The following is a 40,846-nucleotide window of genomic DNA, read 5'->3' as shown; positions in this document are numbered from 1 at the left end:
AATCAGCGACTTACTTGGAGAATGTGGGATGATAGCTGTTCGACTCATTGGTGAACCGCTTGCCCGTGGACAGGACCGCGATCATGCCGGGTTTGTAGCGGTCGAGCAGGTGCGGGAAGATGCCCTCCTTGCCGCCCCGTCCCGGAACACGCGAAACCGGCATCCATGCCGCGGGCTCGGGATAGCGGGCGTCAAACGCGCCCCCGACCTCCTCACCAAGACGGATACCATCGCCGGTGTTCTCCAATGGAACAGGAGAGTGATGCGTCTTGCCGGCACGGAGATGCGAATAGGATTGCGCCCGGCGTGCGAGGTCGTTGGCATAGCCGCCACAGGCCAGAACAACGCCCTTCCGCGCTGTGATCCGCGCCTTGACCTCACCGCCGACCTCGGCGCCTACGACACGGTCTCCTTCCCGGACCAGAGACAGAGCGGGGGCATCGGTCAGGATCGGAATGCCCAGCGAGAGGGCAGACTTGGCCAGCCGCGCAGCGAGCGCATTGCCACTCGTCACCTGAACGCCGCGGCCATGGCGGATAACCTCAACCCCGTGGGCCGCAAGCCGCTTTGCGACATAGGCGAACGACTTCAACGATTTGGTTGCGTTGAAGAAATGCTTGATGTCCGCGTTGGACGAATTGAACATCATTCCCATGAAGGTGATGGTGGACAGTGGCGGACGCAGGCGCTTCAGATCATCGCCCAGCACGCTCGCGTCATAGGGGGCAGCGAGCACCGAACGTCCGACATCCACCCCCCCTTCGACATCGGGATGATAGTCGGGATAAAGGGTGGGAACGAACTTTACATCCGTCTCCCGTTCGAACCAATCCACCATTTCGGGTCCGGCCTTCAGGAAGGCTTCGACCGCTTCCGGCTGATACCAGTTGCCGGTTTCGGCACGCATGTAGCGGCGTGCGGTGTCGATGCTATCGGTGGCGTTCTGTGCCTTGCCGTGGTTGGTGCCTGGAATCCAGAGGACGCCGCCCGAGAATGCCGTCGTGCCACCAAAGACCGAGGCCTTTTCGATTACGATCACCTCAAGCCCGAGCTTTCGCGCAACGATCGCTGTCGCCAGACCGCCGGCACCGGAACCGATCACGAGCACGTCGCAGTTTCTGTCTGTCGCGGAGACTTTCGCCATGGCTCCCCTCCATGATTACATGTTGCGTTCGCAACAGTGGATAGCTTAGGGCCGCGTGGCGATCAATGGACCTTTCACGTTCCCTATGGCACAATTCCGCAACGAAACGCATGACGGGCGACACTGTCCCATGATGGATCGCCCAGCAGCCATCCCTCGCTACTACCTTTATGGCGATCCGGCCCGGGACGTGGAGCTGGACTTTCTGCACGTGGAGCCGATCCTTGACCGTTCCGGGCCGAACGACTGGACGATCCGCCCGCATTTCCATCCCGATCATTCACAGGTGATGTTCGTGGCACAGGGCGGCGGCGAGGTGCGGCTGGAGGAAGCGGTGTACAAACTCTACGCCCCGACGTTCATCGTCATTCCGGCCGGCGTCGTTCATGAGATCCGGTTTCAGGAGAATACCGAGGGCCACGTCCTGACGGCGGCACTCGTGGGGTTGCGGGCGGCCGCGCGGGACGATGCGGCTCTGCTCCGGGCGGCCACGACTGCGGGCGTTCTACCGCTCCGGAATAGCGGTCTGGACCCAACCGGAGTTTCCCTGTTGCTGAACGACATGACGCGGGAATTCGTCTGGCAAGCACCGGGGCGGCGTGCGGCGCTGCTTGCGCAATACACGCGGCTTCTGGTCTTCGTTTTACGTGCGGGCGACGCGGCGGAAGCTCCGCCACCCGACCGCGACCTGGATCTGCTGAATCGTTACCGGGCGCTGATCGAAACCCACTTCCGGCACGAGCGAGCGCCCTCTTTCTATGCTCGGGCGCTTGCCGTCACTCCGGCGCGGCTGAACGCCGCGTGTCGGGCGCGGGCGGAGACCACCGCCTCCGACCTGCTCTACCAGCGCATACTGATCGAGGCAAAGCGCCATCTTGCCTATACCGACCATACGGTCGGTGAGGTGGCGCATATCGCCGGCTTCGACGATCCCGCCTATTTCAGCCGGTTCTTTTCCCGCCACGTTGGCCTTTCGCCGGGGGCCTATCGCCAATCGGTGCGCGCAGGCGCGGCGGGCTGACGTCCAAGCTTTTCACTCGATCGTCCATTTCTCTTTTTCGCAGCTACTGACAGGGTCAGCGGCGGAGGACTTCCATGCTTTACGAACTTCGCACCTATCGGCTTCAGCCGGGCACGGCGCCACGCTATCTTGATCTTCTGCGGCGCGAGGGATTGCCCCTGGTGACCCGTCACCTGCCGCTGCTTGGCTACTGGATGACAGAGACCGGACGGCTCAACGTCATCCACCATTTATGGGCCTATGAGGATTGGAACGACCGGGCTGCCTGCCGCGCGAGCCTCGGAACGGAGAAAGCCTGGGGTGAGGGGTTCATTCCGCGCGCCTTCGTGGATGTCGTTGCGCAAGAGAACCTGTTTCTGGTCACGGAACGGACGACGCCCGTCTTTGATGCCGCTGTGGCCAGCCGCCGCACGGAACATCCTGCCGAATCCCCCGAAACACCGCTCTTTTCTGCAGATTGCGGGGCACTGGCCCTCTCGGATGCGCCGCTCGCAGAAGACGCCGACGCCATAGCCGTGTTTCGCGTGCAGTCGGGACAGCGGCCGGGAAGCGTGCTGACGCTCTGGCCGGCGCGCGCGGGACTTCAAATCGCTCCGGGCGCGGCCGCCTGGCACGAAATCATCCGGCCGCTCGGTTTTTCGCCGCTCTGATGGCCAAGGGAGGACACATGAAAACTCAAATCTGCATTATCGGCGGCGGTCCTTCCGGCCTGTTGCTGTCGCAAATCCTGCATCGCGCGGGCATCGACACCATCGTGTTGGAACGCAAGAGCCGGGACTACGTGCTCTCCCGCATCCGCGCCGGCGTTTTGGAGCAGGGCACCTGCGAGTTGCTGCGCGAGGCAGGTGTCGGCGCCCGCATGGACGCCGAAGGTTATGTTCACGACGGCACGATCTTTACCGCGGGCGGGCGTCAAATCCACATCGACTTCAAGAAGTTGGTGGACAAGACCGTCATGATCTATGGTCAGACGGAAGTGACCCGCGATCTGTATGAGGCGCGCGACGCAATGGATGGGGTCGTCGTGCACGAGGCGGACGGCGTGACGGTCCACGACGCAGACAGCACCGCCCCCTATGTCACCTACGTCAAGGATGGCACGGAGCATCGCGTGGATTGCGATTATGTCTGCGCCTGCGATGGTTTCCACGGCGTCGGTCGCAAGACCATCCCCGACGGTATCCGAAAGGAATATGAACATGTCTACCCCTTTGGCTGGCTAGGCATTCTATCCGAAACACCGCCGCTGCTCGATGAGTTGGTCTATGCGCGTCATGAACGCGGGTTCGCGCTCTGTTCCATGCGCAACGCTCATCTGAGCCGTTACTACCTTCAAGTGCCGCTGACTGACCCGATCGAAGGCTGGACCGATGAACGGTTCTGGGATGAACTGAAGCGCCGCCTTCCTGAAGAACTGGCGGACAAACTGGTCACTGGCCCCTCGATCGAGAAATCCATCGCCCCCCTTCGCAGCTTCATCAGCGAGCCCATGCGCTGGGGCAGGCTGTTTCTGGCGGGCGACGCGGGCCATATTGTGCCCCCGACCGGCGCGAAGGGTCTGAACCTGGCCGCATCCGACGTCTATTACCTGTCACGCGCTCTCAAGTCCCGCTATGCGGGAGAGGGAGAGGCGCTGCTCGACCGTTATTCGGAAACCGCTCTGGCACGAGTATGGAAGGCTTCCCGCTTCTCCTGGAGCATGACGCGTATGCTCCATAGCTTTCCCGCGGAAGGTGAGTTCCTCAAAAGAATGCAGGAAACCGAGTTGGATTATCTTGCCGGTTCACGCGCGTTCCAGACCTCCATCGCGGAGAATTACGTGGGTCTTCCCTACTGATATTCCGGGTTAGGAACGCATCGCCATCCCGGCCCCGGCTGGACAGAGAAGCTTTCTGAGGATATCACGGCGGAAACCGAAGGTTTCACGCCGTGGATCAGATTTCTCATCAGCATCTCCCGGACGGGCCGGATCGAGGGGAGGCGTTCGACCTCGCCCGCTGCATTGGTGCCATCACAACAAGTCTCTCCAACAAACTGTCGAGCGGTGCGTCGCATGAATACAGACGGCTCTTCGACTTCGGTATCGTGGAATGGCGAGTGCTCTGTCAGCTTGCTGCCGAGCCATGGTCGATCGGAGCGCACCTTTCCAACAGCATTGGATTGGACAAGGCTTCAATCAGCCGGAGCCTTAGCCTTCTCGCCGGCCGCGGGTTGATCGAAATGCGGGAAGGCGATGGTCGGCGACGCGAAGCCGCCCTCACCGAAGCGGGCTGGGCCATGCACCGGCGGGTGTTGACGGTCGCGCGCGCGCGGGAGGCTGCGTTGCTCACCGGCTTTTCAGCCGAGGAGACAAATACGCTTCTCAGTTTGCTGAACCGCCTGCTCGCCAACCTGCCGGAGGTGGAGGCGGATGGGGCGCGGCGGATGAAAGGCGAGAAATAGGGGCAGGCCAGCGGCCCGCCCCCTGCCTCACCGTGCGCGGATAAACCATGCTGCGGCCGCGGCGATCAATAGCGGCAGGGCAAAGATCGCCATCAGCGTCGAGAGCGTGACGCCCTGCCCGATCAGCCAGCCGCCCAGAAGTGGCCCGATCACCGCGCCGAAGCGCCCGACGCCCATCGCCCAGCCGATCCCCGTGCTCCGCACAGCTGCAGGATAAAGCTCCGCAGCAAGACCGTAAAAGGCATTGAATCCCCCATTTGTCGCCATCCCGGCAAGGAACGCCATCGCCAGCGTCATTGCGAGCGGCATGGAGAGCGCGCCAAACAAGGCGATCAGGCAGGCCGCGATCACCATTGTGATCGTGGTCACACGCGGCAGGCCGTGCCGACTCCCGAGCCAACCCACGATGAGCGTACCGACGAAGCCGCCAAGGTTGAACAGGGCACCCGCATAGATCGCTCGATCCAGCGGCAGCCCGGCGCGAACGGAAAGCTGCGTGATCCACGAGACGACGAAGTAGAAGGTCATGAACCCCATGAAGATGCCGAGCCAGAGGCAGAGCGTCCCGATCTTACGACCGCCTCCGAACACCTCGCCCGCATCATAGGTTCGCGTTGCGGCAGGCTTGGGGGGCAGACGATCCAGCACCTCTTCGCCCAACCGGGATCTTAGCCGGTTCAGCCGCGCAAGCGCGTTGCGCGGTTGTTTTCGCAGAAGATAGTCTTGGGATTCCGGCAGGATCAGAAAGATCACCGGAATGACGATGAGCGAGATGGTTCCCGCCCCAAGGAGCATGAAGCGCCAACCGTGCACGGGTAACAGATGTGCGCTGAGCAGGCCCGTCGTCACCGCGCCCAACGGGTAACCGGCGATCGCCATGCTGACCACGAGCCCGCGACGTGCCGGCGGAGCGAAATCCGCAGCAATTGCCGTCACGCCTGCCAGAATGGCGCCGATGCCAATTCCAATGACGAACCGGGCCGCCACAAGCTCTGTCAACGTTTGTGCGAAACTGCTGACCAACATGCAAAAGGTGATGATGCTCAGCATGCTGATAATCAGCGGCCGTCGTCCCCATTTATCCGCCAGCGGCGCGACGAAGAGGCAGCCGATCGTCATGCCGGCGAGGCTCGCGCTGAAGATGATGCCAAGATTTTCCGGTGTCAGGCCCCAATCCGCCGCCAATACGGGCGCGATATAGGACATGATGACGATATCCATGCCGTCCAGCGCGTTCAGCAGAAAGCTCAACGCGACAACGGCGATGCGAACGGGCGTCCAGCCGATATCGACCGCAGCCCTCCCTGGGCGCGCGGTGGGCGCCGAAAAGTCAGCGCTGCTCATACGCTGATCTCATGCGATATCGCGCTGGCCGCAAGGCCTGCGTGGTAACTCCTCCACAACACGGATTTCCTCCCTCAAGGACCGCAGCATATATGTTGCGATCCCTACTATATCAGTGTTGCGAAATCAACATCAACGCTGCGTCAGTCCATCCGCCCTGTTTCCCGCAAGCGGACATGCCAAGACATCGCTTCTTCCAGCACATGCGGCGTATGACCACTGCGGGTCAGCGCGCGGGCATAGTAATCCTCGATCCGCGGGCGCCACGCAGGATGAACGCAATTGGCGATGATTACCCGCGCCCGCTCCCGTGGCGCAAGACCCCGCAGATCCGCCAAGCCCTGTTCGGTCACCAGAATATCCACGTCGTGCTCGGTATGATCGACATGGCTCACCATCGGCACAACGCAGGATATGCTGCCACCTTTTGCGATGGATTTTGTCACGAAAACAGATAGATAGGCGTTCCTGGCAAAGTCACCCGAGCCACCTATACCGTTCATCATCTGCGTCCCCGTCACGTGGGTCGAGTTGACATTGCCATAGATGTCGAACTCCAGCGCCGTATTGATGGCGATGATCCCCAGACGCCGAACGACCTCCGGGTGGTTGGAGATTTCCTGCGGGCGAAGCAGAAGCTTCGGTTTGAACTCTGCAAAGCGCGGCAGCATCTGCGCGTATTTCCGAGCGGAAAGGGTCACCGAGGAGCCGGAGGCAAAGGTCATCTTTCCGGCATCCATCAGATCGAAGGTCGAGTCCTGCAGAACCTCGGAATACATCTTCAGATCATGGAACGGCGTGTCCAGAAACCCGTGCAGCACAGCATTTGCGATGGTGCCGATCCCTGCCTGAAGCGGAGCGAGCCGCTCGTCAAGCCGTCCCTGTCGCACCTCATGCATCAGAAACTCGGTGAGGTGACCCGCAATGGCGCGCGTGTCCTCGTCGGGGTCGAGAATGGTGGATGAACTGTCCTGCTTCTCCGTCAGAACGATAGCCGCGATCTTTTCCGGCGGGATCGGGATATATGGCAAGCCTACGCGGCTCTCGGGCGTGACGACCGGAATGGGCATACGGTTGGGGCGATGGCTTGGTATGTAGATGTCGTGAAGCCCCTCCAGCCCGACCGGCTGGCTCAGGTTGATCTCCACAATCACTTTCGGCGCAAGGATGGCGAAGGAGGCGGAGTTTCCAACCGATGTCGTGGGCACCACCCCGCCATTCTCGGTGATGGCAACCGCTTCGATCACAGCGATGTCGACACCAGCGATCTGGCGATTTCTGAGCTGCTCGACGGTTTCGGAGAGGTGCTGATCGATGAACATCACCTCTCCCGCGTTGATCTTCTTCCGCAGGAAGGGATCGGACTGGAAAGGTATGCGCCGGGAGATTGCATGAGCTTCGGCCAAGGTCTTGTCCAGATCGTTGCCAAGGCTCGCGCCTGTCATCAGTGTAATCTGCAAAGGCTCCTTGCGCGCGCGCTCGGCAAGCGCAAGCGGCACGGCCTTTGCCTCTCCGGCCCGCGTAAAACCCGACATGCCGAGCACCATGCCATCCCCGATAAGACGCGCTGCTTCCTCGGCCGACATGATCCGGTCACGAAGGCCGGCATGGCGTATGCGATCATCGAGGTTATGGGTCATGCGCTCCTCCTGATTTGGCTTATTGAAGAGTGCTAAGTGGCGTAGGTGAGAAACTCAATCCTGAGGCAGCCATGCGACGTTTGCATGGCTACGCCGCAAAGCAAACGGCCCCGGCAGGAACCGGGGCCGAAACAATATCATGTCATCCTCTGGTGCGTCAGCGGTACACGCGAACCACGCTGAGCGAGAGGGCGAGCGCTCCGATAAGACCAACGGCTGCGAAGATGAAGAACCCCCACGGATGGCCAAGTCCGAGACTCACCAGCATTCCGCCGACGAGCGGCCCCATGATGGCGCCGATACGACCGACACCCGCCGAGAGGCCTATGGCCGTCGCCCGGACCTCCGGGGGATGGTTCGCGGCGGTGAAGGCATATACCAGCACCTGCGCAGAAAACACGAAGCAGCCCGTGAGGAACACCACCGGATAGAGCAGCGAGAGCGGCATACGGATCGCCAGCAGCGCAAGCAGGACAGCGCCGGCAAAGAACCAAAGGCAGGCCGCGCGCTTCAGCCCTATCGCGTCACCGACGCGTCCGGCGACGATCAGCCCCACGATCGCCCCGACGTTCAGCAGGAGCAGGAACCACAGCCCGCGTTGCAACCCATAGTCCGCCGCCACCATCAGAGCGGGAAGCCATGTGTTCAGACCGTAAACCAGCAGCAACCCCATGAAGGAGGTCACCCAGATCGCGACGCTGTTACGCAGAAAGCCGGGTCCGATCAGCTTGCTGGGGGAGACGCGCTCCGCTTTCGGCGGGGGTTCGGACAGAGTCAGGCCATAGGCGCTGGCGATACGTTCGGCCTCTGCCCGCCGCCCTTGCGACAGCAGGAACGCCGGAGACTCGGGGAGCAATTTGATCATGAGCGGTATGAGCACGAAACCCGGAATCGCTCCTGCTAGGAACATGGCCCGCCAGCCGAATGGCGCAAGCAGAATAAGACCAAGGATCGCCGTTGCCACGGCACCCACGTGATACCCGGTCATCACCGTGGTGCTCGCCTTTCCCGCCTTGCCGCGGGAGAACTCCGTCACCAGTGCAATGGCCGTCGGCAGGCACCCACCCAGGCCGAAGCCAGCAAGGAAGCGGAATACTCCGAGTTGGAAGGGCGTCCCGGCAATCGCGCACCCCAGTGTCATCACCGAAAAAAATCCCACTGCCCAGAGCATCGCCTTGCGCCGACCGATCCGGTCTGTCGCCCAGCCGATGGAAAGCGCCCCCAACGTCATGCCGATCAGGCTTGCCGTGGAGATCGCGGTAGCTTGGGCCGTAGTCATCCAAGGTGCGGCGGGATCGGTCATCGTCGGAATAAGAGCACCCAGAACAACCAGGTCGAACCCGTCCAGCACGACCGCTGCCCAGCAGAGTAGCGCCACCATGCTCAGACCGCCCGAGGCGGTCGAATCTCTTCTCATAGTCATGTTCTCCCCTCGATCCCCCTGCCGGCTCCTCAGAAACGCACGGCGGTCGGACCTGCGCCAATGCTTGGCATTTATCCGAAAGATGGAAGGTTCGGTAATGGAACAAATGCTTCCCGGCAATTCAGGAACACAAATCACCCACATTTCCGGCGAGAATTAAGAAACTACGGACATCTCTCATAACGCTACAGTAATATCTGTTTATCACCCAGATTATTGATACCGCAACATGCAGAAGAGAAGGAGGAGCAGTTGCGTTGTCGTCGAATCATCCGTTGCCGAGAATTGCGACAACGTACGACTGGGTTTCCTGATATGGCGGCACGCCACCATGCTGCTCCACCGCCCCCGGACCGGCGTTGTACGCCGCCAGCGCCAGACGCCAGTCCCCAAAACGCTCGAACATCCTGCGGAGGTAGCGAGCGCCCCCTTCAAGGTTCTGATGCGGATCGTTGACGTCCACGCCCAGCAGAACCGCCGTATCCGGCATAAGCTGCGCCAACCCGGTCGCGCCCTTGTGGGAAACCGCTTGGGGGTTCCAACCTGATTCACGCTGCACAAGGCGAAGAAACAGCTCTTCAGGCACATTGTGCTTGCGCGCGGCGCCTCGGGCGACCGCCAGATATTGGCCTTTGTAATTCCCGGCATACTTGGGAAGAGCAAGGGGCTTGCGGTCCACGGTCTTTGGCTGAAGCCGCGTTGAACTCTGGTATTGATCGGAGAGACGCGTATCCAGAAGCCGTGTCTGGCTCTGAAAAAGCTGCATTCTCGATTTGGTTGACCGTGTTGCCGTCAGCCCTTCCGCCGCAACCGTACTTGCACTGCCCAGCATCACCGCAACGGCGGTGAGCGTCATGACTGTGTGACGCATGTTCAGATGTCCCCGCTCGGGTTCTTCTTATCGGCGGCAATCTTAGTAATAATCTACGCCCTGACCAGCGGAAATCTGCGGGAACGCAATAGTCGGTTGGCCTCGCCCCCTCGTCGCGGTTATGTGGGGCAAGCAAGGAATCGGAGGCGACATGGCGGGTTCGGTCAACAAGGTTATTCTGGTCGGCAATCTGGGCCGCGACCCGGAAGTCAGGAGCTTTCAGAACGGCGGCAAGGTCTGCAACCTGCGGATTGCAACCTCGGAGAATTGGCGCGACCGGCAATCCGGTGAGCGCAAGGAGCGGACGGAGTGGCACACTGTCGCAATCTTCTCTGAACCGCTGGTCAAGATTGCCGAGCAATATCTCCGCAAAGGGTCCAAGGTTTACATCGAGGGCCAGCTTGAAACGCGCAAGTGGCAGGACCAGTCAGGTCAGGACCGCTACTCCACGGAAATCGTCCTGCGCCCGTTCCGCGGTGAGCTGACGCTTCTCGACGGCCGCGGCGAGGGCGGAAGTGGTGGAGGTGGCGGAAGCCAGGGTGGCGGCTACGATAGTGGCTACGACGATGGTCCTTCCTATGGCGGTCAGGGCGGCGGCCAAGGCGGAGGGCGTTCGGGCGGTGGCTACGGCGGCGGACGGTCCAACGATCTTGACGACGAAATTCCTTTTTAAACAATAATATATAAGACAATTTTCATGCGGTATGTGAGAATTGTTGGAACTTTGAGAAGCGAATGCAGCACATTTGAGAGCTGGCGGATACCGCTGGCTCTCAAGGCGGTGTTGGCGGTATTTCAGTGTTCCGCCGCAAGCTCACCGCTCACGTAAAGTCCGCCATCCGCATCCCATAAGCACTACGAAGAAATCCGGCCCGAACGCCTTAAGCTGCCTATTCTGCACAACACTTGTTAGGCGGCGCGCTCCCCGTCACCCATGCTTGAAGTTTCGGAGACGCGAAACCGCTTCCGCCATTTTGGGAATAGACTCGGGTGCCGCGATCACCAGCCGTGCTAGCGTGCTAGGCATCGGAGAGCCGGGGGAGGAGCAATAGCATGGATCGCAAGCGCGCGCCGAATTCTGTTCCCTTGCACACCCAAGGCTCCACCACCGATGGCGGAGAAGGTCAGGCGAAACAAGGCCGGCTTGATGCCGCGCCCGACCGCAGTGTCGCGGGTGTCGCCTGACAGATGTTCCGATCACGGCCTGAATGACAGGGCACAGGAGGAAGCGCCATGATCGACAAACTCGAGATGTTCATCGCTCTGGCAAACGAGCGACACTTCGGTCGCGCGGCGGAGGCCGTGGGCGTAACACAACCGACGCTCTCCTCCGCCATCCGGCAGTTGGAGGATATCCTTGGCGTGCAGCTGGTGCGTCGTGGCGCCCGATTCGAGGCGCTGACGCCGGAGGGGGAGCGCGTCTATGCACGCGCACTCGTTATCGTCGGGGACGTCCGGGCCATGCGCGAGGAGATGCGCGCGGCCCGGATCGGTTTGTCAGGCGAGTTGCGGATCGGGGTCATCCCCACCGCGCTGCCCATGGTTCACCGGCTGATCGCACCCTATAGCGAGCGTCACCCGGAAGTGACGTTCCGCATTCTCTCGCGCGCCGCGACAGAGATCATGGAGGAGATCGACCGGCTCGAACTGGATGCCGGCATCAACTACACCGGCGACAGCAAACGGCACCTCGAAATCCCGCTTTATGAAGAGGATTACTGTCTGCTCGTGGCCGCCGATGCCGAGGAAGCGGGCCGGGACAGCGTAAGCTGGGCGGAGGTGGGCCGCCTGCCCCTCTGCCTGCTGACCACCGACATGCAGAACCGCCGGATCATTGACCGTCTGCTGGAAGCAGCAGGCACACCGGCCCGCCCGATCGTCGAGTCGAATTCCACCATCGTTCTGGCAAGCCACGTCGCCACGGGTCGTTGGGCCTCCGTCATGCCGGTGCTGATCGCGGAGAGCCTTGGGACCGGGCGCGGGCTTGTTGTCGCTATTCCCATCCGCCGGTCCCGGGCGGGCAATCCGGGACGGATGGTGGGTCTGATTGTGGCGCGACGGGATCCACATAGCCCGACGGTGAACGCGCTTCTTACGGAAGCGAGAACGCTGGTTGATAGAAAACTCCTATAGCTCCACGGAAAGTCGGAATTGATCGGTCCGCCACGATGCCTAAAATGGTCATCGAGGGAGGAGCCGATGCAAGCATTCAAGCCAGCCGTGCCCATTGCCGATCTGGAAGCCCAGATGGCCGCGATCATCGCAAATCACATTGGGCGGGAAGGCCCGTTGTTGCCGCTTCTGCACGAGGTTCAGGAAACCTTCGGCTTTGTTCCCGAGGGTGCTGTGCCGCTAATGGCGGCAGCGCTCAATCTCAGTCGTGCTGAGGTTCATGGCGTTGTCAGTTTCTATCACGACTTCCGCAAGGCGCCTGCCGGGCGGCACGTCCTGCGGCTGTGCCGTGCGGAAGCTTGTCAGGCGGTGGGGGCGGATGCTTTGGGGGACCATGTTCGCCGTGCGCTCGGAATCGACTGGCACGGCACCACGCCGGACGGCGCCGTAACATTGGAGCCGGTGTTCTGCCTCGGCCTGTGCGCCTGCGGCCCGTCCGCGCAAATCGACGGGCGGCTTGTCGGGCGGGCCGATGAGTCGCTGCTGGATGGCATCATCGCGGAGGCACGGGCATGAGGATTTATGTCCCGAGAGATGCCGCGGCGAAGGCACTTGGTGCGGACAAGGTGGCCGCTGCTGTCCTCGCAGAAGCGGCGCGGCGCGGGTTGCAGGTTGATCTGATCCGCAACGGATCGCGCGGAATGGTTTGGCTTGAGCCGCTGGTGGAGGTTGTCACCGACCTTGGCCGCATGGCCTTCGGCCCCATGGAGCCCGACGATGTCGCCCGGCTGTTTGATGCGCCGGAAACCCATCCGAAGGCACTTGGCCTGACGGAGGAGCTGCCGTGGATGGTGCGCCAGACGCGGCTGACATTCGCGCGTGTCGGCGTCATCGACCCGCTGGCTCTCAAGGAGTACGAACTTCATCATGGTCTGAAGGGGTTGAAACGTGCCCTCTCCATGACGCCGGCGGAGGTAGTGAAGGAAGTGACGGACTCCGGCCTTCGGGGTCGCGGCGGTGCAGGCTTTCCCACCGGCATTAAGTGGAAGACCGTTCATGATGCACCCGGCCCCCGGAAGTACATCGTCTGCAACGCCGATGAGGGAGATAGCGCCACATTCGCGGACCGGATGCTCATGGAGGGCGATCCCTTCTGCCTGATCGAAGGCATGGCCATTGCGGGCATCGCCGTGGGTGCAACGCGCGGATATCTGTACACCCGCTCCGAATATCCCGATGCAATAGAGATGATGGAAGCCGCCATCCGCATCGCGCGGGCCGAGGGCCTGCTTGGTCCGAATGTGCTGGGATCGGGTTATGCCTTCGACATGGAGGTTCGCACGGGTGCAGGCGCCTATGTCTGCGGCGAGGAAACCTCGCTCCTGAACAGTCTGGAGGGGAAGCGTGGGACCGTGCGTGCAAAGCCGCCGCTCCCGGCACTTGAGGGTTTTCTTGGCCGACCGACAGTAGTCAACAACGTTATATCGCTTGCCTCCGTGCCTATCATCATGGATCGCGGGGCGGCGTTTTACCGGAACTTCGGCATCGGACGTTCGCACGGTACCATGCCCCTCCAGATCGCCGGAAATGTGCGGCATGGAGGGCTGTTCGAGACGGCCTTCGGCCTTACGCTGGGCGAAATCGTTGAGGATATCGGCGGAGGGACCCGCACCGGCAGGCCGGTGAAGGCCGTTCAGATCGGCGGACCTCTCGGCGCCTATTTTCCGCGCGATCTTTTCGATACCCCATTCGGCTACGAAGAATTCACGGCGGCGGGTGGCCTAATTGGCCACGCGGGGCTGACTGTATTCGATGACAGTGCTGACATGCTGAAGCTCGCCCGCTTCGCTATGGAGTTCTGCGCCATCGAATCCTGTGGCAAATGCACACCCTGCCGCATCGGAGCGGTTCGGGGCATGGAGACGCTGGACCGCATCGCCGCAGGTGATGCGGCGGCCATGCCGGTGTTGGCATCACTCTGCGATACCATGAAGGCGGGTTCGCTCTGCGCGCTCGGTGGCTTCACGCCGTATCCCGTCATGTCCGCAGTCACCCATTTTCCCGATGACTTCGCACTTCAGAAGGAGGCTGCGGAATGATTGCCCTCATCGCGCGATGGCTCGGCCTCGTGGCGCCTGTTCCTGTGCGCCTCCCCATTCGCAACTGCCGCATCGGAGACAGGTCATGAAGGATTTCATCATCCCCGACGATCGCGATTTTGGCACGCCCCGGTCAAAGTCAAAGACGATGGTCAGCCTGACCATCGACGGGTTTGAAGTGACTGTACCGGAGGGCACCTCGATCATGCGGGCGGCCGCCGAAATCGGCATCACCGTGCCCAAACTGTGCGCCTCCGACAATCTGGAGGCCTTTGGCTCCTGCCGTCTGTGTCTGGTGGAGATCGAAGGGCGCAACGGAACGCCTGCCTCCTGCACCACGCCGGTGGCACCGGGCATCAAGGTCAAGACCCAGACCGGACGCCTGAAGGACCTGCGGCGCGGGGTGATGGAGCTTTACATCTCCGACCATCCGCTGGATTGCCTGACCTGCGCTGCGAACGGAGATTGCGAGCTGCAGGACATGGCCGGTGCAGTCGGCCTGCGCGAGGTGCGCTATACCGCGCCCGCGGGCGGCATGGCCACGCATTTTGCCCGCAACACATCCGGCGAGGCCAATCCGCAATGGCTCCCCAAGGACGAATCGAACCCGTATTTCACCTATGATCCCGCGAAGTGCATCGTCTGCAACCGTTGCGTGCGCGCCTGCGAGGAAGTGCAGGGCACCTTCGCGCTGACCATCACGGGACGGGGATTTGACAGTCGTGTGGCGGCGGGCGCCGCGGGCGACAGTTTCCTGACCTCCGATTGCGTGTCTTGCGGCGCCTGTGTGCAGGCCTGCCCCACGGCGACGCTGCAGGAGAAATCCGTCATCGAAATCGGCACGCCTGACCGCTCCATCGTGACCACCTGCGCCTATTGCGGTGTCGGCTGTCAGTTCAAGGCGGAGATGCGGGGCGACGAGCTTGTCCGCATGGTACCCTGGAAGGAGGGCAAGGCGAACCACGGCCATTCCTGCGTGAAGGGCCGGTTCGCCTGGGGCTACGCCATGCACCCTGACCGAGTCCTGTCGCCCATGATCCGCGAAACCATCAACGATCCTTGGCGCGAAGTGTCGTGGGAAGAAGCTCTGACCTTTGCGGCGGATCGGCTGAAGGGCATACAGCAGCGCTACGGCCGGAATTCCGTCGGCGTCATCACCTCTTCCCGCTGCACGAACGAGGAAACCTACCTCGTGCAGAAGCTGACCCGCGCCGTTTTCGGCAACAACAACACCGATACCTGCGCCCGCGTCTGCCATTCGCCTACTGGCTACGGCCTCGGCCAGACCTTTGGCACCTCTGCGGGAACGCAGGATTTCGACTCGGTCGAGGCTGCGGACGTCATCATGGTGATCGGCGCCAATCCGGTTTCCGGCCATCCCGTGTTCGCCAGCCGGATGCGGAAGCGGCTGCGGCAGGGCGCGAAACTCATCGTGATCGACCCGCGCCGGACAGAGATGGTGGAAGGCCCGCATGTAAAGGCGGACCACCACCTTCCTCTCCGGCCCGGGACCAACGTGGCCGTCGTCACAGCCATCGCTCATGTCATCGTGACCGAAGGGCTGGTTAACGAGACCTTCGTCCGTGAGCGCTGCGACTGGGACGAGTACGAGGATTACGCCGAATTCGTCTCCGACCCGCGCCACAGTCCCGAGGCGACCGAGGCGCTGACCGGCGTTCCGGCGGCGGAACTGCGCGCGGCGGCCCGACTCTATGCCACTGGCGGGAATGCGGCGATCTATTACGGACTGGGCGTGACGGAGCACAGCCAGGGCTCCACCACCGTCATCGGCATAGCGAACCTCGCCATGCTGACTGGAAACATCGGCCGTAAGGGCGTAGGCGTGAACCCGCTCCGCGGACAGAACAACGTGCAGGGCTCCTGCGACATGGGTTCCTTCCCGCATGAGCTGCCGGGCTACCGCCATGTGAAGAACGCCGACGCGCGAGCGATCTATGAGACGGAATGGGGTGTGACCATCGACCCGGAGCCGGGTCTGCGCATCCCGAACATGCTCGACGCCGCCGTTGAGGGCGGTTTCAAGGGGCTTTATTGTCAGGGTGAGGACATCCTGCAGTCGGACCCGGACACGAAACACGTCTCTGCCGGGCTGGCGGCGATGGAATGCGTCATCGTCCACGATCTGTTCCTGAACGAGACGGCGCACTACGCGCATGTCTTTCTGCCGGGTTCCTCCTTCCTTGAAAAGGACGGCACCTTCACCAACGCGGAACGCCGGATCAACCGCGTGCGTAAGGTGATGGCCCCGAAGGCGACCTATGCGGATTGGGAAGTCACCCAGATGCTGGCAAATGCCATGGGGGCGGACTGGCGCTACACCCATCCTTCTCAGATCATGGCGGAAATCGCCCGCACCACACCCACCTTCACCGGCGTCAGCTACGACCGCCTGGACTGGATGGGGTCGGTGCAGTGGCCCTGCAACGACGAGGCTCCGGAAGGCACGCCGATCATGCATGTGGACCATTTCGTACGCGGTAAAGGCAAGCTGATCCGTACGGAATATGTGGCCACGGATGAACGGACCGGGCCACGTTTCCCACTGCTCCTGACCACTGGGCGGATCCTGAGCCAGTATAACGTCGGTGCACAGACCCGGAGGACAGCCAACACCGCCTGGCACGCGGAGGATGTGCTGGAGATCCATCCGCATGATGCGGAGGTGCGTGGCATACGACAGGGCGACTGGGTCCGGCTCGCATCCCGCGCCGGAGAGACAGCACTCCGGGCCGAACTGACGGATCGGGTAAGCCCCGGCGTGGTCTATACCACCTTCCACCATCCCGAAACTCAGGCTAACGTGATCACGACCGACTATTCCGACTGGGCGACCAACTGCCCGGAATACAAGGTGACCGCTGTGCAGGTGGCGCCCTCCAATGGGCCGAGCACTTGGCAGGAGGAATATGCCGCTCTGGCGGAACGCTCACGGCGCGTTCTGCCAGCAGCGGAGTGAGTGAGGGGTGATGAGCAATACGGACGAACGGCTGGTCCGCATGGCGAACCAGATCGCGCTTTTCATGGAAACCAAGCCGCCGGGAGAAGCCGCCTCCGGATTGGCTTCACATATCAACGACTATTGGGATCCGCGTATGCGATCGCGACTCTTATTCCTTGCCACGGAATCCGAGGGTGACGCGTTGCGCGCCCTCGTCCGGGAAGCGCTGCCGGCGATCCGCAGGCCTGCGGCCGAGCGGCTCTGAATGGTCGACAAGCAGCTGCCTGCGGTGATCCTCGCTGGGGGCCTGTCGCGACGCATGGGCGGAGGCGACAAGGCGCTTAGACGTCTCGGCAGCGGAACGCTCCTTTCATATGTGATCACACGCATGAGCGCGCAGGCGTTTCCATTGGCGTTGAATGCCAACGGAGACGTCAAGCGTTTCGATGTTGACCTGCCGGTTCTCGCCGACACCATTTCCGATCATCCGGGACCGCTTGCGGGCATAATGGCCGGGATGGAATGGGCGGCAGCCGCAGAGGCCGACTGGATCGTCACAGCGGCCTGCGATACGCCCTTCCTGCCAGCCGATCTGGTTGCGCGCCTTCGTGCGCGGCAAGAGGAAACCCGCGCTGCCGTGGTCCTTGCGGCCAGTGGAAATGAGGGGAGGCCCGTTGCCCATCCCACCTTCGGCCTGTGGTCCACCGCGCTCGCCCCTGCCCTACGCCGAGATATCACGGAGGGTACCCGCCGTATTCGTGATGCGGCACAACGCGCAGGGATGGTGCTTGCCATGTTCGACGGCGATCCATTTTTCAACGTCAATACGCCCGAAGAACTGGATGAAGCCCGCCACCGGCTCGCAGAGTCCTGGGTATGAGGGTGTTCGGCATCACCGGCTGGAAGAACAGCGGCAAGACCGGGTTGATGGAACGGCTTGTCACTGAACTCACCCGCGTTGGCTACCGCGTCTCGACGCTGAAGCACGCCCATCACGACGCCGATGTCGATGAGCCGGGCCGGGACAGCTACCGCCACCGGGCAGCGGGCGCGGAGGAGGTGTTGCTCTCCACCTCGCAACGCTGGGCCTTGATGCATGAGCTGCGTGGAGCGCCGGAACCCTCCCTTGCAGATCATCTTGCCCGCCTCCAACCTGTTGACATCGTGCTGGTGGAGGGTTGGAAGCGTGACAAGCATCCTAAGATCGAATGCCATCGGGCAGAGACCGGAAGCCCTTTGATACAGCCCGGCGATTCGACGATCCGCGGCGTGGCGAGCGATAGCCTGACGGCAGGTAGCCTCACGGTTCCCGTGCTTGATCTGGACGACACGGCCGCTATTGCAGCGTTCATCCTCAGGGAGACGGAGCCAAGAACGCCACCCGCCCTATCGCCACCCTTTCCCAGTCAGCGCAGCATCCGCCGCCTGAGGTTCGGAGCTGAGCAGGTCAGTGACGGAGAGCGTGTTCTACCCGCGGAAACGGCGGTGGCCCTCTCCTATAACGGGTCCACGCAGGCGGTGATGATGGCAACGCCGGAGGATCTGCACGATTTCGCCCTGGGCTATTCCCTGACCGAAGGCATCGCTCGTCCTGCTGAACTCGAGCGGATCGAGGCTGTCGCGACCCCCCGGGGGATCGACCTTCAGATCTGGCTGGCCCCGGGGGCCGAAGCCAGGCAAGTTGCCCGGCGGCGGCAAAGCTTCGGGCCGATGGGATGCGGTCTTTGCGGGATCGAGAGCCTTGAGGAAGTTCTGCGGGACGTGCCCCGCGTCGCAACCCCGCCGTGGACCGTGAGGGCGGAAGACATCGCCCCGGCGGTGGCGGGGATCGGGGCGCAGCAGCGGCTCCGGGCGCAGAGCGGTGCTCTCCATGCGGCTGCCTTCTGGCAACCTGCGCGGGGGATCGTCATGGTGCGGGAGGATGTCGGACGCCACAATGCGCTCGACAAACTCTGCGGAGCGTTGAATACCGCCAATATGGATCCGACCTCTGGTGGCGTGGTGATGACTAGCCGTCTCTCCATCGACCTTGTGCAGAAATGCGCAATGCTGGGTACGCCCCTGCTCATCGCCGTCTCCGCCCCTACCGCAGAAGCGGTGGCCCTTGCGGAGCGGTCCGGCATCACGCTGATCACTCTCGCCGGAGCGGCGGGATGCGATGTCTGGAGCCATCCGGCGCGCGTGAGCGAACCCGCATTGCAGGTTCCGCTCCGATGACGATGCCGGCGTGCATCGGCCCGGTTTCTCTCTCCGTGGCAGAGGCGGCTTTAGGGGCGCTGGCCCAACCGGTGATCGGGGTGGAGCGGATTCCGCTGGCTGCGGCCAAGGGCCGAATTCTGGCGGAACCACTTCTCTCCCCGCTGGACCTGCCGCGTTTCGACCTAGCTGCGATGGATGGTTTTGCGCTCGCCGGTGACGCGCCGGGAGGGATGATCGTTGAGAATGCGATGCCCATTCGAACCGGCGCCCCGCTTCCGTCAGGAGCGGACCGGGTGGTGATGCTGGAAGAGGTGGAGCGTCAAGCCGACCGCATCCGCTGTCGCCGCCTCCCCAAAAGGTGGGAGAATGTGCGCCGTGCGGGATCGGAGCTTCGCCAGGGCGACACCGTGTTGAGCGCGGGGGCCCGCGTCACACCCGCCACCGCCCTCGCGGCGGCCATGGTCGGCGTGGACACGCTTTCCCTTCGGCGCCGGGTCCGCGTGGGATTCTTCTGCACCGGAAACGAAATCGCACCTCCGGGCACGCCTCTCGCGCCCGGGCAGGTCTGGAACGCAAATCGCCCGTTCCTGGCGTCCATACTCGCCCGGACTGAAGTTGATCTGCAGGATGCCGGCGACCTTCCGGACGACCCGGGTTCCATCACAGCCGCGCTCGCCGATCTGGCCGGATGCGACCTGATCGTCACCACGGGCGGGTCTTCTGTCGGAGAGGCCGACCATATGGCGGCGGCATTCCGTCGGGCGGGTGGGCAGTTCGCGGTGCGTGGCGTAGCCCTCAAGCCCGGAAAGCCGGTCATGATCGGACGGATCGGCGCAGCTCTCTGGCTCGGGCTGCCGGGGACGCCGGTGGCTGCCTTCACCTGCTGGCATCTGTTCGGCGAGCCTTTGCTGCGCGGGCTGGCAAGCCTGCCAATGGTCGAGCGTCGCACGGAAACCGCCGCTTTCACCGCCTTCCCCCGCTGCGGTCGGTCGGAGGTCGTGCTCGTGCGGCTGGAGCGGGGCGTGGCACAGGCGCTGCCGCTCCTGCCTACCGCTACCGCCATCGCGGACGGGCTCGCGATTCTGCCCGACACAGGTTCAGAGCTGCATCCGGGTGACGCGATCACCGTCCTGCCCGTCTAGCCGAGCCGCCGCGCCTTCAACTGCCGCGCGCCCTCTGTCTCGGCGCGTGGTGGAAGTTCTGCGATCAGCAGTGCCTCCCCCGCCCCGGCAGAGGCCAGGACCATCCCATCAGGCGCCACAATCACCGAGCCGCCACCATACGTCAGCCCTGCTTCCGTCCCAGCATAATTGGCATATGCAATGGCTATACCCGACTCCGCCGCCCGCGCGCGGACAAGCACTTCCGGCACATGTGGGAAGGCTGCGGGATTGGCGGTGGGAACGAGCAGCATCTCCACACCCTGAACCGCCAGGGCACGTGCGTGTTCGGGGAACTCGATGTCATAGCAGATCAGCAGCCCCGCAGACCGGTCCTCCAGCGAAAACGTCTCGTAATCGTCTCCCGGAACGAATGTCCGCGTTTCATCCGGCCCATAGGGCTGGATTTTTCGGTAATGCGCGCGCTCCGTGCCATCCGCATCAAAGAACGTCGCAGCGTTCCACAACCGGCCTTCCGCCCGCTCGGCCCAGCCGACCACAAGCCCCGCCCCCGCCGCGCCTGCCAGAGTGGAGAGCCGCGCCCGCCAAACAGCACCCTCCGCCTCACTCACCTGCGAATGGAGGTCGAAACGGTTGTAGCCCGGCAGGTAAAGCTCCGGCGTGACCAGAACATCTGCACCGGCAAGCGCGGCGGCACGGAGTTGGGCTTCCAGACGGCGAAAAGCGGCCTCTACATCTCCGTCGGTCGGCGGCGCCTGATAGACGGCGAGTTTCATGGGCTTTCCTCCCAAGCGAAATTTTGAGCATAGTTCTGCCACGAGACAGGCGCTCTGGCCAGCAGCGGCGCGCAGGACAGCACAAGGCACGACCGATGACCCTCCTCGACACCGACACCCAGCCCGGCGTAAGCGCATTTGGCCCCGACTTCCCCTTCGCCTATGATGAATGGCTGGTTCACCCCGCCGGCCTCGGGGCGATACCGGAGGAGCGGTACGGAACGCAGGTCGCGGTGATCGGTGCGGGGGCCGCGGGAATCGTCGCGGCCTACGAACTGATGAAGCTTGGCCTGCGGCCCGTCCTGTACGAGGCAGCGCGCTTCGGGGGCAGGCTCAGGTCCGAGCCTTTCGAGGGGGCGGACGGCATCGTCGCGGAACTGGGCGGCATGCGTTTTCCCGTCTCGTCCCGCGGTTTTTATCACTATATCGACCTGCTGGGGCTGGAAAGCCGCCCCTTTCCCAACCCTTTGACCCCGGCTGCAGGGTCCACGGTCATCGATCTGGAAGGGGAGACGCACTATGCCCGGACACTTGCCGATCTTCCCCCGCTCTACCATGAGGTCGCCGCCGCCTATCGCGATGCGCTGGAGGAACATGCCCGGTTTTCCGATCTGCAGGCCGCCATGCGCGACCGCGACGCGACGCGGCTGAAAGAGCTTTGGGATCCTCTGGTGCGGGACTGGGACGAACGGACCTTCTACGATTTCGTCGCTTCCTCCTCCGCCTTCTCACGCCTCGGTTTCCGCCACCGGGAGGTCTTCGGGCAGGTGGGCTTTGGCACAGGAGGCTGGGATAGCGATTTTCCGAATTCGATGCTCGAAATCCTGCGCGTCAATCTGGCAGAACTGGATGACAATCAGCGGTTCATCGTGGGCGGCGTGGAGCAGATGCCGCAGCAGCTCTGGCGTCACCCGCCGGAGCGGCTGGCACATTGGCCCCGTGGCACGACGCTCGCCTCCCTGAACGGGGGCGCGGCGCGAGGTCGTGTCGTGGGGATCTCCCGTTCGCACGCAGGCGATCTCCGCATCCGGGACCGCTGGGGGCGCGAGGATGACTACCCGGCCGTGATCGTGACCTGTCAGAGCCACCTTCTCACCACTTCGATCAACGTTGACGAAACGATCTTCGACCAGAAGCTGTGGATGGCGCTGGACCGCACCCGCTACATGCAGGCTGCAAAGACCTTCGTCATGGTAGATCGGCCGTTCTGGCGCGACATCGACCCCGACACCGGGCGAGAGCCATTGTCGATGACCCTGACCGACCGCATCACCCGCGGAACCTATCTTTTCGACAACGGCCCCGATCAGCCGGCGGTGATCTGTCTCAGCTATTCATGGATGACGGACGCGCTGAAGGTCCTGCCACTGTCCTGCGAACGGCGGGTGGAGCTTGCGCTCGCCGCGCTGAAACAGATCTATCCGACGACCGATATCGCCAGCCATATCGTCAGCCAGCCGATCTGCGTGAGCTGGGAGGCGGACGAAAACTTCCTCGGCGCGTTCAAGGGCGCGCTGCCGGGTCACTACCGCTACAACCACCGGATGTTTGGGCATTTCATGCAAGCAGGCCTGCCTGCCGCCCAACGCGGCATCTTCCTTGCCGGTGACGGGATAAGCTGGACGCCCGCCTGGGTCGAAGGTGCGGTGCAGACCGCCCTGAATGCTGTCTGGGGGGTCATGACGCATCTCGGGGGGCAATCGCCCGCGGATAACCCCGGCCCGGGAGATATGTATCCGCGTCTGGGGCCGCTCCGCCTCGGGGACTGATCTGAATGGGTCTTTCCGCGCGCATTAGTCTCCCTGTGAAGAGCGGTTGGGGATGAGAGGAAGGGCAGCGAGCAGTGCTGACCCTGATGCGAAACCGACGACCCATTGGCGCGACGTTCGGCGTATGGGAGAATCCGCGCGTGAGCCCTGCCATCTGCCTGCCGCTCTTCATCGGGGCTGCGATTGGGCGAGGAAGCCTGCGACGGCTAGAGCGTCAGGCATCCGGCAAGCGCGCCGCGCAGGGCCGATGTCGAACCACGCAGCGGCAAAGCCCCTTGCGATAGGCCGTTGACGGACACTCCAACAGTTCCATCCCGACCGGACAGTCTCCGCGCCAAGGCCCCTCCCGCAAGGCTGATGACATAAGCATCGGACGTCCCCTGCTGGCGGCTGGCCGGGCCGCCCAACGCGCCTTCCGAAAATGCGAAGTCGATCCGAACGGTGGCCTCGCGCGGGCGCTCCCTAAAGACCACGGCAAGCCATGGCTGATCCCCGAGGCAGAAGGCGGAAATAGAGAAGATATTTCCCGGCCCCGGCGATATAGCCACAGGCGGCAACCCCTGGGTTCGGCGCAACTGCCATCCCTGAGTTACGGTGGGTTGCGCCGCGGCGGGCCGATCGACCCCAGCAAAAGACCGGCGAATCTCGCAGCTTCTGCGTTGTGGAGGGGTGCAAAGCTGCCCATTGACGCGGCGGATGACCGTCGCCCCTTCCAGCCGCCAGGCTTCGGCGTGGCCCGCATCGGCGGCAAAGTACCCGCCGGGCCCCGACAGCCAGACTGTAACCGGGCACCCCGCAGTGCCACAGAAGAAACCGGCCACCCCTTCACAGGACAGATGGGCAAGATCGGTGACATAATCGGGACGCCCGTCCCCGTTCAGATCCGCCGCGACAAGATACCCCGCTTCAGCGACCGCCCGGCCGCCTGCCTTCTGACAGGCAGCCATATCCTCTGCTTGCACGCGGGCCACCTCCCGCGGCACCGTGCTGGCCACGGCGGAAAAGGGCGCAAGCAAGGCCGCGAGAAGCAGGAGCACAATCTTCATTTCATTTTCCCTCGGGTCGGGCCTGCACGCAATCGGCGGGTTCGTCCTGGAAACTAGCCGCCCCGGCCCCATCGTCCAGCAAGGCGTCGCCGGAACCCAGCAGCCGCGCGCCTGCAAGGGCGGCCACGCCAGCCCGCGCAATGTCGGGAGGAACGCCCGTCAGGTCCCCGTAGAGCGCCACAAGCCGTGAAATTCCGTCCCGCCATGCGACGGCGAGCAGGGTGTCTGGCGCGTTCCGCACATCTGCTGCAAAGGACAGGATCGGGCACGTGCGCTCCGCCGGGCGGGGACGGAGATAAAAGGCGCGGAGCCTTTCCGTCACGTGACCCTCTCCCTCCGACGCTCCCCCTCTCCAGGCCTGCTCAGCCTCCGCAAAGGCTGCGGCGCAGGCCGCTGCGGCCAGCGCGTCCTTGCTGACAAAATGCCGGTAGAAACCGCCCTGTGTCATTCCCGCACGTTGCATGACCTCGGCAATACTCACATCCGTCACACCACGTGCGCGAAACAGCGCCATCGCCGCAGCGAGGATCTGCTCTCGGTTCGCGGCCATCTTGCTTCGGCTGGATCGGGTCATGTGCCACCGTCCCGGTTGACAGCTTTGCGCATTTGGCGTTCGATCATACTCTAAACGCTGGAGGGGCATGATGGAACCACTTTATCTGGAGGATATCACACCGGGATTGCGGTTCCGCAGCAGCGAGCATCGGATGGAGACTGCGGATATCCGAAGGTTTGCCGCCGATTACGATCCGCAACCCTTCCATCTTGACGAAGAGGCGGGTCGTGCCTCCTTTTTCGGCGGGCTGGCGGCGAGCGGATGGCATACTGCGGCTGTCACGATGCGGCTCCTCGTCGGTGGCGGGGCACCGCTTGCGGGGGGGATCATCGGGGCGGGCGGCGAGATACGCTGGCCGCAGGCGACCCGTCCTGGCGATGTGCTACATGTGGAATCCGAGGTGCTCGACGTTGTTCCCTCTCGGTCGCGCCCGGATCGTGGAATGGTTACTTTGAAAAGCCGGACACTCAACCAGAAAGGCGAGGAGGTACAGGTTCTCACCGCCAAGCTGGTCGTGTTCCGCAAGCCTGTCGACTGAACTTTTCAGTCGTGCAGTCCGGCCCTGATGCGACGGAGTGTCAGGGCCACGCCTAGCATGATGACCGGCACCAACCCTGCCGTCAGCAGTGATTTCGGAAGATGCCACATCTCGGCGAAGGGAAGCAGCAGATACGAGGCGAGACTCACCGCATAATAGCTAATGGCGGCGATGGACAGGCCCTCAACAGTGTGCTGCAGGCGCAGTTGCTGGTCCGAGCGACGGTCCATACTGGCAAGCAGCGCCTGGCTCTGCGCGGAGCGGCCGACATCAACGCGCGTACGGAGCAGGTCCCCGGCCCGCTCCGCGCGATCCGCCATTGAGGTCAGCCGCTTTTCTGCCGAACGCGCTGTGCGCATGGCCGGCTCATAACGACGCTGCATGAACTCCGCGAAGGTCTGGTAGCCGGGTATCCGCTCCTCTCGGAGCGCCGTCACGCGATGATGCACGATCGCCTCATAGGCGCCTGTCGCGCCAAAGCGGAAGCTCTCGCCTGCGATCAGCCCTTCCAGTTCGGACGATACGGAAAGAAGCTGCCCCAACGTTTCCTCCGCGCTCGCCCCGCCCGTGGCAAGGCCGGAGACAATGGCGGTCAGCCGCGCATCGATCTCCGCCATGGGAGCGGCGATCCGCTGCGCCGCCGCAAAACCCAGAAGCGAAAGCGTGGCGTACAATTCGATCTCGCACAGGCGCTGCAGCAACCGCCCCACGCGCCGGGTGCCGGTCCCATGCTCCACGAAAAGCGCAAAGCGGGTATGGCCAGCCGCATCCAGGCGGAAATCACTGGCCGCGATGGCATGATGATCGATCACCCAAGCTGCGGCAAGGCTTTCCGCCACAAACCAATTCGAGAGCTTCTCGGAAAGCCCGGCCTCCGTCTCCGGCATCTCTTCCACCCGGAAGCAGGCGGAAACGAGACGCAGCCCCGGGGCCGACGCCAACCACTCGGCCGGTATCAAGGCCTCTGGCGAAAAGGGCACGGCCCCCAGTCGTGGGCTGATGATGGTATAGCTGAATGCTTCGGCATGGCTTTCCCATTTCAGCACCGCGTCGCCAATCTGGCCGGTGAAGTGCGTCGCGCCCGGCGGCGGGGCGGGAAGGCCATACCGAGCCAGCAATTCGGCAAGATGCGCCCGTTCGGCTGTCCGGTCACGCGGGCCGATGGCGTCGGCAGGCGTCAGCGCGATATAGAGTGCATCCGCTGGCACAGGAACAGGCGGCGATGGCCGCGCGTGCAGCTCATCGCTCAACGTGCGGCGAAGCGGATGGTCGGCCAGTTCCGGCATTGCTAGGTCCCTTTCTCCTGCCCAGACACTGACGCAGCGGGCAGAAGACGGCAATCCGCCCTTTGGCCGTGTTTCGCGGCTTCACGCTCCGGCACGCACGGCGTCGATCAGCAGGACCACATGCCGCCGTCCGGCCTCCTCCGCGGCTTCGCCATTTCCCGAAAGCACGGCCTCCCGTATCGCACGATAGGATGATACATGCGCCGCACGCGGTATGGCTGTGTAGGCGCGAATGAGATGGAGTTGCAGCTTCGGCAGGCTACGCGCCAGTTCGACGCTGCCACTCGCCCGAAGCAACGCCCGGTGGAAGCGCGTCCTGAGCCGTGCATAATCCACCCCCTCGCTATCGGGAGCAGCATCCAGCATCGCGGCCGTCTCCTCGGCGAAGGCAAGACGGATGTCGGGATCGGTCATGCGCTCCGCCGCCAGGCGGGCGTTCAGGCCGACCAGCGCCTCCGTGACGCGGAGAAGATCGATCATCTCCTCCTGACCGGGGCGGCGGATGGTCGCGCCCTTGTGTAGCACGATATCGACCACTCCTTCGGCGGCGAGGCGGCGAAACGCCTCCCGCACGGTGGAGCGGCTGACACTGTGGCGCGCCATCACCTGCGCCTCCACCAACCGCTGCCCCATGACAAGGTCGCCGTCATAGATCGCACGTATAATGGCGCGCACAAGCATGTCCGGCGCGCCATTTATTTCCTCGCTGGCCATGTCGTCCTCCACATCGGGCTTCTGCTCCTAACCGAGCGCGTGCGTCGTGAAAAGGCGTCAGTCGATCAGCGGTACCTGCGGAGCGGCTTCACGGGGCAGCAGGCCCGACAGGCGTGGATCATCAAGCACCTCGACCCGTATCTCCACGGGCCGGAACCCCATCCTTTGATAGAAGGCCAAAGCGGAGGGATGGTCGAAGTGACAGGTATGCAACCAGACCTTGCTTACCGGGCGCGCCCAAGCGGCAGCGAGCGCCGCGCCCATCATCGGCTTGCCAAGCCCGCGGCCCGTTTCCCCTTCCACCAAGCCGAAGAAGGCCAGTTCGCACTCCCCCGGCGCGCAGAAGTTCAGCTCCACCAACCCAATCGGCACACCGTCCCGCAGAAGGTGGAACAGCTCCACCTCCGGGTGGGAGAGCGTAGCTGCCAGTGTTTCGTCCGACATCTTCAGGCGGGACACCCACAGCAGGTTCTGTCCGATCGCCCGGAACAACATGCGATACTCGGCAGGGGCGGGCGGCGCGACTTTCTGGAAGGTGATGCCCTCCGGCCAATCCGGCGGCGCAACGGAAGGAGGCGATGTCATCTCAAGCCAGGTTACCACCGTCGCCAGCTTGCCTTTCGGCAAGGGGGTATAACCATCCTCGAATGCGCTCGTCATCGCCTGCTCCGCTGCTCTCCATCACCGGCCGAAGTGAGCCGGGGCACCGGCGTTGTCAAGCGGAGGCCCCGCCCGAATGAGGAGCTGCCGCCTGTGTCGTGCGCATTGCCTACCCTTTGCGCCAGGTCTAGGGTCGACATGACCTGATGGAGATCGAGATGCCCCTTCCCCCAGAGGCCGGCAGTCTTTTCACTCTGACAACCGGCCCAGTCACCTGCTACCCGGAAGTGCTTTCCGCCCTTGCCCGGCCTGTGCTTTCCGATGCCGACCCGGCCTTTCGCACCTTTTACACCACGACGCTGGACAAACTGCGCCGCGCGCTGCCTGCCCGGACGGTCGTGATCCTGCAAGGCGAGCCGGTGCTTGGGCTGGAAGCCGCGGCGTTGTCGCTGGTCGCGCCGGGAGACGCGGTGCTCAATCTGGCATCGGGCGTTTACGGGGCGGGGTACAGCCAGTGGCTATCACGCAATGCGGGGGTGATGAGAGAGGTCCGCACGGCCTTCGATGCCGTGATCGACCCGGAGTCCGTCCGGCAGGCCCTCCTCCGCCATCCCGAAACCGCTGTGGTCGCCGTATGTCATCATGACACCCCTTCCGGTACGGTGAACCCGCTTGTTGAGATCGGCGCGGTGGTGCGGGAGCATGGCGCTCTCCTCGTTGTGGATGCGGTGTCTTCCTGGGGCGGAATGGAAGTGGACATGGTGGGCTGGGGTATCGATCTGCTGATAACCGGCTCGAACAAATGTCTGGGATGTCCGCCGGGGCTCACGTTGCTTGGTATATCCCCGCGGGCCTGGGAAAAGATGCGAGCCAATCCTGCGAGCCCCCGCGGCTCTTTCCTCTCGATTCTCGACTGGGAGGGTATGGAGGATCCCGCGCGCGCCTTCCCCTTCTCTCCGTCGGTTGCGGAAGTTCATGGGCTTGCTGCCGGGTTGGACCGCTACCTTGCCGAAGGGCCTCGGGCGGTATGGGCGCGCCATGCGCTCACCGGTGCAGCAATGCGGGCGGGCGTAAAGGCGATAGACCTTACCCTCTGGCCCGCGCGGGAGGAAACCGCCGCCGCGACCTGCACCGCCATCCGCCTGCCAGACGGGGTAGAGGAAACGGCCCTGCGGAATGCGATGCGGCAGCATTATGGCGTCGTCATCTCTGCGGGGCGCGCAGATACATGGAACCGGCTTGTCCGGGTCGGACATATGGGGCCGACGGCAGAGCCGATCCACGTGCCGCTTGCCCTCACCGCGCTCGCGGGGGCGCTCGGTCGGGTCACGGGACGGAAGTGGGATCTGGGCAGCGCCGTAACCGCCGCCCTCGATGTCATCGACAGCGCCACTTGACGCGGGGACCAAGGACGGGTCACCCCCTCTCTATGCTGACGCTCGACAACATCATCTCAGACCGCGGCTCCCGCTACGCCGTGTCCGGCGCGCCCTGTCACTCGGCGGCGGAGGCGCACGCTCTGCTGACCGAGCTGAAGCGCAATCGGAAATTCGCCAAGGCCACCCACAACACATGGGGGCTTCTGACGGCGGAGGCCCGCTCAAGAACGACGACGGTGAAAGCGGGGCGGGCATGGTCATCCTGCGGATGCTGGAGCGGGCAGAACTCCGCCAGCATCTGATCGTCGTGACACGCTGGTATGGCGGCAAGCACCTGGGTGGTGACCGGTTCCGGCATGTTCAGGAGGCGGTGAGGCTTTACCTCGCCGCAATCTCCGGCTGACCGTGGCAGGGTATCAGTTCTCGGCCGATCCCTGCCCCCGGACAGCATTAACCAGAGCCTCCACGCTATAGGGCTTCGCCAGTACGCTTTCTGCCGTACCCGGCGCTACGGCGGCTGCGTCTCCCGTGGCAAAAACTACCCTGATGGCCTTCTGGAGCTCGGCCGCATGCCGGGCCAACGCCGCACCGGACAGCCCGGGCAGATGATAGTCGCTCACCAGCACGTCGAACGATTGGGAGGAGAGCAACCGCAACGCGGCTTCCGCGCTCCCAGCCTCTTCAACCGTCATGCCTTCTTCCCGCAGGATTTCCGCCGTGTCCATTCGGATCAACGGATCATCCTCCACGAGAAGCACCCGAAGCGAGGGGCGTGACGTCGCATGGGTGGCTGCCCTCCCACTAAGCCCGGCAATCGCCTGCTGCTCACGGTTTGCAAGCACGTGGCGCAGCTTCCGGGCCAGAGCCTCGCGGGTGTAAGGTTTGGAAAGCAGCTCAACGCCGGCGTCGAGCCGACCCCCGTGCACGATGGAATTCTCCGTGTAGCCGGATGTGAACAGCACTGCGACACCCGGTATGCGCTCCCGAGCCTTGCGGGCGAGATCGGGGCTTTTCAGCGGTCCCGGCATGACGACATCGGTGAAGATCAGGTCGATGGGCACACCACTTTCGACGACATTCAGCGCGGCAGAGGCGTCTGGCGCCTTCAGCACCCGATAGCCAAGATCTTTCAGCATATCCACGACGATGGCACGCACCTCGTCGTCATCCTCGACCACCAGCACCGTCTCATGACCGCCGACGATCTGACCCTCATCGCGCAGGACCGCGATATCCTCCGCCTCCAGCGAACGCGGCAGATAGAGCTTGATCGTGGTGCCATGCCCCTGCTCCGAATAGAGCTTCACATGGCCGCCTGACTGTTTGACGAATCCATAGACCATGGACAGGCCAAGACCGGAGCCCTTCCCCTCCCCCTTGGTGGTGAAGAACGGCTCGAACACCTTCTCCGCAATCTCGGGCGGGATGCCACAACCGGTGTCCGAGACAGCGATCATCACGTATTGGCCGGGCGTCACTTCGTCATGCTGCCGGGCATAATCGTCATCCAGGTGCGCGTTGGCCACCTCGATCGTCAGGCGCCCGCTTCCCTCCATCGCATCCCGCGCATTGATGGCAAGGTTGAGGAGAGCGTTTTCCACCTGCGCCTGATCTATGAATGTGTTCCACAGCCCGCCGCCAAGGATCGTCTCAACCTCCACCCCTTCGCCAAGGGCACGGCGGAGCAGTTCATCCATTCCGCTGATGAACCTGCCGACATTGACTACTTTCGGCTCAAGCGCCTGCCTCCGCCCGAAGGCAAGAAGCTGAGCGGCAAGCTTGGCCCCCCGCTGCAGCCCGGCCATTGCGCTTGCCACACGCGTTTCCGCGCGCGGAATACCACCGACATCGCGGGCGAGCAGCTGCAGATTGCCGGAGACCACCTGCAACAGGTTGTTGAAATCATGTGCAACCCCGCCGGTGAGCTTGCCCAGCGACTCCATTTTCTGCGCATGCGCGAGTTTCTTTTCCGCATCCCGCCGTTCGGCGATCTCGCTGATGACACGCGCTTCGAGCGCCTCATTAAGTATGCGAAGATCGTCCTCCGCGCGCTCGCGCTGGCGGACCTCGGCGGCAAGCGTTTCGGCCTGTTCGCGCAACGCCGCCTCAGCAGCCCGCTGATGGGTTATATCCGTATGGACGCCCACCCACTCACGAATCTGCCCATCCGAACCGATGACCGGCACAGCGCGGACCGCAAAGGTCCGCCAGACGTCATCGTGACGGCGGACGCGGTGCTCGTATTCGAACACGCCCCGCGTCGCGACGGCGCGCTGCCATGCCGCGATGGAAGGCTCTACATCGTCGGGGTGCAGCGCATTGGCCCAGCCATAGCCCTGATATTCACCCTCGGACTGACCAGTCAAACTCGCCCAGCCAGGTTGCTCTCCAACCATCCGCCCATCGGCGCTGTTAGTCCAAAGCACGCCGTGAATCGCATCGATGGCCCGCCTGAACCGGTGGTTGGAGTAGGTCAGCTCTTCCTGCCGGGCGACCCTATCCGTTTCGTCAAAGGCGAGAATCATGATGCCCATGATCTGACCCGTCGTGGCATCCCGCTGAGGCAGGTACCTCACGGTAAAGTAATGCAGCTCGCCGTCGAGGTCGCGCAGGTGGAAATAGTCGTGCACATCCTCGCCCTGCAAGGCTCTCCGCAATCCTGGTTCCCGGTCCTCCATCAACGCAGGCCCGATCATTTCACCGATGGTCCGCCCGATCATCGCCGCCGGGTCATGGCCGAGAAGTTTACGGTAGTAGTCGTTCGCGAAGCGGTAGGTCAGATCAGTATCCACGAGCGCGACAAGCGCAGGCATGGCATTGGTCAGCGAGGAAAGCTCCGCCTCGCGCCGTGCAAGGGCCGTTTCCGCATTAATCCGGGCGGTATTTTCAACTACCTTGCACAATGTGCCCCGGATCTCGCCGCCGAAATCCCGAACCGGCGCATAGAACAGGTCAAACACATGGTCCGTCTCATGTTCGCCATCGCGAAGGACAAGATGCTGATTCCGGTAGGCGGGCGTTTCTCCCGCAAAGACCCGACGCAGGATTTCGCCGTTCCAATCCGCAACTTCCGGCAAGACAGTGAGAGCAGCCCGCCCCATCGCTTCGGGATGCCTGGAACCAAGCAGCGGGGCATAGCTGTCGTTATAAAAAAGAGCGCCGCTCTTCCCCCACATCAGGGCCGTGGGAACCGGCGTCTCCAGCATGTTCGCCACGGTCATCCGCATCGCGGCGCTCCAGTCTGACACCGGTCCGGTCAGATCCGCGCAAAAAGCGCCACGCCGCAATATGTCGCCGCAAGTGCCACCGCCAACAGGCCAGCCGGAAACCTTTCCAACCTGACGCATGGCCTCATTGGCTGCCGACAGTGTCGCACCGAGTCGAGACTCGTCCTCTATCATCAGGAGATCGGACAGGAATGCCTCAATCTCGCTGCGGAGATGCGGATTCTGGGTCTTGGGTTCCTGCATGCCGGAAAGAAGCTCCAAGGAATATCGCTGGCCGAGAGGGATATGGCATAGAGAGGGTCGATGGCAATGGCGACAATTTCACTCTTTCCGTAGCCGTTGCAGGGCGACCATTCCGTCGCTAGCCTCCCCTGCACAGGGTGCGACGTTGGGGGGAAACTATGTCACTGATTGATGTAAAGAATGTAACAACCGTCGCGGTGATCGGAGGTGGCACGATCGGCGCATCTTGGTCAGCCTGGTTCCTCGCGCAGGGTTTCACGGTAAGGTGCAGCGATCCGTCCGCCGCCGCGCGGGAAGCCGCCCCGGGGATGATCGCCGCCTGTTGGCCCCAGCTTTCGGCACTGGGGGCAAGCGGCAGCGCGGATCAGGCGCTGGCCCGATTCTCTGTTTGGGAAAGCCACCTTCAAGCGGTCGAAGGGGCTGACTATGTACAGGAAAACGCTCCGGAACGCCTCGAACTGAAACAGAAACTGCTTTCTGAAATCGACGCCGCGCTTCCCATCGACCGTGTCATCGGTTCCTCCACTTCCGGCTTGAAGGCGAGCGACATGCAGACCGGCATGGCTCATCCTCAACGGCTGGTCGTCGCACATCCGTTCAATCCCCCGCATCTCGTTCCACTGGTGGAGATCGTCGGAGGGAAGCAGACGTCCGAAGAGGCCGCGGATTGGGCGGTCGCCTTCTTCAACGCGCACGGCAAGCGCGCGATCCGCGTCCGCAAGGAGGTGCCGGGACACATCGCCAATCGCCTCCAGGCCGCGCTCTGGAAAGAGGCCGCCTATCTCGTGCAGTCCGGGGTGGCGAGCGTTGAGGATGTGGACCTGGCGACCAGCGAGGGGCCGGGTCTCCGCTGGGCGATCATGGGGCCGCATCTCACCTTTCATCTTGGCGGCGGCACGGGCGGAATGGCCCATTTTTACGACCACCTTGTGCCCGCGATGCAGACATGGTGGGCCGATCTGGGCACGCCGGTGATGGATGCCGCGCTTCGAGAGAAGCTGGTCGAAGGCGTGCAGCAGGAAGTGGGGGACCGCAGCATCGCCGATCTTTCAGCAGAGCGGGACCGGAAACTCATCGCCATCCTCAACGTTCTCTCTCCGGATCCGCAAGATTGAAGGACCGGCAGCTGAAGAGCAGCACTTGAAGAACTGTCCAAAGACCCATCTTCCGGGAGACGGGGAGGCACTGCATGAGCGATTTCATTTTCGGGCGCGAAGAGTGCGATGCCCGTCACGGGCGGTTCACCGCCAGTCTGGCAGACCATGATGGCGTGGCGGAGATCACCTATACCCGCCGGGGCAATGGGGTGATCTCGGCCGATCATACCGGCGCGCCAGACAGCCTTCGCGGTACCGGCGTGGCGGCGGCCCTCGTGGCACATATGATCGACGACGCGCGGGCAAGCGGCACGCGGATCATCCCGCTCTGCCCCTATGTCCGTGCACAATATGAGAAACATCCCGAATGGTCCGATGTCATGTCCGTGGCGCCGGGCGAAATGCCGCAAATCTGAGGTGCAACTATGCCGAAACTCGATCCCGAACCGATCCGAGACCCGAAGGCCGACAGCCTTCTGACGCCTGAGAACTGTGTACTCGTCATCATCGATTACCAACCCGAGCAGGTGCGGACCGTGAAATTCGCCCCGCAGGAGGTGGTGATGATGAACGTCGTCGCGGCGGCGAAGCTGGCAAGGGCATTTGACGTTCCCGTCATCCTTTCGACCGTGGCTGTGGATATGGGCGTGAACGAGGGGACGGCACAGGAAATTCTCGATGTCCTGCCAGGAGTGCCGGAGATTGATCGAACGGGGGTGAACGCATGGGAGGATGCGGACTTCCGTGCTGCGGTAGAGGCGACGGGCCGAAAGAAGGTCGTGATCGCAGCCCTCTGGACGGAGGTATGTCTTGCCTTCCCGACGCTCGACATGCTGAGGGAAGGATATGAGGTCTATCCGGTGGTCGATGCCGTCGGCGGGATTTCCCCCGTTTCGCATGAAAGTGCCCTCCGCAGGATCGAAGCTGCAGGTGCACAGCCGACCACTGCCATCGCTTTCGGCTGTGAGCTCATGCGCAACTGGGCACGTCCCAATTCGGATGAGCTGCGCAAGGTGATGCGGTGGTATTTTCCGAAGAAACGGGAACTCGACGCCGCAAAGTGACTGGACTGCGGCCGCTAGGGCTACAGGGGCCGCGTCTCCTTCACATAGACTTCGAAGAAGTCCGAAAACGTCGCAACCCGCACCGGTAGTCGCTCATAAGGCGGGTAATAAAGCGTGAGCCAGACCGGGGGAGGCATCCAATCTGGAAGTACCGGTTTCAGCCGACCCTCGGTCAACGCGTGAGCGACAATGAATCGGGGGAGGAGCGCGATTCCTTCACCACTCAGCGCCAGGTCGGCCAGCAGATCCCCGTTATTCGAGCTGAATATGCCCTTCGCACGGTGACTCCTGCGTCGGGTGCCCGAAGACAAATCCCAGATCGGTTCGCGCGCATCCTCGGCATATCCAAGGCAGTCGTGTTCCGTTAAATCCTCCGGTTCGCTTGGCGCGCCCCGCGCGGCGAGATAACCGGGGGATGCTACCAGCAGGCGGGGGACATCGCAAAGCTTGCGCCAAACAGTCGATTTATCCACTGGTGGACCGGAGATCCGAATAGCGAGATCAAAATCCTCCTCCACGATATCAATGAAATGATCCGAGAGGACGACAGAGACATGCGTGCCTCCGTGACGTGCCGCGAATTGTGACAGCACACCAGGCAATACCCGCTGGCCAAGTGACATCGGCGCAGCGAGCCGCAGTCTCCCCGACATCACTCCGTATTGGGCACGGGTCTCCTCAGTAGCGGCTTCGATCTGTCTGACAAGGGGAGCCATGCGTTCAAGATAACCTGCTCCCGCCGATGTCAGGGATACCTGACGGGTCGTTCTCAACAGAAGCTGAATACCCAGCCTGTCCTCCAGCGCCGCAATGGTCCGCGTGACCGAGGCGGGCGTGGTCCCAAGCAGCCGCGCAGCACCAGTGAAACTGCGCGCGTCCGCTACGGCAAGGAATGTGCGCAGAGATTCAAGTTCGCCCATCCCCAATTATTACGTTATATGCAATAATTAATGCAACATTATAAACGTTCTCTTTCACAATATTTCCTCCCATCTTGTTGCCAAGACATCAGGAGGCGCTGCATCAGCCCTCCGTTCTCTGAAAGGGATCGACCATGCTGAAACAGATCAAAGGGCTGCACCACGTCACCTCCATGGCTGCGGATGCCCAGCAGAACAACGACTTCTTCACCAAGACGCTCGGCCTTCGTCGGGTCAAGAAAACGGTGAACTTCGACGCGCCGGATGTCTATCACCTCTACTATGGGGACGAGGTGGGTACGCCCGGTTCGGTCATGACTTATTTTCCCTTCCCCCATATCGTGCGTGGTCGTCCCGGCACGGGAGAAGTGGGGGAAACGGTATTTTCCGTGCCCAAAGGATCGCTCCCCTACTGGAAGGAGCGCCTCTCGGGTTACAATGTCGGCGGCATGAAGGAAGAGGAAGTCTTCGGTGAGAAACGCCTGCGCTTCCAGGGGCCTGACGGCGACGGGTTCGTTCTGGTCGAAGTGGCAGACGACAATCGCGCGCCATGGGCGGGCGGGCCGGTCGCTTCGGACGAGGGTGTTCACGGGTTCCACAGCGTCTCCATGCGACTCCGCGACGGAGGGGCGACGGGCGAGCTGCTCCGCTTCATGGGCTATGAAGAAGTCGACCGTCAGGGTGACATCACGCGCTTCGGGGTGAAGGATGGCAATGGCGCGGATTTCATCGATCTTGAGGTGCTGCCCGGTGCGCCTTCAGCGCGTCAGGGGGCCGGTTCCGTCCACCACGTGGCATTTGCCGTACCTGACCGCGCCGCTCAGCTTGAAGTGCGCAAGGCGCTGATGGACACGGGCTACCACGTGACACCCGTGATCGACCGGGACTACTTCTGGGCGATCTACTTCCGCACCCCGGGCGGCGTACTCTTCGAGGTGGCGACCAACGAGCCGGGTTTTGACCGGGACGAGGATACCGCGCATCTCGGCGAAGCCCTGAAACTGCCGACGCAGCACGCACACCTCCGCCCGCAGATCGAGCGGATCCTTACGCCCATCACGGATTGAGCGATCCTGTTTCACGGCGCGTCGCTGACCATACGGCGGCGGCGCGCTTCACATGAAAGGAGCATTCCATGCCCCTCGACAGCTATCATCATATCGCCCGCGCTCCCGCCGCTGGGCAGCCATTGGTGCTTGCCCTGCACGGTACCGGTGGGGACGAGCATCAGTTCGCCGGGCTGGTGGAGCAGATTCTTCCCGGCGCAGGCCTTATCTCGCCCCGCGGTGACGTGTCTGAACACGGGGCCGCACGCTTCTTCCGCCGCACGGGAGAGGGGATTTATGACATGGCCGATCTCGACCGGGCGACGTCCAAGATGACGGCCTTCATCCGTCACCATCGCACTGCGAATCCAAACGCGCCGGTCTATGCATTGGGCTATTCCAACGGAGCGAACATCCTTGCCTCCGTCTTGTTCCGGGCACCGGAACTGCTGGACCGCACGGTACTTATGCATCCGTTGATTCCGTGGACACCCGAACCGAACGCCGGACTTGCTGGACGGCAGGTACTCGTCACTGCGGGCAGACGCGATCCGATCTGCCCCCTCCCTCAGACGGAACAGCTGGTCAACTGGCTCAGGGGTCAGGGAGCGGAAGTGGACCTTGCGCTGCATGATGGCGGCCACGAAGTACGTCAGGAAGAAATATCGCGTATGGCTGGGTTCCTGCGCGCCTGACCAGCACAGACAACAGGAAGGGGTCCGCGACAGCGGACCCTTTTGCCATGCGCCGTCTTGCCTCCCGCTTATAAAGCGCTTATCGCCCTCCGGAATAAAGTTGCGAGAGGGGGAGACCTGATGAAAGCAATTGAACGTTTATCCACCTTTGTGGGCAAGACATTCGCCCTCTGGGTGATCCTGTTTGCGGTGCTCGGCTTCCTGCTTCCCGACGTGTTCCGTCTCGTGACTCCATGGATCGTCACGCTGCTTGCCATCATCATGTTCGGGATGGGGTTGACGATTTCAGCCGACGATTTTCGCGAAGTCGTCCGTCGTCCCTATGATGTCGGCGTGGGTGTCATCGGGCAGTTCCTTATCATGCCGCTTCTTGCGGTGCTCCTTACCAAGATAATCCCAATGCCGCCGGAAGTCGCGGCAGGCGTGATTCTTGTCGGGTGCTGCCCCGGTGGTACGTCCAGCAACGTGATGACGTATCTTTCCAAGGGCGATGTGGCGCTGTCAGTGGCCTGCACAAGCGTGACCACGCTGCTTGCGCCGGTAGTCACCCCTTTCCTTGTATGGATGCTGGCAAGCGAGTTCCTTCCCGTGGATGGCTGGGCAATGTTCCTGTCGATCGTCAAGGTCGTGCTGGTGCCGCTCGCCCTCGGCTTCGCAGCGCAGAAGATCATGCCCGGTCTTGTACGCAAAGCCGTCCCGGCCCTGCCGCTCGTGAGTGTGTCGGGCATCGTGCTCATAGTCGCCGCGGTCGTCGCGGCCTCCCGCGCCTCCATCCTGCAATCGGGCCTGATGATCTTTGCGGTCGTTGTCCTGCACAACGGGCTTGGCTACCTCATCGGCTTCTTCGCTGCCAGAGCCGCGGGTCTGTCGCTGGCCAAGCGCAAGGCAATCGCGATTGAGGTGGGGATGCAGAACTCCGGTCTTGGTGCCGCTCTGGCGACCGCCTACTTCTCGCCGCTCGCCGCAGTGCCGAGCGCGATCTTTAGCGTCTGGCACAATATTTCGGGCGCGCTGCTGGCGAATTATTTCGCCGGACGAACCGACGAACAAACCACCGCCAAAGCACGAAATGCCTGATCGGAGGACAGCGCCTCTCGCCGGGAGGCGCTTTTTCTGCTATCTACCTTTCCCTCATGTCGACCGATGCCCCGCTTCCCCGGCCTGCCACACGCGGCCCAAGCCCCGCCAAGACCCAGCGGACCCAGGCCGCCATTCTCGATGCAGCCATGGCGGAGTTTCTGGAATACGGCGTCGCGGGCGCACGCATGGACAGAATCGCACGTCGCGGGGGAATGGCCAAGGGTACGCCTTATCGCTATTACCCCACGAAAGAGGCTCTCTTCGAAGGGGTTGTCCAGCGCGCGATGGACGAGCGGAACGCGCTGCGCGATACCCCGGCATTTCTACCCGGAGAGACACTGGGACAACATTTTCGCCGCGTGATGCTGCCTGTCGCGGAACAGCTCGAGGCTTCCGGTCGGGCCTCGCTCGCACGGCTGGTGCTCGCCGAAGGTGGCGCGTCGCGATTTCTGGCCGAGACCTACTTTCGCAGCATCTACGAGCCGACCAACGCCTATATTTCCGCGGCGATCCGCATGGCCATTGCGCGTGGCGAGGTGTGTGACCCCCGACTCGCAGCAAATCCCCAGCTGCTCGTCGCGCCTCTCTGGGTTGCGATGGTCGAAGGCGGGGTGCTTAATCCGGGCGGGGAAATCTCGGCAGCCTCCCTGATGGAACTGCAGATCTCGCTGTTCTTCTCCTGACGCACGGGCAGAAGATCACATTCGAGACGCGGGGTTGTGATATCCACGACAACCCCATAAATGACCTTGCAGTCATTTATGTTTGACGGAAGTCTCACCGCATTCTCCTGATTGCGGTTCGAGCATTCGGAGGGTTGTCCCCGTGACACCGACAACAGAACGCCGCCATCGTGGCGCGGCGAGGGTCTTTGCGACCCTTTTCGTGCTGATCGGATTGGCCTACGTCTGGGGGGGCGCGCAGCTCGCGCTACTAGGCGGATCACTCTATTTCCTAATCACCGGCCTTGCCGTGATCGTGTCCGGTATCCTTGTCTGGCGCGGCAACGCCTGGGCCGGATGGCTTTATGCTGCCATGCTCGCCTGGACCTATATCTGGGCCATCAGCGAGGTGGGGGTCGATTTCTGGACATTGCTGCCCCGCTTGTCAGGACCGTTCCTGTTCGGGCTGTTCTTCCTGACCCCCTGGTATCGGCGCAGCCTAATCTCGGGGCCGCGCCCCGCGCTATTGGGCCGCGCCGTAGTGGGTGGCTTTGCGGTCGCCCTGCTGGGTCTTTTCGGCTGGGGGTTCGCAAAGGGCGATATCCATGAGATCGCGGCAACCCGGCCCCTGCCGGAGGCGAAGGCCAAATATACCCAGGACACACCAGAGGGCGAGTGGCACCATTACGGAAACGACCAGCATGGCACACGTTTCTCGCCGCTGGAGCAGATCAACCCGGAAAACGTGCGGGATCTGCAAGTCGCCTGGACCTATCGCACCGGCGATTACCCCCCGCCGGAAGGACCGGTGCGGCGCCTCCAAGCTACGCCGCTAAAAATCGGGCGCTCGCTCTATCTCTGCACGGCGCGGAACGACATCGTCTCACTCGACGCGGAAACCGGGCAGGAGAACTGGCGCTTCAACAGCCACACCGACCTTACGGGTGTGACCGGCTCGGCCGCCTGCCGGGGTGTGGCTTATTATCAAGCACCCGAAAGCGCGGTTCCGGCCGGTGCCGCATGCGCTGAGCGCATTATCGGCGGAACGGTGGACGCGCGCCTTCTGGCCGTCGATGCGGCGACCGGGGAGCCTTGTGCCGACTTCGGCCAGAATGGCCAGGTGGATCTCAAGCAGGGGCTCGGCCATGTCATCCCCGGCTACTCCTATGTTTCGTCCGCCCCGCAGATCGTGCGCGGACGGGTGGTGATCGGCGGCTGGATCTCTGACGGCCAGATGACGGATGAACCCTCCGGCGTGATCCGGGCATTTGACGCGGTTACCGGCACGTTCGACTGGGCATTCGACATGGGCCGCCCGGAAGACCACTCCATGCCCGCAGAGGGGGAGGAGTTTACGCGCGGTACGCCGAACTCATGGGCGCCGATCTCAGCCGATGATGAGCTGGGGCTGGTCTATATGCCGACCGGCAACGCGACGCCGGACTATTGGGGCGGCCACCGCCGCGACTTTGACAACCGCTACTCAGGTTCTATCCTTGCCCTCGACGCGGAAACCGGGGCGCTTCGCTGGCATTTCCAGACCATTCACTATGACGTCTGGGACATGGATGTCGGCTCTCAGCCGAGCCTCGTCGATCTCCAGATCGAAGGGGAAACTGTCCCGGCTCTCGTGCAGCTCACCAAGCGAGGGCAGAACTTCGTTCTGGACCGCCGCACAGGCGAGCCGATCTACGAGGTTCAGGAGCTCCCGGTTCCGCAAGGAGGCGCGGAGGCCGAGCGGATTTCCCCGACGCAGCCCTTCTCTGTTGAGAT

The 40,846-nt window shown here is 62.9% G+C and carries 38 protein-coding genes and 1 pseudogene (1 of these 39 cut by a window edge); 26 read left to right on the top strand and 13 right to left on the bottom strand.

Annotated features, from left to right (window positions below; genetic code table 11):
- Nucleotides 1-10: 10 nt before the first annotated feature.
- Complete coding sequence (locus CG51_RS10235; protein WP_084695139.1) at nucleotides 11-1,144, bottom strand: FAD-dependent oxidoreductase; 1,134 nt, start codon at nucleotides 1,142-1,144, stop codon at nucleotides 11-13.
- 130 nt (nucleotides 1,145-1,274) lie between these two features.
- Between CG51_RS10235 and CG51_RS10230 the strand changes: the two genes are divergently transcribed.
- The 4 genes from CG51_RS10230 (at nucleotide 1,275) to CG51_RS10215 (ending at nucleotide 4,607) form a co-directional block, all read left to right on the top strand.
- Nucleotides 1,275-2,165: a helix-turn-helix domain-containing protein gene (locus CG51_RS10230; RefSeq protein WP_198947720.1), complete on the top strand. Its 891-nt coding sequence runs from the start codon at nucleotides 1,275-1,277 to the stop codon at nucleotides 2,163-2,165.
- A 74-nt stretch (nucleotides 2,166-2,239) separates the two neighbouring features.
- Nucleotides 2,240-2,815, top strand: a complete 576-nt coding sequence (locus CG51_RS19145; protein WP_051930392.1) for an NIPSNAP family protein — start codon at nucleotides 2,240-2,242, stop codon at nucleotides 2,813-2,815.
- A gap of 17 nt (nucleotides 2,816-2,832) precedes the next feature.
- The gene (gene pobA / locus CG51_RS10220) at nucleotides 2,833-4,002 is read left to right on the top strand and encodes a 4-hydroxybenzoate 3-monooxygenase (RefSeq protein WP_035744571.1); all 1,170 of its coding nucleotides are present in this window, start codon (nucleotides 2,833-2,835) and stop codon (nucleotides 4,000-4,002) included.
- Nucleotides 4,003-4,094: 92 nt separating this feature from the next.
- Nucleotides 4,095-4,607, top strand: coding sequence for a MarR family winged helix-turn-helix transcriptional regulator (locus CG51_RS10215; protein WP_051930390.1), 513 nt, complete (start codon nucleotides 4,095-4,097; stop codon nucleotides 4,605-4,607).
- A gap of 27 nt (nucleotides 4,608-4,634) precedes the next feature.
- Here CG51_RS10215 and CG51_RS10210 read toward each other — a convergent pair whose 3' ends face one another.
- The 4 genes from CG51_RS10210 to CG51_RS10195 all read right to left on the bottom strand — a co-directional run bounded on the left by CG51_RS10210 (nucleotide 4,635) and on the right by CG51_RS10195 (nucleotide 9,870).
- Nucleotides 4,635-5,951 carry an MFS transporter gene (locus CG51_RS10210; protein WP_035744568.1) on the bottom strand — a complete coding sequence of 439 codons (1,317 nt, stop codon included), beginning with the start codon at nucleotides 5,949-5,951 and terminating at the stop codon, nucleotides 4,635-4,637.
- Between the two features lie 143 nt (nucleotides 5,952-6,094).
- Nucleotides 6,095-7,591, bottom strand: a complete 1,497-nt coding sequence (gene scpC, locus CG51_RS10205; RefSeq protein WP_035744565.1) for a succinyl-CoA:acetate CoA-transferase ScpC — start codon at nucleotides 7,589-7,591, stop codon at nucleotides 6,095-6,097.
- Nucleotides 7,592-7,748: 157 nt separating this feature from the next.
- Nucleotides 7,749-9,014 carry an MFS transporter gene (locus tag CG51_RS10200; protein ID WP_035744562.1) on the bottom strand — a complete coding sequence of 422 codons (1,266 nt, stop codon included), beginning with the start codon at nucleotides 9,012-9,014 and terminating at the stop codon, nucleotides 7,749-7,751.
- A 268-nt stretch (nucleotides 9,015-9,282) separates the two neighbouring features.
- On the bottom strand, nucleotides 9,283-9,870 hold the full coding sequence (locus tag CG51_RS10195; protein WP_088233835.1) for a lytic transglycosylase domain-containing protein: 588 nt from the start codon (nucleotides 9,868-9,870) through the stop codon (nucleotides 9,283-9,285).
- A 166-nt stretch (nucleotides 9,871-10,036) separates the two neighbouring features.
- Here CG51_RS10195 and ssb point away from each other — a divergent pair, with 166 nt between their 5' ends.
- The 10 genes from ssb to CG51_RS10150 all read left to right on the top strand — a co-directional run bounded on the left by ssb (nucleotide 10,037) and on the right by CG51_RS10150 (nucleotide 20,396).
- The gene (gene ssb / locus CG51_RS10190) at nucleotides 10,037-10,558 is read left to right on the top strand and encodes a single-stranded DNA-binding protein (protein ID WP_035744556.1); all 522 of its coding nucleotides are present in this window, start codon (nucleotides 10,037-10,039) and stop codon (nucleotides 10,556-10,558) included.
- Between the two features lie 380 nt (nucleotides 10,559-10,938).
- Nucleotides 10,939-11,070 (top strand): hypothetical protein, encoded by a 132-nt coding sequence (locus CG51_RS20935; protein WP_269845388.1) that lies wholly within the window; start codon nucleotides 10,939-10,941, stop codon nucleotides 11,068-11,070.
- 48 nt (nucleotides 11,071-11,118) lie between these two features.
- Nucleotides 11,119-12,018: a LysR family transcriptional regulator gene (locus CG51_RS10185; protein WP_035744553.1), complete on the top strand. Its 900-nt coding sequence runs from the start codon at nucleotides 11,119-11,121 to the stop codon at nucleotides 12,016-12,018.
- A 66-nt stretch (nucleotides 12,019-12,084) separates the two neighbouring features.
- Nucleotides 12,085-12,573 (top strand): formate dehydrogenase subunit gamma, encoded by a 489-nt coding sequence (locus CG51_RS10180; protein WP_035744550.1) that lies wholly within the window; start codon nucleotides 12,085-12,087, stop codon nucleotides 12,571-12,573.
- Entirely contained in the window at nucleotides 12,570-14,096 is a 1,527-nt protein-coding gene (locus tag CG51_RS10175; RefSeq protein ID WP_035744547.1) for a formate dehydrogenase beta subunit, read from the top strand. Before CG51_RS10180 ends, CG51_RS10175 begins: the two co-directional genes overlap by 4 nt.
- A gap of 85 nt (nucleotides 14,097-14,181) precedes the next feature.
- The gene (fdhF, locus tag CG51_RS10170; RefSeq protein WP_035744544.1) at nucleotides 14,182-17,073 is read left to right on the top strand and encodes a formate dehydrogenase subunit alpha; all 2,892 of its coding nucleotides are present in this window, start codon (nucleotides 14,182-14,184) and stop codon (nucleotides 17,071-17,073) included.
- 10 nt (nucleotides 17,074-17,083) lie between these two features.
- Nucleotides 17,084-17,320: a formate dehydrogenase subunit delta gene (locus tag CG51_RS10165; protein ID WP_035744541.1), complete on the top strand. Its 237-nt coding sequence runs from the start codon at nucleotides 17,084-17,086 to the stop codon at nucleotides 17,318-17,320.
- A complete protein-coding gene (gene mobA, locus CG51_RS10160) occupies nucleotides 17,321-17,935 on the top strand; it encodes a molybdenum cofactor guanylyltransferase MobA (RefSeq protein ID WP_035744539.1) in 615 nt (204 codons plus the stop codon).
- Nucleotides 17,932-19,272: a formate dehydrogenase accessory sulfurtransferase FdhD gene (gene fdhD / locus CG51_RS20390; RefSeq protein WP_084695138.1), complete on the top strand. Its 1,341-nt coding sequence runs from the start codon at nucleotides 17,932-17,934 to the stop codon at nucleotides 19,270-19,272. The genes mobA and fdhD overlap by 4 nt, the downstream gene beginning before the upstream one ends.
- Nucleotides 19,269-20,396, top strand: a complete 1,128-nt coding sequence (locus CG51_RS10150; protein WP_035744536.1) for a molybdopterin molybdotransferase MoeA — start codon at nucleotides 19,269-19,271, stop codon at nucleotides 20,394-20,396. The genes fdhD and CG51_RS10150 overlap by 4 nt, the downstream gene beginning before the upstream one ends.
- Here the strand turns inward: CG51_RS10150 and CG51_RS10145 are convergent.
- Nucleotides 20,393-21,151: a carbon-nitrogen hydrolase family protein gene (locus CG51_RS10145; protein WP_035744534.1), complete on the bottom strand. Its 759-nt coding sequence runs from the start codon at nucleotides 21,149-21,151 to the stop codon at nucleotides 20,393-20,395. The genes CG51_RS10150 and CG51_RS10145 overlap by 4 nt on opposite strands.
- A gap of 95 nt (nucleotides 21,152-21,246) precedes the next feature.
- Between CG51_RS10145 and CG51_RS10140 the strand changes: the two genes are divergently transcribed.
- Nucleotides 21,247-22,920, top strand: coding sequence for a flavin monoamine oxidase family protein (locus CG51_RS10140; RefSeq protein ID WP_035744532.1), 1,674 nt, complete (start codon nucleotides 21,247-21,249; stop codon nucleotides 22,918-22,920).
- Nucleotides 22,921-23,126: 206 nt separating this feature from the next.
- Here CG51_RS10140 and CG51_RS19140 read toward each other — a convergent pair whose 3' ends face one another.
- Nucleotides 23,127-23,966 carry a hypothetical protein gene (locus CG51_RS19140; RefSeq protein ID WP_051930389.1) on the bottom strand — a complete coding sequence of 280 codons (840 nt, stop codon included), beginning with the start codon at nucleotides 23,964-23,966 and terminating at the stop codon, nucleotides 23,127-23,129.
- 1 nt (nucleotide 23,967) lies between these two features.
- Nucleotides 23,968-24,540, bottom strand: a complete 573-nt coding sequence (locus CG51_RS10130; RefSeq protein ID WP_088233811.1) for a TetR/AcrR family transcriptional regulator — start codon at nucleotides 24,538-24,540, stop codon at nucleotides 23,968-23,970.
- Between the two features lie 70 nt (nucleotides 24,541-24,610).
- Between CG51_RS10130 and CG51_RS10125 the strand changes: the two genes are divergently transcribed.
- The gene (locus tag CG51_RS10125) at nucleotides 24,611-25,060 is read left to right on the top strand and encodes a MaoC family dehydratase (protein ID WP_035744530.1); all 450 of its coding nucleotides are present in this window, start codon (nucleotides 24,611-24,613) and stop codon (nucleotides 25,058-25,060) included.
- Nucleotides 25,061-25,065: 5 nt separating this feature from the next.
- On the opposite strand, the gene CG51_RS10120 is transcribed toward CG51_RS10125, so the two are convergent.
- The 3 genes from CG51_RS10120 to CG51_RS10110 all read right to left on the bottom strand — a co-directional run bounded on the left by CG51_RS10120 (nucleotide 25,066) and on the right by CG51_RS10110 (nucleotide 27,720).
- Nucleotides 25,066-26,346, bottom strand: a complete 1,281-nt coding sequence (locus tag CG51_RS10120) for a DUF3422 family protein (RefSeq protein WP_035744528.1) — start codon at nucleotides 26,344-26,346, stop codon at nucleotides 25,066-25,068.
- Between the two features lie 81 nt (nucleotides 26,347-26,427).
- Entirely contained in the window at nucleotides 26,428-27,060 is a 633-nt protein-coding gene (locus tag CG51_RS10115) for a GntR family transcriptional regulator (RefSeq protein WP_035744526.1), read from the bottom strand.
- Nucleotides 27,061-27,117: 57 nt separating this feature from the next.
- Complete coding sequence (locus tag CG51_RS10110; RefSeq protein WP_035744525.1) at nucleotides 27,118-27,720, bottom strand: GNAT family N-acetyltransferase; 603 nt, start codon at nucleotides 27,718-27,720, stop codon at nucleotides 27,118-27,120.
- A 158-nt stretch (nucleotides 27,721-27,878) separates the two neighbouring features.
- Between CG51_RS10110 and CG51_RS10105 the strand changes: the two genes are divergently transcribed.
- Both CG51_RS10105 and CG51_RS10100 read left to right on the top strand, forming a co-directional pair.
- Nucleotides 27,879-29,057 (top strand): pyridoxal-phosphate-dependent aminotransferase family protein, encoded by a 1,179-nt coding sequence (locus CG51_RS10105; RefSeq protein ID WP_035744524.1) that lies wholly within the window; start codon nucleotides 27,879-27,881, stop codon nucleotides 29,055-29,057.
- A gap of 32 nt (nucleotides 29,058-29,089) precedes the next feature.
- Nucleotides 29,090-29,442: pseudogene (locus CG51_RS10100) on the top strand (YigZ family protein).
- Between the two features lie 13 nt (nucleotides 29,443-29,455).
- Here the strand turns inward: CG51_RS10100 and CG51_RS10095 are convergent.
- Nucleotides 29,456-32,509: a hybrid sensor histidine kinase/response regulator gene (locus tag CG51_RS10095; protein WP_198947721.1), complete on the bottom strand. Its 3,054-nt coding sequence runs from the start codon at nucleotides 32,507-32,509 to the stop codon at nucleotides 29,456-29,458.
- Nucleotides 32,510-32,667: 158 nt separating this feature from the next.
- Here CG51_RS10095 and CG51_RS10090 point away from each other — a divergent pair, with 158 nt between their 5' ends.
- From CG51_RS10090 to CG51_RS10080, 3 genes are all read left to right on the top strand, one after another.
- On the top strand, nucleotides 32,668-33,624 hold the full coding sequence (locus CG51_RS10090; protein WP_035744522.1) for a 3-hydroxyacyl-CoA dehydrogenase NAD-binding domain-containing protein: 957 nt from the start codon (nucleotides 32,668-32,670) through the stop codon (nucleotides 33,622-33,624).
- A 74-nt stretch (nucleotides 33,625-33,698) separates the two neighbouring features.
- Entirely contained in the window at nucleotides 33,699-34,022 is a 324-nt protein-coding gene (locus CG51_RS10085; protein WP_035744520.1) for a GNAT family N-acetyltransferase, read from the top strand.
- A gap of 9 nt (nucleotides 34,023-34,031) precedes the next feature.
- On the top strand, nucleotides 34,032-34,670 hold the full coding sequence (locus CG51_RS10080; RefSeq protein WP_035744517.1) for a hydrolase: 639 nt from the start codon (nucleotides 34,032-34,034) through the stop codon (nucleotides 34,668-34,670).
- 20 nt (nucleotides 34,671-34,690) lie between these two features.
- Here the strand turns inward: CG51_RS10080 and CG51_RS10075 are convergent, their stop codons facing one another.
- Nucleotides 34,691-35,590, bottom strand: coding sequence for a LysR family transcriptional regulator (locus CG51_RS10075; RefSeq protein WP_035744515.1), 900 nt, complete (start codon nucleotides 35,588-35,590; stop codon nucleotides 34,691-34,693).
- Between the two features lie 134 nt (nucleotides 35,591-35,724).
- Between CG51_RS10075 and CG51_RS10070 the strand changes: the two genes are divergently transcribed.
- The 5 genes from CG51_RS10070 to CG51_RS10050 form a co-directional block, all read left to right on the top strand.
- Nucleotides 35,725-36,657, top strand: coding sequence for a ring-cleaving dioxygenase (locus CG51_RS10070; RefSeq protein ID WP_035744511.1), 933 nt, complete (start codon nucleotides 35,725-35,727; stop codon nucleotides 36,655-36,657).
- A gap of 68 nt (nucleotides 36,658-36,725) precedes the next feature.
- Nucleotides 36,726-37,331, top strand: coding sequence for an alpha/beta hydrolase (locus tag CG51_RS10065; protein ID WP_035744510.1), 606 nt, complete (start codon nucleotides 36,726-36,728; stop codon nucleotides 37,329-37,331).
- 120 nt (nucleotides 37,332-37,451) lie between these two features.
- Nucleotides 37,452-38,408, top strand: coding sequence for a bile acid:sodium symporter family protein (locus tag CG51_RS10060; protein ID WP_035744509.1), 957 nt, complete (start codon nucleotides 37,452-37,454; stop codon nucleotides 38,406-38,408).
- A 56-nt stretch (nucleotides 38,409-38,464) separates the two neighbouring features.
- Nucleotides 38,465-39,094, top strand: a complete 630-nt coding sequence (locus tag CG51_RS10055; protein ID WP_051930384.1) for a TetR/AcrR family transcriptional regulator — start codon at nucleotides 38,465-38,467, stop codon at nucleotides 39,092-39,094.
- 142 nt (nucleotides 39,095-39,236) lie between these two features.
- On the top strand, nucleotides 39,237-40,846 hold the 5' portion of the coding sequence (locus CG51_RS10050; protein WP_051930382.1) for a membrane-bound PQQ-dependent dehydrogenase, glucose/quinate/shikimate family. Its footprint extends 820 nt past the window's final position; 1,610 of the gene's 2,430 nt are visible here — the first part of the coding sequence; it begins with the start codon at nucleotides 39,237-39,239; the stop codon falls past the right edge of the window.

The sequence above is a fragment of the Haematobacter missouriensis genome (genome assembly GCF_000740775.1).
GTDB lineage: Bacteria > Pseudomonadota > Alphaproteobacteria > Rhodobacterales > Rhodobacteraceae > Haematobacter > Haematobacter missouriensis.
This window is presented reverse-complemented; position numbering and strand designations above follow the sequence as displayed.

Excerpts from the sequence above, each read along its gene's own strand:
- CG51_RS10235 (WP_084695139.1), bottom strand. The coding sequence starts at position 1,144 with ATGGCGAAAGTCTCCGCGACAGACAGAAACTGCGACGTGCTCGTGATC.
- CG51_RS10230 (WP_198947720.1), top strand. The coding sequence starts at position 1,275 with ATGATGGATCGCCCAGCAGCCATCCCTCGCTACTACCTTTATGGCGAT.
- CG51_RS19145 (WP_051930392.1), top strand. The coding sequence starts at position 2,240 with ATGCTTTACGAACTTCGCACCTATCGGCTTCAGCCGGGCACGGCGCCA.
- pobA (WP_035744571.1), top strand. The coding sequence starts at position 2,833 with ATGAAAACTCAAATCTGCATTATCGGCGGCGGTCCTTCCGGCCTGTTG.
- CG51_RS10210 (WP_035744568.1), bottom strand. The coding sequence starts at position 5,951 with ATGAGCAGCGCTGACTTTTCGGCGCCCACCGCGCGCCCAGGGAGGGCT.
- scpC (WP_035744565.1), bottom strand. The coding sequence starts at position 7,591 with ATGACCCATAACCTCGATGATCGCATACGCCATGCCGGCCTTCGTGAC.
- CG51_RS10200 (WP_035744562.1), bottom strand. The coding sequence starts at position 9,014 with ATGACTATGAGAAGAGATTCGACCGCCTCGGGCGGTCTGAGCATGGTG.
- CG51_RS10195 (WP_088233835.1), bottom strand. The coding sequence starts at position 9,870 with ATGACGCTCACCGCCGTTGCGGTGATGCTGGGCAGTGCAAGTACGGTT.
- ssb (WP_035744556.1), top strand. The coding sequence starts at position 10,037 with ATGGCGGGTTCGGTCAACAAGGTTATTCTGGTCGGCAATCTGGGCCGC.
- CG51_RS20935 (WP_269845388.1), top strand. The coding sequence starts at position 10,939 with ATGGATCGCAAGCGCGCGCCGAATTCTGTTCCCTTGCACACCCAAGGC.
- CG51_RS10185 (WP_035744553.1), top strand. The coding sequence starts at position 11,119 with ATGATCGACAAACTCGAGATGTTCATCGCTCTGGCAAACGAGCGACAC.
- CG51_RS10180 (WP_035744550.1), top strand. The coding sequence starts at position 12,085 with ATGCAAGCATTCAAGCCAGCCGTGCCCATTGCCGATCTGGAAGCCCAG.
- CG51_RS10175 (WP_035744547.1), top strand. The coding sequence starts at position 12,570 with ATGAGGATTTATGTCCCGAGAGATGCCGCGGCGAAGGCACTTGGTGCG.
- fdhF (WP_035744544.1), top strand. The coding sequence starts at position 14,182 with ATGAAGGATTTCATCATCCCCGACGATCGCGATTTTGGCACGCCCCGG.
- CG51_RS10165 (WP_035744541.1), top strand. The coding sequence starts at position 17,084 with ATGAGCAATACGGACGAACGGCTGGTCCGCATGGCGAACCAGATCGCG.
- mobA (WP_035744539.1), top strand. The coding sequence starts at position 17,321 with ATGGTCGACAAGCAGCTGCCTGCGGTGATCCTCGCTGGGGGCCTGTCG.
- fdhD (WP_084695138.1), top strand. The coding sequence starts at position 17,932 with ATGAGGGTGTTCGGCATCACCGGCTGGAAGAACAGCGGCAAGACCGGG.
- CG51_RS10150 (WP_035744536.1), top strand. The coding sequence starts at position 19,269 with ATGACGATGCCGGCGTGCATCGGCCCGGTTTCTCTCTCCGTGGCAGAG.
- CG51_RS10145 (WP_035744534.1), bottom strand. The coding sequence starts at position 21,151 with ATGAAACTCGCCGTCTATCAGGCGCCGCCGACCGACGGAGATGTAGAG.
- CG51_RS10140 (WP_035744532.1), top strand. The coding sequence starts at position 21,247 with ATGACCCTCCTCGACACCGACACCCAGCCCGGCGTAAGCGCATTTGGC.
- CG51_RS19140 (WP_051930389.1), bottom strand. The coding sequence starts at position 23,966 with ATGAAGATTGTGCTCCTGCTTCTCGCGGCCTTGCTTGCGCCCTTTTCC.
- CG51_RS10130 (WP_088233811.1), bottom strand. The coding sequence starts at position 24,540 with ATGACCCGATCCAGCCGAAGCAAGATGGCCGCGAACCGAGAGCAGATC.
- CG51_RS10125 (WP_035744530.1), top strand. The coding sequence starts at position 24,611 with ATGGAACCACTTTATCTGGAGGATATCACACCGGGATTGCGGTTCCGC.
- CG51_RS10120 (WP_035744528.1), bottom strand. The coding sequence starts at position 26,346 with ATGCCGGAACTGGCCGACCATCCGCTTCGCCGCACGTTGAGCGATGAG.
- CG51_RS10115 (WP_035744526.1), bottom strand. The coding sequence starts at position 27,060 with ATGGCCAGCGAGGAAATAAATGGCGCGCCGGACATGCTTGTGCGCGCC.
- CG51_RS10110 (WP_035744525.1), bottom strand. The coding sequence starts at position 27,720 with ATGACGAGCGCATTCGAGGATGGTTATACCCCCTTGCCGAAAGGCAAG.
- CG51_RS10105 (WP_035744524.1), top strand. The coding sequence starts at position 27,879 with ATGCCCCTTCCCCCAGAGGCCGGCAGTCTTTTCACTCTGACAACCGGC.
- CG51_RS10095 (WP_198947721.1), bottom strand. The coding sequence starts at position 32,509 with ATGCAGGAACCCAAGACCCAGAATCCGCATCTCCGCAGCGAGATTGAG.
- CG51_RS10090 (WP_035744522.1), top strand. The coding sequence starts at position 32,668 with ATGTCACTGATTGATGTAAAGAATGTAACAACCGTCGCGGTGATCGGA.
- CG51_RS10085 (WP_035744520.1), top strand. The coding sequence starts at position 33,699 with ATGAGCGATTTCATTTTCGGGCGCGAAGAGTGCGATGCCCGTCACGGG.
- CG51_RS10080 (WP_035744517.1), top strand. The coding sequence starts at position 34,032 with ATGCCGAAACTCGATCCCGAACCGATCCGAGACCCGAAGGCCGACAGC.
- CG51_RS10075 (WP_035744515.1), bottom strand. The coding sequence starts at position 35,590 with ATGGGCGAACTTGAATCTCTGCGCACATTCCTTGCCGTAGCGGACGCG.
- CG51_RS10070 (WP_035744511.1), top strand. The coding sequence starts at position 35,725 with ATGCTGAAACAGATCAAAGGGCTGCACCACGTCACCTCCATGGCTGCG.
- CG51_RS10065 (WP_035744510.1), top strand. The coding sequence starts at position 36,726 with ATGCCCCTCGACAGCTATCATCATATCGCCCGCGCTCCCGCCGCTGGG.
- CG51_RS10060 (WP_035744509.1), top strand. The coding sequence starts at position 37,452 with ATGAAAGCAATTGAACGTTTATCCACCTTTGTGGGCAAGACATTCGCC.
- CG51_RS10055 (WP_051930384.1), top strand. The coding sequence starts at position 38,465 with ATGTCGACCGATGCCCCGCTTCCCCGGCCTGCCACACGCGGCCCAAGC.